Source organism: Streptomyces sp. NPDC091279 (genome assembly GCF_044757465.1).
Classification (GTDB): Bacteria; Actinomycetota; Actinomycetes; order Streptomycetales; family Streptomycetaceae; genus Streptomyces.
The window spans coordinates 172338-230008 of record NZ_JBIVVA010000002.1 but is presented as its reverse complement, the minus strand read 5'-3'; the positions used below and the strand labels follow the sequence as shown (position 1 = coordinate 230008).

Here is a 57671-nt window from a genome sequence, read left to right as displayed (position 1 = left end):
GCGCGACACCTCGACGGCGGTGGCGGCGACCCGCCCGAGGGGCCGCAGCTGGCGCCGGATGACAACGGCGCACAGGCCTCCGGCGAGGGCGAGCCCGGCCGCCGTGACGCCCACTTCCACGGCGACGAGCCCGCCGATCATGTCCTGGACGTCCCCCATCGGCAGCCCGGCGAGGACCCGCACGCCGTCGCGTTGCAGCACGGCGACCCGATAGGTCCCGAGCCCGGGCACGGTGAGCGAGTGCATCGCCCCGTCGGCGGTGACGCCGGCCAGCGCGGCGCGCTGTGTCGCGGTGAGGGAGAGCGGCGCGGCGTCCTGGCTCACGACGGCGGCGGTGAGGATCGCGCCGGAGCTGTCGAGGCGGGCGGCGAGCATCCCGGCGGGGTGCCCGCTCTCTTGCAGAAAGGTCAGGTCCCGCTGGAGATCGGGGTGGAGGGAGGCTCCGCCCAGGGCCCGCTGGGCGGCGTTGCCGACGCGCTGGTCCAAGTTGCCGATCAGGTAGGCACGTTGGACCAGGACGGTGGTGACGGACATGGCGGCGCACACGACGACCAGTGTGGCCCCGACGAAGAGCAGCAGCCGAACCCGCAACGACCGAGCCCGAAAAGACCGCACGCGCGAGCCCCGAGCCCGAGGCCACGACCACCGCCGCCCAGTTTCCTGACGCTCCGTCATATCCATTGACCCACAAGCCCCTTGACGCTCAACGACACCATCCCCCTGCCCACGACCCCACCACCCGCGCGTCTCCCGGCGTCCGCTCATCGCCCGTCCTCCGCGGCCCGGATGGCGTAGCCCGTGCCCCGCACCGTGTGGATCATCGGCGCCCGCCCCCTGTCGATCTTCCGCCGCAGGCTGGAGATGTAGACCTCGACGAGGTTGCCGCCGCCGTCGAAGGAGCTGCTCCACACGTGATGAAGGATCTGAGCCTTGCTGAGCACCTGCCGGGGGTGGTCGAGCAGGAGGCTCAGGAGGTCGAACTCCTTGGCGGTGAGCTGGACGGGCGTTCCCGCGCGGTGCACTTCGCGGGCGTCCGGCGCGAGGACGAGGTCCCCGAGGACGCGCGCGGAGTCGTCGCGCACGCCGCCGTCAAGACCCCCGGCCCATCCGGCGCCACCGCCACCGGCGCGCCGCAGCAGCCCGCGCAGCCGGACGACGACCTCTTCCAGGGAGAACGGCTTGGTGACGTAGTCGTCGGCGCCGTTGCGCAGGCCGTCGATGCGGTGTTCGGGGGCGTCGCGGGCGGTGAGCATGAGGACGGGCAGCCGAGGGTGCTCGTGGCGCAGCCGGCGCAGTACCTGGATGCCGTCGAGGTCGGGGAGCATGCCGTCGAGGACGACGACGTGCGGGGCGCAGCCGCGGGCGAGCCGCAGGGCGGTGTGTCCGTCGGCGGCGGGGTAGGGCCGCCAGCCCGCCTCGGTGACGGCGACGGAGAGCACCTCGGTGAGCGCGGGCTCGTCGTCGACGATGAGGACGCGGACCCGGCCGGTGCGGGACGCGGGGGTGGCTGCCATGTACCGATCGTGTCCCGGTCCACTGAGCAAGTCCTGTGTCCCACCTGGGTCCAGGCGATGTCTCGGGACGGGAACGACGAGGGCCGTATCCCCGATGATCTGGGGATACGGCCCTCGACTACCGTGTGCGGCCGCTCACTTGACCACGTGAGCGGCTGAAACCGCCTACTTGCGGATCAGGTTGCGCAGCACGTACTGCAAGATGCCGCCGTTGCGGTAGTAGTCGGCCTCGCCGGGGGTGTCGATGCGGACGACCGCGTCGAACTCCACACCGGTGTCGGTGGTGACCTTGACGGTGGCGGGGGTGGTGCCGTCGTTCAGCTCGGTGATGCCCGCGATGGAGAAGGTCTCCTCGCCGGTGAGGCCGAGGGTCTCGGCGGACTGGCCTGCCGGGTACTGCAACGGGACGACGCCCATGCCGATGAGGTTGGAGCGGTGGATGCGCTCGTAGGACTCGGCGATGACGGCCTTGACGCCGAGCAGCGCGGTGCCCTTGGCGGCCCAGTCGCGGGACGAGCCGGAGCCGTACTCCTTGCCCGCGAGGATGACCAGCGGGATGCCCTGGTCGATGTAGTTGCGCGAGGCGTCGTAGATGAACGACACCGGCGCGTCCGCCTGCGTGAAGTCGCGGGTGAAGCCGCCCTCGGTGCCGGGCGCGACCTGGTTGCGCAGCCGGATGTTGGCGAAGGTGCCGCGGATCATGACCTCGTGGTTGCCTCGGCGGGAGCCGTAGGAGTTGAAGTCACGCCGCTCGATGCCGTGTTCGGTGAGGTACTTGCCGGCCGGGGTGTCGGCCTTGATCGCACCGGCCGGGGAGATGTGGTCGGTGGTGACCGAGTCGCCCAGCTTGGCGAGGACGCGGGCGCCGGCGATGTCGGAGACCGGGGTGGTCTCCATCGTCATGCCCTCGAAGTACGGGGGCTTGCGCACGTAGGTGGACTGCGGGTCCCACTCGAAGGTGTTGCCGGTGGGGATGGGCAGCGACTGCCACTGGGCGTCGCCGGCGAAGACGTCCTGGTAGGACTTGTTGAACATGTCCTCGCCGATGGCGTTGGCGACGACGTCGTTGACCTCGGCCTCGGTCGGCCAGACGTCGGCGAGGTAGACGGGCTTGCCGTCCTGGTCGATGCCGAGGGCGTCCTTGGTGATGTCGACCTTCATCGACCCGGCGAGGGCGTACGCGACGACCAGCGGCGGGGAGGCGAGGTAGTTCATCTTGACGTCGGGGTTGATCCGGCCCTCGAAGTTGCGGTTGCCGGAGAGCACCGAAGTGACGGCCAGGTCATGGTCGTTGACGGCCTTGGAGACCTCCTCCGGCAGCGGGCCGGAGTTGCCGATGCAGGTGGTGCAGCCGTAGCCGACGAGGTTGAAGCCGACCTTGTCGAGGTAGGGGGTGAGCCCCGCCTTGTCGAAGTAGTCGGTGACGACCTTGGAGCCGGGCGCGAGGGTGGTCTTGACCCACGGCTTGCGGGTCAGGCCCTTCTCCACGGCCTTCTTCGCGACGAGCGCGGCGGCGACCATGACGTACGGGTTCGAGGTGTTGGTGCAGGAGGTGATGGCCGCGACCGTCACCGCACCGTGGTCGATCTCGTAGGTCGAGCCGTCGGGGGCGGTGACGGTGACCGGGTTGGTCGGAACGCCGTTGGTGGCGGCCGGGGCGTCGGAGGCGGGGAAGGACTCCTTGCCGGCCTCGTCGGCGGTCTCGACGTAGTTGCGGACGTCGAGGGCGAACTGCTGGGAGGCGTTCGCGAGGACGATGCGGTCCTGCGGGCGCTTGGGTCCCGCGATCGACGGCACGACCGTCGACAGGTCCAGCTCCAGCTTCTCGGAGAAGTCGGGCTCGGCCTTCGGGTCCAGCCAGAGGCCCTGCTCCTTGGCGTACGCCTCGACGAGCGCGACCTGCTGCTCGTCGCGGCCGGTCAGGCGCAGGTACTTGAGGGTCTCGTCGTCGATCGGGAAGATCGCGGCGGTGGAGCCGAACTCCGGCGACATGTTGCCGATGGTGGCGCGGTTGGCGAGCGAGGTGGCGGCCACGCCTTCGCCGTAGAACTCGACGAACTTGCCGACGACGCCGTGTTTACGGAGCATCTCGGTGATCGTGAGGACGAGGTCGGTGGCGGTCGTGCCGGGCTTCAGCTCACCGGTGAGCTTGAAGCCGACGACGCGCGGGATGAGCATGGAGACCGGCTGGCCGAGCATCGCGGCCTCGGCCTCGATGCCGCCGACGCCCCAGCCGAGGACGCCGAGGCCGTTGACCATGGTGGTGTGCGAGTCGGTGCCGACCAGGGTGTCCGGGTACGCCTGTCCGTTGCGGATCATGACGGTCCGCGCGAGGTGCTCGATGTTCACCTGGTGGACGATGCCGGTGCCCGGCGGGACGACCTTGAACTCGTCGAACGCGGTCTGGCCCCAGCGCAGGAACTGGTAGCGCTCGCGGTTGCGGCCGTACTCCAGCTCGACGTTCTGCGCGAACGCCTCGTGGGTGCCGAACTTGTCGGCGATGACGGAGTGGTCGATGACCAGCTCGGCGGGGGCGAGCGGGTTGATCTTCGCCGCGTCACCGCCCAGCTCCTTGACGGCCTCACGCATGGTGGCGAGGTCGACGACGCAGGGAACGCCGGTGAAGTCCTGCATGATCACGCGGGCCGGCGTGAACTGGATCTCCTGGCTGGGCTGGGCCTGCGAGTCCCAGCCGCCGAGGGCCCGGATGTGGTCGGCGGTGATGTTCGCGCCGTCCTCGGTGCGGAGCAGGTTCTCCAGCAGGACCTTCAGGCTGTACGGAAGGCGAGCCGAGCCTTCCACCTGGTCCAGCCGGAAGATCTCGTACGACTCGTCGCCCACCTGCAATGTGCTGCGGGCGTCGAAGCTGTTCGCCGACACGACAGTCTCCTTCATTGATGTGCGCTACCACCACGATCCTGCCGCCACGGCGTCTTGGCCGATCCACTGAGGTTCGGCTAAGTTAGGTAACCCTTACCGGGGTGACGGCTGCGGTGCTCCTCGGCAGATATCTCGATGTCGAGATAACTCTAGTGCATAGGGCCGGGCTGGTCATGCCCGGCCCCACTGTGGCGTGCGTCCCCTCGGCGCTCACGCACCTCTTCGGGAGGGGTCCCGGGACCGGTGGACTACAAAGGCCGGGCGGGACATCCCCCGCGCACCGGCGGCCATCCCGTACGCACCGGCGGCCATCCGGGGGCCGAGTCGGGGTATCCGGAGGGGGCGAGGAACATCAGGCCGACCCGAAGGGAGTCACCGTGCCCCTCACCTTCCGCAAGAGCTTCCGGATACTGCCGGGCGTACGACTGAACATCAACAAACGCTCCTGGTCCCTCACCACGGGCGGAAAGAGCGGCCCGCACTACACGCGCAGCAGCTCGGGACGCCGGACGACATCGATGGATCTGCCGGGTCCGTTCGGCTGGCGGCGCACCACGAGGACACGCCGGAAGTGACACATCACCCGGTCGGCGGCAGGGAGGCCTCCTCACCTCAGAAGACCTCCCCGCCACCCCGGTCCGCCACCCCTCAGCACCCCCTGACGGGGCGTCACCCGAACGGCGGGCGATGCGGGCGTGATCTCATATCTGAGATAGCCTCGACGTCATGGCAGACGACTACCTCGTACGCATCGGCAAGCTCATCCGTGACGCACGACAGCACCGGGGCTGGACACAAACGCAACTCGCGGACGCTCTCGGCACCAGTCAGAGCGCGGTCAATCGCATCGAGCGCGGCAATCAAAACATCAGCCTTGAGATGATCGCCCGAATCGGTGAAGCCCTGGACAGTGAGATCGTCTCTCTGGGCTACGCGGGTCCGATGCATCTGCGGGTGGTCGGCGGACGTCGGCTGTCCGGCTCCATCGACGTCAAGACGAGCAAGAACGCGTGCGTGGCCCTGCTCTGTGCCTCGCTGCTCAACCAGGGGCGCACGGTGCTGCGCCGGGTGGCCCGCATCGAAGAGGTCTACCGCCTCCTGGAGGTCCTCAACTCGATCGGCGTGCGCACCCGTTGGATCAACGACGGGGTCGACCTGGAGATCGTGCCGCCGGCCGAGATCGACATGGACGCGATCGACGCCGAGGCCGCCGTCCGGACCCGTTCGATCATCATGTTCCTCGGCCCGCTGCTGCACCGCATGGACCACTTCAAGCTGCCGTACGCCGGTGGCTGCGACCTCGGCACCCGCACCATCGAGCCGCACATGATCGCGCTGCGCCGGTTCGGGCTCGACGTCGCCGCCAGCGAGGGCCAGTACCACGCGACGGTGGACCACGCCATCCGCCCCGCCCGGCCGATCGTGCTGACCGAGCGCGGCGACACCGTCACCGAGAACGCGTTGCTGGCCGCCGCCCGCCACGAGGGCGTCACCGTCATCCGCAACGCGTCCTCCAACTACATGGTCCAGGACCTGTGTTTCTTCCTGGAGACGCTGGGCGTGCGGGTCGAGGGCATCGGCACCACCACGCTCACCGTGCACGGCGTCGCGAACATCGACACCGACGTGGACTACTCCCCCTCCGAGGACCCGGTAGAGGCGATGAGCCTGCTGGCCGCCGCCGTGGTCACCGAGTCGGAGTTGACGGTGCGCCGGGTGCCGATCGAGTTCCTGGAGATCGAGTTGGCGGTCCTGGAGGAGATGGGCCTCGACCACGACCGCACCGCCGAGTACGTCGCCGACAACGGCCGCACCCGGCTCGTGGACCTGACCGTGCGGCCCTCCAAGCTGGAGGCGCCGATCGACAAGATCCACCCGATGCCGTTCCCCGGCCTCAACATCGACAACGTGCCCTTCTTCGCGGCCATCGCCGCCGTCGCGTCGGGCAAGACCCTGATCCACGACTGGGTCTACGACAACCGCGCGATCTATCTGACCGACCTCAACCGCCTCGGCAGCCGGCTCCAACTCCTCGACCCGCACCGCGTGTTGGTCGAGGGCCCGACCCGCTGGCGGGCCGCGGAGATGATGTGCCCGCCGGCCCTGCGCCCCGCGGTCGTCGTCCTCCTCGCGATGATGGCGGCGGACGGCACCTCGGTGCTGCGCAACGTCTATGTCATCAACCGCGGCTACGAGGACCTGGCAGAACGCCTGAACTCGGTAGGCGCCCAGATCGAAACCTTCCGGGACATCTAAACGCCACGCCCCGCCCACGCCCCTCCCTGACCTGCACGAGCGCGGGACGGGGAGGGGCGCGGTCGTTTTTCTCGGCGTCTCCCCCAAGCCCTCCGCACCTCCTCCCCGGCTCTGCGGGGCATCTCCCGTGCGGTAGGCGGGTGTTCAAGGGAATCCCTGTCAAAGCCTCGGAATTATCGAGTACCGGGATACGAGACGGGCCGTCGAATTCCTTGACCCGGTGAAAGCGCCCCTGCTTTGATCGGCGGCATGAAGAAGCAGCCCGGATTCACGCGACGACGTCACGTCGATCTCGCGCGCGTCTCCAGCGCCTTCTGTCGGCCCTGTATCTGAGGTCGCGGCGATAGGGCGCCCTTCGCACCCGCCCGCGCTCCCGGCCTCCTCCCACGGCCCCTGCCCGCTCGGCACCGCCCGCTGAATTCCGCGGGGCCGCCTTCCGTGCCCTGAACCGGCACCCCTCCTCTCTCCCCCCCCTTTCCGGACACCCGCACGCGTCGCACCGGCCGCGCCGCTCGCTGTCGCGTGCCGCCGCCGAAGGATGCCCCATGCCCAGTGCCCCGTCCTCCCCTGCCCGTTCCCGCACCGCCCAGGTGATCGCCGACGACGCCGAAGCGGTGGCCGTCGCCGCCCGGCTGGCCGACTCCTTCCGTGCCGGAGCGGCCCGCCGGGACGCCGAACGGCTGCTGCCGCACGCGGAGTTGGCCGAGCTGTCGGCCTCCGGGCTGCTCGCGGTCACGGTGCCGCGTGCCCAGGGCGGCGCCGAGGTCAGCACCCGCACCCTCGGCGAGATCGTCCGGCTGCTTTCGGCGGCGGACCCGAGCATCGGGCAGATCCCGCAGAACCACTTCTTCTTCGTCGAGGTGCTCAAGGAGAACGGCACCGAGGCGCAACGCGCCTTCTTCTACGCCGAGTTGCTCGCCGGTGCCCGGTTCGGCAACGCCCTCGCCGAGAAGGCGACCCGGCACGCCCTGGAGTTCGCGACCCGGCTGGAGGAGCGGCCCGACGGGACGTACCGCCTGGACGGGGTGAAGAACTACGCCACCGGCGCCCTGTTCGCCGACTGGATACCGGTGTTCGCGCTCGGCCCCGGCGACCGGCTCACCGCCGCCTTCGTGCCGTCCGACGATCCCGGGGTGGACGTCGTCGACGACTGGGACGGCATCGGGCAGCGGATCACCGCCAGCGGCACGGTCCGGCTGACGGACGTCGTCGTTCCCGCGCATCTGGTCGTGCCGCACCACCTCACCTTCGAGCGGCCCGAAGTCTTCGGCGCCTACGGGCAGTTCATCCATGCCGCCGTCGACACGGGGATCGCCCGGGGCGCGTTGGAGGAGGGCGGCGAGCTGATCCGAACGCTGGCCAGGCCGTGGGGCGAGGCCGGGGTGGAGCGGGCCGCCGAGGAGCCGCTCGTCATCCAGAAGTTCGGCGAACTCACCCTGCTGGTGCGGGCCGCGGAGGCGCTGTTGGAGAAGGCGGGCGACGCGATCGACGCCGCCCACCGCGCCCCCGCCGACGCCCGGGCCGCCACCGACGCCTCCCTCGCGGTGACCGCCGCCCGCGCCCAGGCCGACACCGCGGCCGTCACCGTCGCCGGTGAGGTCTTCGCGCTCATCGGCGCCCGCGCCGCCACCCGCGCCCAGAACTTCGACCGGCACTGGCGCAACGCCCGCACCCACACCCTGCACGACCCCCGCCGCTGGAAGATCCAGCACCTCGGCAACCACTCCCTCAACGGCGTCGCCCCGCCCGCCAACGGGATCGTCTGACCCCGCCCGATGTCGATTCCGAGCCCGAGCCCCCGGCCCTGCGCCCCGAGCCCTGTGCCCCGAGCCCTGAGAGAGCGAGCCTCATGACCACCGCACCCACCGCACCCACCGCACCCGTGACCACGGACACCGACTGGATCGCCGTTGCCCGTACGGTCGCCGCGCGCCTCGCCGAGGACGCCGCCGAGCGGGACAAGGCCAACCAACCCCCGTTCGCGGAAGTGCGGTTGCTGCGGGAGGCCGGGCTGCTCACCCTGCTGGTGCCGAAGGAGCGGGGCGGTGGCGGGGCCGACTGGCGTACCGCGTACGGGGTGATCCGGGAGATCGCCGCCGGAGACGGTTCGATCGGCCAACTCATCGGCTACCACTACCTGTTGTCATGGAACGTCCGTTTCTTCGGCACCGCCGAGAAGACCGCGGAGCTGGAACGGGCCGCCGTCGAGGGGCAGTGGGTGTGGGGCGGCGCCTTCAACCCCCGTGACCCGGACGTCACCCTCACCCCGGACGGCACCGGCGACGGCTTCCTCCTGAGCGGCCGCAAGAGCTTCGCGACCGGTGCCAGGACCGCCGACCGGATCGTCGCCGGTGCCGTCAGGACCGACACCGGCGAACCCGTCGTCGTCCTCGTCGATCCGGTGCACGCCGGTGTCGAACGGCCCGACGACTGGGACCACTTCGGGCAGCGGCTGTCGGCGAGCGGCAGCATCACGTTCCGGGACGTGCCGGTAGCCGCCGCCGACATCCTCGGCGTGCTCTCCGAACAGGAGGGCGCCCTCGACCCGTTCGCGACCCTCGTCACCCCGGCCATCCAGGCGATCTTCGTCCACTTCTACCTGGGGATCGCCGAGGGCGCCCTGGCCGCCGCCCGCGACTACACCCGGACCGTCACCCGGCCCTGGCTGCTGTCCGGCGTCGAGTCGGCCACCCAGGACCCCTACGTGCTGGCCGCCTACGGTGAACTCGCCGTCTCCGCACGGGCGGTGCGCGCGCTGGCCGACCAGGCCGCCGACGCCGTTCAGCGCGGCCTTGAGCGCGGGCACGCGCTGACCGCCGGGGAACGCGGCGAGATCGCCGTCACCGTCGCCGTCGCGAAGGCCGCCTCCACCCGGGCCGCGCTCGACATCACCGCCCGCGTCCTGGAGGTCACCGGCGCCCGCGCCACCGCCTCCGACCTCGGCTTCGACCGGTTCTGGCGCAACGCCCGCACCCACACCCTGCACGACCCCGTCGCCTACAAGCTGCGCGAGGTCGGCGACCACTTCCTCAACGGCACCCACCCGCCGTTCACCCTCTACACCTGATCGCCGACCCCCGCCCCGCCACCCCGAAAGACCCCGCCATGCTCACTCGCAGAACCCTCCTGCGCGCCACCACCGGTGCCGCCGCCCTCGCCGCCGCCTCCCCGCTGCTGGCCGCCTGCGGCTCCGACGCGTCCGCCGCCCTCGACCCGCACGCCACCCCGAAACTGGACGGCGTCACCCTCACGATCCTCGCCAACCAGCCGAACGCGCTGTCCTTCCAGTACCTCGCCGAGCCCTTCGAGAAGGCGACCGGCGCCAAGCTGAAGGTCACCCCGGTCCCCTACGACAAGCTCACCGCGAAGGCGGTGCTCGACGTGCAGTCGGGGGCGGGCCAGTTCGACGTGTTCATGTACTGGTACGCGGCCGTCGGGACCCTCGCGCAGGGCGGGGTCATCGAGGATCTGACGGCCTACATCAAGGCCCACCGGGACATCGACGAGAGCGACTTCCTGCCCTCGCTGTACGACACGTACACCCGCTACGACGGCAGGCGCTGGGGGCTGCCCTACGACGGCGACACCCACATCCTCTTCTACAACACGGAGATCTTCGAACGGCACAAGGTCCAGGCGCCCAAGACCTGGGAGGAGTACAACGAGACCGCCGCGAAGATCACCAAGGACGCCAAGGGGAAGTACTACGGCGCCATCATCGAGGCCCAGCAGGTGCCCGTGATCCTCGGCTGCGCCTTCGCCAACCGCCTTGCCGGGTACGGCGGTTCGTTCCTGGACGCGGCCGGGAACCCCACCCTGGACACCCCGGAGGCGATCGCCGCCGCGCAGATCCTCTTCGACGCCGCGCCCAGCGCCCTGCCGACCCCGTTGCAGATCGGCTTCGACCAGGCGACGCCCGCGTTCCTCGACGGCAAGGGCGCCATGCTCGACTTCTGGACCGACTTCGCCAAGCGTGCCCAGGACCCCAAGCAGTCCAAGGTGGCCGGGAAATGGGGGGTGACGACGCTGCCGGTCGGCGGCGCCCACACCACCCCGCGCACCTCGCTGGACGCCGGGTTCGGCCTCGCGGTGTCCAAGGCGTCCCAGCAGAAGGAGGCGGCGGCCGCCTTCATCGCGTGGGCGACGTCCGCGCGGCAGAACCTCCTGGTGCTGTCCAAGCCGGACGCGGGCGCCGACCCGATCCGCACCAGCACCCTCAACTCCCCTGAATTCCGCACCTATTCGCCCGACTCCTACGAGGTCGTCCGCACCGGTCTCGCCGGTGACCCGCTGCCGTGGCCCACGGTCCCGGGGGCGCCGCAGCTGCTCCAGACCCTCGTCGACGAACTCGCCCTGGGCCTCCAGGGCAAGCAGAGCGCGAAGGAGTCGTTGCAGAACACCCAGAAGGCGTGGGAGAAGGAGCTGAAGAAGGGCGCGTCGGGATGAGCGCCGCCGACCTGACGGCCCCCGCACGGGCGTCAACGGCCTTGTCCGCCACGCGCGTTCCGAAGCTGCTGGCCGCTCCCGCCGTCGCCTTCCTCGCGGTGTTCGCCGCCTATCCGCTCGTCTATCTCATCGGGCTCGCCCTCACCGACTCCACGCTCGCCCAACCCCTCCAGAAGTGGACGGGGTTCGCCAACTTCCGTACGGAGCTGGAGAGTCAGTCCTTCACCGGCTCGCTGTGGCGCTCGGTCGCCTTCGCCGTGCTGGCCGCCACCGCCCAACTGCTCCTCGGCACCGGGCTCGCGCTGCTGCTGCGCGCCCGGGGCCGGCGTCCCGGTCTGCTCGGCACCGTGCTGCTGCTGCCGTTGGTCACCCCGCCCGTGATGGTCGGCGTCGCCTGGAAGCTGCTGCTCGCCCCGGTCGGCGGCGCCCTCAACGGCGTGCTGCACGGCGTGGGTCTGCCGGGTGTCAACCCGCTCGGCGGCGGCCTGTCGGCGTTCCTCACGCTGGTCGTGATCGACACCTGGCAGTGGACGCCGTTCGTCATGCTCCTGGTGTACGCCGCCCTGCTCGGTGTCCCGGACGAGCTGACCGAGGCCGCCGCGATCGACGGCGCCGGGGCCTGGCGCACGCTGCGCTCGGTCACCCTGCCCGCGATCGAACCCACCCTGCTCTCCGTGCTGTTGCTCAAGCTGGTCATCGGTTTCAAGGTCTTCGACCTCGTGTACGTGGTGACCTCCGGCGGCCCCGGTTTCTCCACGACCACCAGCACCTACGACATCCAGCGCACCGCCCTCCAGGAGTTCGACGTCGGCGCCGCGGCCGCCGGGACGGTCGTCTTCTCCCTGGTCATCGGCGCCGTGACGAGCCTGGTCGCGCTGCGCCGCAGGCACCACGAGGAGACCGCATGAGCACCACCGCCCCACTCGCCCACCAGGAACGGCAGATCGCCCCGCAGGCCGCACCCGCCCCGCCGCGACCGGGGAAGGCCCGTAGGCGCCGGCCGCGCTGGCCGAGTGTCGTCCTCGCCCTGGTCGCCCTGGTCATGGCGGTCCCGATCCTCTACGTCGTCTCCCTCTCCCTGCGCTCCCGCGACGACGTCCTCAACGGCGGTCTGCTGCCCAGCGCGCTGTTCTGGCGGAACTGGCCGGACGCCTTCCGCGCCGTCGACCTCGCCCACTACGCCCTCAACTCCTGGGCGGTGGCGGCGGGTTCGGTCGTGCTCACGCTGGTGATCGCGGTGCCGGGCGCCTACTGCACGGCGCGCGCCGGACGCGGTGGTGCCCGGCTGGCGAGCCTGGTCCTGTCCAGCTACTGCGCCCCGCCGGTCGTCGCCGTGCTGCCGTTGTTCTTCCTGCTGCGCACCCTCGACCTCGACAACACGGTGACCGGTCTCGCCCTGGTCGACGGCCTCGCCAACGTCCCTGTGGCGATCTGGCTGTTGGACGGTTTTGTGCGCCGGGTGCCCCGGGAGGTGGAGGAGGCGGCCTGGCTTGACGGGCTCGGCAGCGCGGCCACGCTGCGCCGGATCGTGCTCCCGCTGATCGGCCCCGGGGTCGCGGCGGCGGCCCTGATCTGCTTCTTCCTCAGCTACAACGAGTTCCTGTTCGCGCTGAGCTTCGCCCAGGACAGCGGTTCACAGACGCTGCCGGTGCTGCTCTCGCTCTTCCAGGGCGACAAGAACGTCGAGTTCGGACAGCAGGCGGTCGTCTCGCTCGTCGGCATCGCCCCCGTCTATCTCCTCGCCGTGGCCGCGCAACGCCGCCTGGTCGCCGGCCTGACCACCGGAGCTGTCAAATGACCTCGCCCACACCGCCGTTGACGCCCCGGCGTATTCATCTCAACGCCTTCGACATGGCCTGCGTCGGGCATCAGTCGCCGGGGCTGTGGCGCCATCCCGACGACCAGGCGCACCGGTACACCGACCTGGAGTACTGGACCGAGCTGGCCCGCCTCCTGGACCGGGGCGGCTTCGACTCCCTGTTCATCGCCGACGTCCTCGGCGTGTACGACGTCTATCAGGGCTCCCGGGACGCCGCCGTCCGCCAGGGCGCGCAGATCCCGCTGTCGGACCCGCTGCCCGCGATCTCCGCGATGGCCGCCGTCACCGAGCACCTGGGCTTCGGCGTCACCGTCTCCCTCACCTACGAACAGCCCTACAAGCTGGCCCGCACCCTGACCACCCTGGACCACCTCACCAAGGGCCGGGTCGCCTGGAACGTCGTCACCTCCTACCTGGAGAGCGCGGCCCGCAACCTCGGACTCGACCGGCAGCAGGGCCACGACGACCGGTACGAGGTGGGCGAGGAGTTCCTGGAGGTCTGCTACAAGCTGTGGGAGTACTCCTGGGACGACGACGCGGTGGTCCGGGACCCCGAGCGCGGCCTCTACACCGACCCGGCCCGCATCCGCGACATCGCCCACAAGGGGCGGCACTTCGAGGTCCCCGGTGTGTTCCTGTCCGAGCCGTCGCCGCAGCGCACCCCGGTCGTCTTCCAGGCCGGTGCCTCCTCGCGCGGCCGTGCCTTCGCCGCCCGGCACGGCGAGGGCGTCTTCATCAACGCGGTGAACCCGGCGGCGACCCGGAAGGTCGTCGACGACATCCGGGCGCGGGCCGTCGCGGAGGGCCGGGACCCCGCGAGCGTCAAGATCTTCATCCTGCTCACGGCGGTCACCGCGCCCACCGACGAGGAGGCCCGGGCCAAGCACGAGGACCTGCTCCGGTACGCCTCCTACGAGGGCGCCCTCGCGCTCTACGGCGGCTGGAGCGGCCTCGACCTGTCCGAACTCGCCCCCGATCAGCCCCTGGAGTACGTCGACACGGACGCCGTGCGCTCGGCCCTCGCGATCTTCTCCAGCGCCGATCCGACCCGCACCTGGACCCCCGACCAGGTCGCCCGCTACCTCGGCATCGGCGGCATCGGGCCGGTCGTCGTCGGCTCCCCGGCCACCGTCGCCGACGCGTTGGAACGGTGGGTCGAGGAGGCCGACATCGACGGCTTCAACCTCGCCTACGCCACCACCCCGGGCACCTTCACCGACTTCGTCGACCTCGTCGTTCCCGAACTGCGCGCCCGGGGCCGGATACCGGTGACCCCGCCCGGCACGACGTTGCGGGAGCACCTGTACGGCGCGGGCACCCCCCGGGTCCGCGCCGACCACCCGGCGGCCCGGCACCGCGAACGGGGGGTGGCCGAGAGCGGACGGGCCCGCGGCCCCGCCACCACCCCGTCGGACGGCCGGAGTTGACCTCGCCGGGCACCTGATCGCGTTCCTACGCTCGCTCGTCGAGTTCCCCGATGCGCCGGGCGACCTCCCGGGCGATCACCTCCACCTGCGCGTCGCGCAGCAACTCCGGGTGGGTGCACGGCAGGTCGAGGTTGCGAAGGTCGCCGCTCACGTGCGGGGCCCAGGCCGTGTGGGTCAGCCAGTCCTCCGGCCGAGGGGCCGCCGCCGTGAAGAACAGGACGTCGCCGTCGTAGCGCCGGTGGGTGTGCTCGCGCAGGGCGCGGGCGTGGTGGGGGACGATGTCCACGATCCGTGACAGGGTGCCGTCCTCAAGTCCCGCCAGCGGACTGCCCGCCGCGCGGAGCGTGGCGAGGACGTCGGCCCGGGTGCGTTCCGCGCCACGCTCGAATCCGGCCATCCGCAGAACGGCGGTGAGCGCGTCGCCCTCCTGGGGCGCGGGGCGGGCCCGCCACTGTTCCGAGGGGAACGCGTCCAGCAGCGCGAGGAGGTCGACCCTCTCCCCCGCCTCCTGCAACAGGACCGCCACCGTGTGCGCGAGGACGCCGCCGACCGACCAGCCGAGGAGGCGGTAGGGGCCGTGCGGGGCGATCTCGCGGATGCGGGTCACGTAGTGGGCCGCCTGCTCCCACAGCGATTCCGGCAGCGGCCCGTCGCTCGTCAGACCGGGTGCCTGGAGGCCGTGCACGGGCTGGTCCTGGCCGAGCCGGGCGGCGAGGCCCGCGTAGCACCAGGAGAGGCCGCCCGCCGGGTGGACGGCGAACAGCGGGGTCCGGGTGCCCCGGGCGTGCAGCGGCAGCAGTACGTCGAGGGCGTCCGCCGCCACCGGGGAGGCGTCGGTGATCCGGGTGGCGAGGGCGGCCGGGGTCGGGGCCTGGAAGAGCGAGCCGATGGTCAGCTCCGCGCCCAGTTCCTCGCGTATCCGGGTGAGGAGCCCGATGGCCAGCAGCGAGGTGCCGCCCAGGTCGAAGAACGCGTCGTCCGGGCCGGTGTGTTCGGCGCCGAGCACCTCGGCGAAGAGCCGGGTGAGCGTCTCCTCCAGCGGGTTCGCGGGGCGTGGTGTGCCCGCGCCGGTGTAGACCGGGTCCGGCAGTTCGCGGCGGTCGAGCTTGCCGCTGGGGCCGAGCGGGAACGCCGGGAGGGTGACGATCGCCGACGGCACCATGTGCTCGGGGAGTTCCCGGGCGAGGGCGGCACGCAGCGCGGCGGGGTCGGCCGTGCCGGTCACATAGCCGACGAGGCGGTCGTCGCGGACCACCGCGCAGGCGCCGTCGACCCCTTCCCCGGCCGCGAGCGCGGCCTCGATCTCGCCGAGTTCGACGCGCTGGCCGCGCAGTTTCACCTGGTGGTCGGTGCGGCCGAGGTACTCGACCTCGCCGTCGCGGGTCCAGCGGGCCAGGTCGCCGGTGCGGTACATGCGGGCGCCGGGCGCGCCGAACGGGTCGGTGCCGAACCGCTCCGCCGTGAGGTCCTCCCGGTTGAGGTAGCCGTCCGCCAACTGCCGTCCCGCCAGGTGGAGTTCGCCGACCACGCCGGGCGGGCAGGGCTGCCCTGCCGGGTCGAGGACGTACAGGCGGGTGTTCCAGACGGGGCGTCCGATCGGGACCGGACCCGTGCCGTCCGCCGCGCACGCGTGATACGTGACGTCGACGGCGGCCTCGGTCGGCCCGTACAGGTTGTGCAACTCGACGCCCGGCAGGGTGCGGGCGAAGGCGCTCGCCGTCTCGCGCGCCAGCGCCTCCCCGCTACAGAACACCCGGCGCAGCACCCCGGCGGCCTGCCGCGCGCCCGGCTCGGCCAGGAACACCTGGAGCATGGACGGCACGAAGTGGCAGGTGGTGACGGACTGTTCGCGGATCAGCCGGGCCAGATAGGCCGGGTCCTTGTGTCCGCCGGGGTCGGCCAGGACCAGCGTCGCGCCCTCCCGCAGTGGCCAGAAGAACTCCCACACCGAGACGTCGAACGACGACGGGGTCTTCTGGAGCACCCGGTCACCGTCCCCGATCGGGTACGCGTGCTGCATCCACCGCAGCCGGTTGTCGATCGCCGCGTGCGGTACGACGACGCCCTTGGGGCGGCCGGTCGAGCCGGAGGTGTAGATGACGTACGCGGGGTGGGCGGGGGTGAGGGCGCGGGCCGGGGGCGTCGCGGGGTGGGCGCTGACGTCGAGGCCTTCGAGGGCGACGAGCGGGGTGCCGGTGCCGTCCGGGAGCCGGCCGGCGTGGTCGGTGAGCGCGCAGACGGGCGCGGCGTCCTGGAGCATGAGCGTCAGCCGCTGCTCGGGGTAGTCCGGGTCGAGCGGCAGATAGGCCGCGCCGGACTTCAGGACGGCGAGCAGCGCCACGATCAGGTCGGCCGAGCGCGGCAGGGAGACCGCCACCCGTTCGCCCGGTCCGGCGCCGAGGCCGCGCAGATGCCGGGCGAGCCGGTTGGCGCGGGCGTCGAGTTCGGCGTAGGTGAGGGTGACGTCCCGGTGCTGGAGGGCCGGTGCCCGGGGGGTGCGGGCCGCCTGTGCCTCGATCGGGCCGATCAGGGTGGTGGCCGGTACGGCGTGCTCGGTGCGGTTGAACTCGTCGAGGACCAGGGCGAGTTCGGCGCGGGTGGCGATCGGCTGGGCGGCCAGGTCGGTGTCCGGGTCGGCCGTCGTGAGGCGCTCCAGGAGGTCGATGTAGCGGGCCTGGTGCGCGGCGAGGTCCGCGTCGTCGTAGAGCGCGGGGTTGCCGTCGTGGTCGATGCGCAGGCCGTGGCCGTCGGCGCGGTCGTAGACGTTGACCGTGAGGTCGTCGACGGGTCCTGCGGACAGGTTGTGGGCGCGGGCCGGTGCCCCCGCGAAGGTGGCTCCGTAGTCGAACGGCATGACGTTGACCAGCGGTCCGGCCAGGCCCCGGTGCTCGCCGAGCAGGCCCAGGTCGCGCCGGATGTCCTCGTAGCGGTAGCGCTGGTGGCGGCGGGCCTGTCGGAGCCCGAGGACGACCTGGCGCACCAGCTGCGTGAAGGTGGTGCCGGGTGCGATGTCCAGGCGCAGCGGCAGCACGTTCATGACCATGCCGGGCACGCGCAGCGCGACGGAGCCCAGGCGGCCCATCAGGGGGACGCCGAGGACCACGTCGGTGCGGCCGGTGGCGCGGGCGGTGTACAGGGCCTGGGCGGCGACGAGCACGTCGGGCCAGGTGGCGCGGGTGCGGGCGGCGAGGTCGCGCAGCGCCTCGGTGGTCGCGGGCGACAGCCGGGTGGTGTGCCGGCGGAAGGTGCGGGAGGGCAGCGCGGCGCGGCCCGCGAGGCGGGAGGCCTCGGGCCGGTCCCGGAACGCCTCGTTCCAGAAGGCGCGGTCGGCCGCCAGGTCGCCCGAGGAGCGGTACGCGGCGTCGACGGCCAGCAGGTCGGACAGGGCGGCGAAGGGGCGGGGCCCGGGGTCCTCGTCGCGGACGAGCGCGGAGTACACCTCGGCGGTGCGGCGGACCAGGAGCGCGTAGCCGAAGCCGTCGATGGCGAGGTGGTGGATGCGCTGGTACCAGAGCCAGCGGCCGGGGCCGACGCGGAACAGGGCGTGCCCGAACAGGGGTCCCGCGGCCAGGTCGCAGAGGCGGGCGAGGTCCGCGCGCATCCACGCCAGCGCCTCGTCCTCGCCGAGGTCGCGGTGGACGGTGAGCGGCGGTTCGACGTCGGCGCGGACGTGTTGGCGCGGTCCTTCGGGGGTGTCGGTGACGCGGACGCGCAGGGTGTCGGCCTCGGCGGTGACCTGCCGCAGCGCCCGGGCGAACAGGCCGGGGTCGAGTTCGCCGTCGATCTCCAGGTACTCGGCGGTGTTCTGGGCGGGGCTGAGCGGGTCGAGCGCCTGGGCGTACCACATGCCGGTCTGGGCGGCGGTCAGCGGCAGCACCTGGTCGCGGGTGCCGGTGGCCTCGGGGAGGGTGGCGGTCATCGGAGGGCCGCTCCCAGGAGAACGGCCCAGGCCTCGACGACGGGCTGTTCGGCGAGGTCGACGTAGGACAGCTGGGTGTCGTGCTCGCGGCGCCAGCGTTCCAGGAGGGTCATGATGCGCACGGAGTCGAGCCCGTGGTCGACGAGGTTCTCGTCGACGGGGATGTCGGCGGGGTCCTCACCGATGCAGTCGGCGACGTCCTGGCGGATCTGTTCCACGGTGAGGGTCATGCGGCCCGTACCTCCTGGACGACCGTGTCGGTGGTGGTGACGACGGCGCAGCGGCCGGCGGCCCAGCGCAGGGCGAGGTCGTGGTCGTCGCGGCTGAAGTCGGCGACGGCGTCGGCGACGACGAACGCCTGGATGTCCCGCATCCACGCGTCGGCGGCGCTGACGAGCACGCCGATGTGGGCGTAGACGCCGACGATGACGAGCTGGTCGCGGCCCGACTGCCGGATCAGGGACTCCAGTTCGGTGCGGACGAAGGCGCTGTACTTCCACTTGGTGAGGACGGTGTCGCCGTCCTCGGGGGCGACGGCCGGGGGCATCGCCAGGGCGGCGGGGTCGTCGGCGGCTCCTGGGCCCCAGAAGTCGAGCTGGAGTCCGCGTTCCTCGGGGGTCTGGCCGCCGCGCTGGGCGGAGTACAGGACCGGGATGCCGAGCCCGCGGCTCTCCCGCAGCAGGCGGGCGGTGTTGGCGAGCATGCCGGTGAGCGGCTGTTCGCCGGGCGGGTAGGGGGCGAGGAAGTGGTGCTGGAGGTCGTGGACGAGCAGGACGGCGCGGGCGGGGTCCACGGTCCAGTCGACCCGGTTGGCGGGCAGTTCGTCCGGCCCCGGCAGGGGGTAGGCGGCGATGGCGGGCAGTGCCATGGTGGGGGAGCCTTTCAGTGCTGCTCGGCGGCGGACCGCTGGTGCTTCTTGCTGACCTTGCCGATGCCGGTCTGGGGGAAGGCGGCGACGAACTCGACGAGGTCGGGGACCTTGTAGGCGGCGACGCCCCGTTCGCGCACGAAGCGCTTGACGGCGACGGCGGTGAGGGGGGCGGCGTCCGCGCGCGGGATCACATAGGCGAGGGAGCGTTCCCCGAGGTAGGGGTCGGGGACGGCGACGAGGGACACGTCGTGGACGGCGGGGTGGGCGAGGATGATGTTCTCGATCTCCTCCGGCGCGATCTTCTCGCCGCCCCGGTTGATCTGGTCCTTCGCCCGGCCCTCGACGACGAGGTGGCCGCCGGGGGTGCGGCGCACGATGTCGCCGGTGCGGTAGAACCCGTCCGCGGTGAAGGCGCGGGCGTTGTGCTCGGGGGCCCGCCAGTAGCCCCGGATGGTGTAGGGGCCGCGGGTCAGCAGGTTCCCGGGCTCGCCGTCGGGGAGGTCCCGGTCGGCGTCGTCGACGACGCGGATCTCGTCGTGCGGGGAGATGGGGCGGCCCTGGGTGGTGACGACGGTCTCGGTGTCGTCGTCCAGGCGGGTGTAGTTGACGAGGCCCTCGGCCATGCCGAAGACCTGCATCAGGCGGCAGCCGAGCGCGGGTTCGAGGCGGCGGGCGGCGACCTCGCTGTACTTGGCGCCGCCGACCAGGACCAGTTCCAGGCTGGTGAGGTCGTGGTCGGTGGTGGCCGCGGACTCGGTCCAGACGAGGGCGAGGGGCGGTACCAGGCCGGTCATCGTGACGCGTTCGCGCGCGACGATCGGGAACGCCGTGTCCGGGTCCGGCGCGGGGCACAGCACGACGGTGCCGCCCGCGTACAGCACGCCGAGCCAACCCGGGCTGCTCATCGGGTAGTTGTGGGCGGCCGGCAGGGCGACGAGGAAGCGGGTGTCGGCGTCGACGCCGCAGATCTCGTTGGAGCCCCACAGCGAGTACAGGTAGTCGTCGTGGGTGCGCGGGATCAGTTTCGGGCGGCCCGTGGTGCCGCCGGACAGCTGGAGGAAGGCCAGTTCGTGCGGGGCGGGTCCGGTCAGGGCGACGGGGTCGCGGGCCACGTCGGCGAGCGCGGTGTGCGGGCCGGGGTCGTCGCCCACGACGAAGACGTGCCGCAGGGTGGGTGTGTCGGCGCGGACCCTGGCGGCGAGTGCGCGGTGGTCGAAGCCCGCGTGCCGGTCGGGGATCACATAGGCGACGGCTTCGGAGAACGCGCAGAAGTGGGCGATCTCCGTGTCACGGTGGGCGGGCAGCGCGTAGACGGGGAGCGCGCCGATACGGAAGAGCGCGAAGACGACCTCGATGAACTCCCCGATGTTCGGGAGCTGTACGACGACGCGGTCCCCCTTGCGGATGCCGCGCTGTGCGAACCCGGCCGCCAACCGGTCGGCCCGCTCGTCGAGTTGGCGGTAGGTCCAGGTGCGGCGGGTGGGCGCCGGGTCGATCAGGGCGATCCGGTCGGGGTGCTGTGCGGCGCGCTCGCGCAGGACGCCGCCGAAGGTCTCCCCGCGCCAGTAGCCGGCGGCGCGGTACCGCTCGGCGAACTCGGCGGGCCAGGTCGGCGCGTCCACGCCGGGTGTGGTGGCGTCGGTGGTCACAGGGTGGCTCCCACGGCGTTGAGGAAGGTGCGGAACTTGGCGTCGGTCTCGGCGGTCTCGGCCTCGGGTGAGGAGGCGGCCACCACGCCCGCGCCGGCGAACAGCCGCAGCACGGTGCCCTCGGCCTCGGCGCAGCGGAGGGTGACGACCCATTCGCCGTCGCCGTCCGCGTTCTGCCAGCCGACCATGCCGGCGTAGGCGCCCCGGTCGAAGGGTTCGGACTCCGCGATGACCGCGCGGGCCACGGCGGTCGGGGTGCCGCAGACGGCCGGGGTCGGGTGCAGGGCCAGGGCGAGGTCGAGGGCGGTGGTGGTGGCGGGGCGGGCGAGGGTGCCGGTGACGGTGGTCGACAGGTGCCACATCGCGGCCGTCCGCACCAGCGTGGGGCGTTCGGGGACGTCGAGGGTGTGGCAGAACGGGGCGAGGGCGGTGCGGACGGCGTCGACGACGACGGCGTGTTCGTGCAGGTCCTTGGGCGATTCCAGGAGCGCCGCCGCGCGCCGCACGTCCTCGGCGAGGTCGGTGCTGCGCGGCGCGGACCCGGCCAGCGGGTTGGCGGTGAGGGTGGCCGCGGTGCGGGAGACGAGGAGTTCGGGGCTCGCGCCGACGAGGGTGCGGCCGGGGCCGCTGGGCACGGCGAACGTGTAGCCGGCCGGGTCGCGGCGGGCCAGTCGGCGCAGCATGGCGCTCAGGTCGGGGGCGTGCGGCGCGGTGAGTTCCAGGGTCCGGGCGAGGACGACCTTGTCGAACTCTCCGGCCCGCATCCGGGCGACGGCGGCGGCGACCAGGGCGCCGTACTCGTGTGCGGCGGGCACCTCGCGCAGCTGCCATCCGGCGGGGTCCTCGGTGTGCGGCACGGGCAGCGAGACGAGGGGGTCGGACCGCAGCGGGGGCGCCCAGCGCACGTCGCGCGGGACGGCGAGGGCGGGCGGGGCGTCCGGGGAGAAGGGCAGGGCGCCCATGACGACCGGGTCGGGCTCGCCCGCACGGCGCCGGGCGTCGAGCAGTTCGCCGACCCGCTCGGTCAACGGCCTCGCGGTGTGCGGGAGTTCGGCGGCGGTGCCGGAGCCGAGGAGGGTGCGGTGCGGGGTGGCGAGGAAGCGGTCCCCGGCCGGGTGGTAGGCGTCGAGCAGGGCGGTCGCGGCGCCGGGGCGTATCAGCTCGGGCGGGGTGGCGTCGAGGGGGGCGGTGGGCCGGTGGACGGAGGTAGCCATGAGGGTCTCCAGAGGGAGGACGAGGGGGCCGTGCGCGGCGGTTCAGGCCGGTCGTGGGGAGCGGGCCGGGTGGCACGGGAGCGCGGGTGCGGTCGCGGGCCGGGGTGAGCGGTCCGGGGCGCGGCGCGGGTCAGGGCCGCAGGGTGGCGCCGCCGTCGACGTACAGGTCGTGCAGGGTGATGTGCCGGGCGCGGTCGGAGACGAGGAAGGCGACGGCCTCCGCGACATCGGCGGGGTCGGCGATGCGACCGAGCGGGATGCCGGTGCGGTAGGTGGCGAGGTCGCCCTCGACGACGCGGCGCGCGGCCGCTTCCAGGTCCTGTTCCCCGGACGACTCCCACATGCCGCGCTGCATGTCGGTGAGGGTGGAGCCGGGGCAGACGGTGTTGCAGCGCACGCCGTGCGCGGCGACCTCCAGGCCGAGGCATTTGGTGAACATCACGGTGGCCGCCTTCGACGCGGCGTACGCGGCCATCCCCGCGCGGGGGACGCCGGCCGCGTTGGAGGCGACGGTGACGATGCTGCCGTCGCCTCGGCCGCTCATCCGGCCCGCGACCGCGCGCGAGACGTGGAAGACGCCGTCGGTGTTGACCGCGAAGGTGGCGGCCCAGTCGTCGTCGGTGGTCTCGGCGACGGAACCGCCGCGCAGCACACCGGCCACGTTGACGGCGATGTCGAGGGCGCCGAGGCTCTGTTCGGCGTCGGCGACGAGCGTCTCGACGGCCCTGGCGTCGGTGACGTCGAGCGGGCGGGCGACGACCCGGCCGTCGGCGTAGCGTGCCGCGACCCGCGCGACCGAGGCGGCGTCGAGATCGGTGGCCAGGACCCGGGCGCCGCGTCCGGCGAGCGCCCCGACCACCGCCTCCCCGATGCCCCGGCCCGCCCCGGTGACGAGGGCGAGACGGCCTGTCAGTTCCCCTGCGGGGGTGGCGTTCGGCTGCCCGGACATCACTTGACCAGCGCCTTCTCAACGTCGTCGAGGACGATCCGGGCGGCGAGCGGGCCGCCGGCGCTGTTCCACGCGGAGCCCTGGACCACTACGACGTGGCCCTCCTTCTGTGCCGTCAGCCTGTTGAAGTTGGTGACGTTCCGGGCCTGGGCGTAGGCCCTCTCGCCGTCGGCGCGGCTGCCGAGGGTGCCGAAGAAGAGCCAGTCGGCGTCGATGGTGTCGAGCTTCTCCAGGGAGACCGGTTCGCTGTGCCCGCTGCCGGTGCCCTGCTGGGCGGCGGGCCGGTGCAGGCCGAGTGCCGTGAGGGTGGAGCCGACCACGCCGTCGCCCCGGCCGACGACGGAGGGGGCGCCGCCCTGCCAGCGGACGACGGAGACGGACTGCCCGGCGGCCGCGCCGAGCCCCTTCTTCACGCCGGCCACCCGGGTGTCGAAGCCGGTCAGCCACTGCTGGGCGGCGGACTTCCGGCCGAGGGCGTCGGCGGTGTCGGTGAACGCCGTCCGCCAGTCCTCGTTGAGCTTCGCGGTGACGACGGTCGGGGCTATCTTCTGGAGCCCGGCGACGTTCTTCTTGGCGCCGGTGGTCTCGTCGAGCAGGATCAGATCGGGGTGCAGCGCGGCGACCCGCTCCAGGTCGGCCGCGGCGACGGTGGCCACGACCTGGGTCTTGGCGGCCTTGCCCGCGAGGTACGTCGACACTCCTCGCTGGCCGCGCCCCGCGGTGGCGCCGACCGGTTCGATGCCGAGTGCGAGGGCCGCGTCGAGGGTCGGTTCGCTCAGCGCGACGATCCGCTTCGGGGTGCTGGGGACGTCGACCTTGCGGCCCTCGGCGTCGGTGATGCGGTGGGTCGTGGCCGTCGCCGTCTGCCGGGTGCCGGCCGGGTCGCTGTCGCCGCCGCTGCCACAGGCGCTCAGGAGCAGGGCTCCCGTCAGCACGGCACCGGGGAGCAGCGCCGCGCGGCGGGAGGGTCGGGGGGTGGACATGTGCGTGGTGCTCCTTGGGGAGTGGGGAGAGCGGGGCGGGGTGAGCGGAGTGGGGTGAGCGGGGGTGCGGGGCGTCGGTGGGGGGCTGTGCGGACGGACCGGGGCGTCGCGAAGCGCGGCGGGACGGCACGGGAGGTCGTGCCCGCCGTCGAACGCGCCTCGGACGGAAGGGGAACGGGCCGGGTGGGGAACCGGCGGGGTGGCGGTGGTCGGTCAGAAAGTCCCGGTGGAGCCCGTGGTGGGGGACGCGGCGAGGGGCCGCCGGGCGGACCGGGTGCGGGATCTCACGGGCCGGGAAGCCGTGGGGAGCCGGACACCCCGGGCGTCGACGGGGGTGGTGGCCCGGTGTTCCGGGAGCCTCTCGACGCGGGGCCCGACGGCTCGGAGCGGCCGTGGTTCCCGCAGGACGGTGGCCCGGGCGGCGGGCACGGCGACTGGACGGTCATGTCTCCTCTTCCTCCGGCGACCAGGGTTGTCAACAGAGTTGTCAGCAGGCGTTATTAGGTTAGCCTAACCTCATTACATGTCCAGAAAAACGCCAACCCGGCTGGAAAGAACACAGCGAACTTCGGCCACCCCCACCCTCGCCCGCCCCACCCCGCCGCCCTACTCCTGGGGCCGTTCCCGCTGGTCACGGCGGTGGCACTGCCGTTGACCGTGGGCACACCCCGGGGCGTCCGAAGCGGACCGTTCTCGCCATCCGGCTCCCGGCTCGCCAACGACGCCGAGTGGTTGCGACTGCCAAGAACCCTCACCGGGGTGACCGTCGACGCGACCCTCGACTCCGTGGGCAGCGTCACGCGGCTCGCCACTCCCCCGAGGCCGGTCGCCGGGTCGGCCTCCCCATCCCCTCGCCCCCTGCCCCCCGCCCCTCTGTCCCCCGTCCCGCGATGCTCCGAAAGGGCGACGCCACCATGACCCACGTGACCACGGCCGACGACATCGAGAGTCCGCGGCTGCGGCGGCTGTTCGACGCGTGGACGGCGGAGGGGAACGCCGCCGTCGACCGTTTCTGGCGGGAACTGGCCGACACCGGAACGCCGTTGATCGAGCCGGTCGCGGGGGCCGCTCGGGAACGTCTCGTGACGGTCGTCTGGCGCCAGGACCGGCCCGTGGCGGGCGTCTATGTGATGGCCAACCGCGTCACCGACAAACACCACGCGGCGCGGGGCATGATGCGCCGCCTGGCGGGGACCGACGTGTGGTTCGTCAGCCTGCGGCTCCCGCTCGGGCTGCGCTGCGGCTACCGCGTTTATCCGTTCGGCCCGGACGATCCGCACCTGGGCGCGGACGGCCCCCGCTCCGGCTCGGCGCGCGGGCTGCCCGACGACCGGGTGGACCCGCTCAACCCGCACGCGGAAGGCCCGTTCGGCTCGCTGATCGAGCTGGACGGCGCCCCGTCACTGGCGGAGTGGCGCGGCGTTCCGGCACCGGCCCGAGCCGGGCGGACCGACACCTTCGGCCTCCCCGGCGACGGCGTGAGCGGCTGCCGTGTCCGCCGGTTCGTGCCGGTCACCGACGCGCCGGACGCCGAACTGGGCCTGCTCGTCCTGCTCGACGGCGAGAAGTGGTTCGACCGCTTCCAGGTCACCGGCGCCCTCACCGCGGCCGTGGCGGCGGGCCGCATCCCGCCGCTGGCCGTCATCGGCGTCGAGGCGAGCCCCGACCCCGGGGCCCGGATGCGTCAGCTCGGCGCCGACCCCGCCTTCATCGACCTGCTCTGCGACGCGCTGCTGCCCGCCGTGGCCGCCGACCTGCCCGGCCGCACGACGGCCCGGCACACGGTGCTGTGCGGACAGAGCCTGGGGGGCCTGACGGCGCTGGCGACGGCGTTGCGCAGGCCGGACGCGTTCGGCACGGTCCTCGCCCACTCCCCCTCGACCTGGTGGCGCCCCGGCATGACCGCCCGCCCCCGGACGATCGCCTCCGACGGCGACACCTGGCTGTACGAGCAGGCCGCCACGGCCCCCGTCGGTGACGTCACCGTCCGCATGGACGTCGGCTCCCGCGAGGGCCCGATGACCGACGATCTGCACCGGCTGCACGCGCTCATGACGGCCCGGGGTTTCGACTCCGCGCTGCACGTGTACACCGGCGGCCACGATCACTGCTGCTGGGCCGCCGCGTTGATGGACGGCCTCACCGACCCGGCCACCCGGCTGCCGACGCGGCAGTTGGCCTGAATTGACCCCTCTCCTCCCCTCGGCCACGGAACTGCGAGGAAGGGATCGGCGCTTTTTCGAAGCATCCGGATTCGCCCCGGTAATAGTCGGTAAAAGACACCGGCCTCACACATTTCTCACACTTCTCCGGTCAACTCGTCGCGTTTTTATGGTTAGTTCTGGTCGCTTTTGCCCTGCCTCCCTGATGGAGATTTCGAAAAGATCGCTGATACTTTTGTATCGTCGCGAGGCCGTGGGGGTGGCCGGTGGGGAGAAGGGGGACGTCAGTCATGTCCACGTCAGCTACGTCGACCCGCCCGAGGCACGCGCCGTGCGGAGGGGAGACGCAGTGACAGAGGCAGGGCGGGAATCGGACGGCCCCGAGGAGAGCGAGGGCCCCCCGGACCGTCGGCGGACCTCCCCCGGAGCGCCGCGCGCCACCGACCCGGACGCCGACCAGGCACCGGCACGGATGGACCCCGAGCTGACGATGCAGTTGAAGGCGCCGCCGCCCCAACTCGCCGACCAGACGATGCAGTTGAAGGTCCCGCCGCCTCAACCCACCGACCAGACCATGGCGTTGCGGATTCTGCGGCTGAAGCCGTCGGGTGGGCGGGCCGACCGGCGCAAGGCGGCCCGGCCACCGTCCGCCCGGGTCCGCGCCGGGACCTCGCTGGCCGCGCTCGGCGCCCGACTGACGCCGTACGTACGGCGGTTCAGGCCCCGGTACCCGCGTCCCGGCCGTGCGGACTGGCGCCGTTGGATACCCTCCGGGCGGCAGTGGCTCGGGGCCACCGTGGCGGGCGTCAGTCTGACCGGGCTGTTCCTGACCGTCGCCTACGCCGTCACCGACGTGCCGCGCAACCTCAACGCGTACGCCACCCAGCAGGACAACGTGTACTTCTGGTCCGACGGGACGCCGATGGCCCGCACCGGGTGGGTGCAGCGGCAGGCGATGCCGCTCAAGGACATTCCCGAGGACGTCCGTTGGGCCGTGCTGCTGGCCGAGAACGAGAGCTTCTACAGCGACCCCGGCGTCTCTCTCACGGGCCTCACCCGCGCCCTGTGGCGGACGGTCGGCCAGGGTGACACCCAGGGCGGCTCGACCATCACCCAGCAGTACGTCAAGAACGTCTACCTGAACCAGAACCAGACCCTCAGCCGCAAGTTCACCGAGGCGATGATCTCGCTCAAGCTCGACAACCAGATGAGCAAGGACACGATCCTGGAGGGGTACCTCAACACCAGCTGGTTCGGCCGCGGCACCTACGGCATCCAACGGGCCGCGCAGGCGTACTACGGCAAGGACGTCAACGAACTCGACGCCGGCCAGGCCGCGTTCCTCGCCTCGCTGCTCAAGGGCGCCGGGCTGTACGACTCGACGCTGAGCGCCGCCAACCACAAGCGGGCCGTGGAGCGCTGGAACTGGATCTTGGACCGGATGGTGAAGTACGGCAAGCTGTCGGCGTCCGAGCGGGCCACGTACCGGACCTTCCCGGAGCCGCTCAAGCGCAACCCGCTGTGGGACACCGGCGAGCAGAGCGACTACCTGGTGGAACTCGCCTCCCAGTACGCCCAGAAGGCCGGCCACATCTCGGCCCGACAGTTCGACCTGGGCGGCTACCAGATCTACACGACGTTCGACCGCAAGCGGGAGGCGGCCCTCGACGCCGTGGTGGCCAAGGAACGCGACAAGGCCCGCGAGAGCGACCCGAAGGCGAAGGCCACGGCCCACTACGGCGCCGCGTCGGTCGCCGACGACGGCCGCATTCTCGCCGTCCACGGCGGCCCCGACCACCGCAAGCAGGGCTACAACGAGTCCAACTCCACGACGGTGGCGGCCGGTTCGGCCTTCCTGCCGTTCGTGTACGCGGCCGGTCTGGAACACGGCGCCCTCAAGGAGCGGGACGCGCCCCGCGAGCCGGTCACCCCACAGTCCCTCTACGACGGCGACGACGCCGTGCCCGTCACCACGCCGGAGGGCCCCTACTGGGATCGCAACGGCAAGAAGGTCGCCGCGCACAACGACGGCCGCACCTCCTGGGGCCGACTGACCCTGCGTGAGGCGCTCGCGAAGTCGGTGAACACGCCGTTCATGCAGCTGGGGATGGACGCGGGCCTGGACAAGGTGAAGCAGACGGCGCAGGCGGCCGGGCTGCTCGCCACCAGCATGGGGCCGCAGGTGCCCGCCCTCTCGCTGGGCAGTTCCACGCCGAGCGCGATCCGCATGGCCAGCGGTTACGCCACGTTCGACGCGGCGGGCCGGCACACCGAGCCGTACTCCGTGAGCCGCGTCACCAAGAACGGTTCGGCGGTGCGGCTGGCCCGCCCGGACAGCCGTCGCGCGTTCGGCGCCCGGGTGGCCGAGAACGTCACGCAGGCCCTCACGGACGCCTTCCGCACGGCGCATCCGGACGCGGCGCCCGCCGGGGCCGCGGTGGCGGGCAAGGCCGGGACCACGGCCGACGACACCGCTTCCTGGTACGTCGGTTCGGCCCGCGCCGTGTCGACGGCGGTGGTCGTCTACCGCATGGACCTGGCCAAGAGCCTGGAGCCGCTGCCGCTGGACGGGCTCGCGGGAACCGCCGACGACAGCGTCCCGTACACGATCTGGGCGGGCGCCATGAGCCCCCTGGGCTGACCGGTGCCCCCGGTCCCCGTACCCGTGCCCGCACTGGAACCCCCCTCGCAGATTTGAGCCGCGTATGAAGCCGACCTCCGGTCGCCGCCGCCGTAAGGCGTCCTCGTTCCGCCGTGCCGTCCCCGCCCGGTTCCTGGCGCTCGCGGCGGCCTTCCTGGTCGTCTGCTCGGGGGTCGGCGCCTATCTGGCGTTCGGCGGGCGGGGCGGCACCGAGCTGGCCGCCTCCTCGGCCAAGGACACCGGCCAGAACGCGGCCCGCGCCACGAAGGAACCCGCGTGGGACGGCAGGACCAAGGTGCTCGGGGACGGGTCGACCTCCTACACCGGCCCACAGAAAGGGCAGTTGAAGGCGGTGCCGCTCAAGCCGGGTGAGAAACCACCGCAGTTCGTCGTCTTCTCCTGGGACGGCGCACTCCAGGGCGACGACCAACTCTTCTCGCACTACCGGGAGTTGGCCCGCGAGTACGACGCCCATATGACGTTCTTCCTCACCGGCATCTATCTGCTGCCCAAGAGCAGGAAGGACCTCTACCACCCGCCCCAGCACGCCCCGGGCTCCGCCGCGATCAGCTATCCCACCGACGAGCACATCCGCACCACCCTCACCCAACTCGCCGCGGCCTACGAGGACGGCGACGAGATCGGCACCCACTTCAACGGCCACTTCTGCGACGCCAAGGGCGGCGGCGACTGGAGCGTCAAGGAGTGGAAGAGCGAGATCGACCAGTTCTACGCGTTCGTGGAGAAGTGGAAGACGAACACCGGCTACAAGGATCTGCCCGCCCTGCCGTTCGACGTCCGCAAGCAGGTGGTGGGCGGCCGCGCCCCCTGCCTTGAGGGCCAGCCGAATCTGCTGAAGGCCATCAAGGACTACAACTGGCGCTACGACGCCAGTTCGCCGGGCGACTTCCAGATATGGCCGTCCAAGAAGAACGGCATCTGGGACTTTCCGCTTCAGATGCTTCCCTATCCCGGCGGGAAGTATCAGAGCCTGTCGATGGACTTCAACTTCCTCTACAACCAGTCCGAGGGCGAGACCCAGGGCGATCCGGCCAAATACCCCGACTGGGAGGAGGAGACCGTCGCCTCCTACATGGCCGGTTTCGACCGCGTCTACTACGGCAGCCGGGCCCCGCTGTTCATCGGCAACCACTTCGAGGACTGGAACGGCGGCATCTACATGAAGGCCATCGACCAGGTGGTGCGGAACATCTGCGGCAAGAAGGGCGTCCAGTGCGTGTCCTTCAAGGAGCTGGCCGACTGGCTCGACGTGCAGCGGCCCGAGACGCTCCAGCGGCTGCGCGACCTCGACCCGGCCCAGTCCCCCGACTGGTCCACGGTGGTCAAGTGAGCCTGGAATCACGGTAGTTCGGGCACCGGACCACTCTTCACACCGCGCACACAACCTGTGCGAAGATGCCACCGCCGTTGCGTAAGGACAGAGAAGGGAATCTCGTTGAGATCAAGGAAAATAGGCCGTCGGCAACGCCGTGCCGTCATGATCACGGTGGCCGCGTCCTCGGTGGTCGCCGGTGTCGCGCTGCCCAGCTGGAGCGCGGGCGCGGCCGTCGTCGACGACCCGACGGTGGACGCCGGCACGAAGGCCACGTTCCAGCGGCTGGCCGACGCGGTCTTCGCCGACCGCACACAGGCCCTGGTGAGCCCGGCGTCGGGCACGGCCGACAAGCAGGCCAGGCAGCGCACCTCCCGCTTCACCGGCCAGGTGCGGCTGTCGGGCACGCAGTCCCGCGAGGAGAGCGCGACCCTCGGTCAACTGGGCGCCCGCAAGGCCCGGTTGGCCAAGCTCGGTGAGAAGTACAGCGCGGCCGACACCGCCGTCGCCCTGAACGCCACCCGCGTGAAGGGCCGGCAGGCCACGGTCGCCGTCACCGAGACCACGACCCTCACCTACGCGAAGGCCGAGGGCACCGCGCCGAGGACCACCGGGTTCCAGGCGCACCACGAACTGACCTTCCGCGCCGACCGGCAGGGCACCTGGCAGCTCACCGGCGTCCGGGACACCGACGACGGCTACCTCGCGGTGAACCAGGTGGCCGCGCCGTCCGTCGCGGTCGCGGCCGCCGCTGCCGCCGACCCGCCCTCGGCGACCCGCTCGGCGACCACGCTGCCCGCACCGGCCAAGCCGAAGAGCCTGACCGCCTCCGGCTACGACTACAAGGCGATGGTGGCCTACGCGACCAAGTACTGGAGCACGTACAACGCGGCCTACCCCGACTTCAACGGCGCGGGGGCCGGCGGCGACTGCACCAACTTCGTCAGCCAGGCCCTGAAGGCGGGCGGCTGGGTCCATGTCCCGGGCTACACGAACGACTTCACCAAGTGGTTCGGCAACTCCGAGATCCAGTCGGACTCCTTCGTCGGCGTGAACGAGTTCTCCTGGTTCGCCCTCTCCTCGAAGCGGGCCACCAGCCTCGCCAACGTCTACCAGATGGACATCGGCGACGTGCTGCAACTGGACTTCGACAAGGACGGGTCCAAGGACCACTCCATGATCGTCACCAACCGCACGGCCCAGGGCGTCCCGTACCTCACGTACCACTCCACCAACACGTACAACAGGTCGGTGGCCAGCCTCATCGCGTCGTACCCGAACGCGGCGTACTACGCGTACCGCACCTGAGCGGAACCCGACGCGAGCGGGGACCGGCTAATCGGCCGGACTGACTGACCGTCACTGGGCCAGCCCCCGCCGACTCGTTGGGGACGACGGCTGTGGAAGCGAGTGCCTTCTGGCCGGGGACGAAGAGTTCAACCGATCCAGGCAGAGGGCACTTTCCACTTACTGGGCACGGTCGCGGTCCTGCCCTCAGATCCGTACCGATGGTTCGGGGACCGATGGTCGGGTGGACCCACGCACGACCATCGGTGGTACCTGTGTCAGCGTCGCGTTCGGGCGAAGCCCGGTTCACGCCACGGCATCAGAATGCACGCTCGTCGCGTGGCCCGCGTCGCCCTCACCTGTCGCAGAAAAGGAGCGGGCGGCGGATTCCGTCCGGGCGCCCGCATCTGCGCATACCGGCGGCTGGCCAGGATCGGATGCCGTTCCGTGGGTCTCCTTCCCCTGCACGGTGGGAAGCACGTACTCGCCTGCGAGGCGCGCCAGGTGCAGCGGGAGCGGGCGGGCGAGTGGAGGATAGTCATCGTGATAGCGCAGTTGATGCGTCAGCGTCGCCCACTCGGCCGGCTGGTCCGGCGGGTCACCTTCGCGCCCCGAGTCCGCCAGTGCCTTTTCCGAGAGACAGCCGAGCACGGTCACCTCAAGTTGTCCCGGGTTCCAGGCGGTCTTTCCGGGAGCGGTCCGGCCCGTCGCCGTCGGCACCAGCTTCATGAGTCCCTTGGGGAGTTTCGCCGCCGTATGCGGGGTGGGAGTCGTACTGGCGAACACTCGGCTCTCCTCCTCAGACGTCCCCCACACGCCTTCGGCAAAGCCGATCTTCTCCTTTCCGTCATGGGCGTACCATTCCGCCACCTCCTCCCGCGCGTTCGCATCCCGTACGAGCACCATCCGCAGATCGTTCCCATAGCCCGTGAGGCGCTGGTCGGGCTCCATGCCGAAGCCGAGCATGTCACGGGCCAACGAACCGTTGCGCAGCCGCGGCCAGCACTGACGCAGATTCGCCGCGTCCACCAGCAACAGCGTCGGGCGGTCGCGGAGTTGAAAGAGCAAGGCCCGAATCTGCCTCTCAATCTCTAGCTGTTGACGCTGCCGCACACCCACGTAGCCGGTAGACCGACGCTCTTTCCCGGGGGTCGCGTCGTCATGCCGCCCCGCCGGGCCCACAGTTTCCGCTGCCAGCGCGGGGGTCTTGGAGAGCAACAACAACAGCTGCGGGTACGGCAGCCACTCGGAACGCTCTGCGTCCCACCCCTCGATGGCGTCGGGTCCGTCTCCGGGGCGGACCCGTACCGCGACGAGATGGCGGACAGGACAACGGGTGGGGCCCTTCCTGGTATGCCGGACCAGCCAGAGCGCCGCGTACTGAAGATCACCCGGGATTCCGGCTCCCACCCTGTGAGCGGGAGGGCTGATCGCACCGAGTTGCCTGAACGCGTCCAGCCACGTCCACCGAGCACGGTGCTCCAAGGCATTTGCGGCGTCATCGGACGGGTTCACGAACTGGCTGAGCCACCCCAGTCGCGCCCAGGCGATGCGCAACGCGTGTTTGGGATCGGAATCCGGGACGGCGGCGAAACGCTCCTTACCGGCGATTTCCGCGATGACGACACCGACGTCGCCGAGCGGCGAGCCCATCCGGTCCGCCACGATGTCGCAGCGCCCCTCGACCGCCTCCGCGAGTCGGACAGCCCTGGAACGCCTGCGGTCCCGAGAGACGGGCAGAGCCTCGGCCAAGGGTCCGGCGGGTCGGGCGTGCACGCGGATCTCGATACCGTCGTCTCGCCACTGCCAGATATCGTCGGTACTCGGGCCCACCCTCTCACCCGCAGGGAACCCGATGAGCTTGGGCAATTCCGACAAGAGTGCGGCGCGGGTCTCCGGAGACTGCCAGAAGACCTCGACTTCCAAAGGGCGGCCGTTCAGAGTGCGCGCCAGTGCCTCGCGGCGTAGCAGAGCCATCTGTGCGTCTCGAACACCGGGCTCACCCTGGGTACCCGAACGAGGCAGCAGCGACGGGGTGTTGCGTCGAGTCACCCGCTTGAGATCGGTGACCCGGCGCAGCACCGGACGCAGCCCTTCCTCCACCCATGCGTTCAGGTCTGCCCGCTCTCGTGGCATCAACCCGGGTCCTACCGCGTGCGGACCGACCGACGGGTGGTAGACAATGCCGGCGGCCACGTCGCGGCATCCGTTGATCCAGCGTTCCGGGTGAGTGAAGAGTTCCGCAGGTTCCGGGTAACCACGCACGATGTCCAGTTCGGGCAGCAATAGTGCGGGGCTGTGGCGGCGCCAGCCAAGTTCCTTTCGACCCCGGTCATAACTGAGGGTGTTCGATGTCAGCCGGTAGCCTCGATCCGGTCCCTCCGGCCACGGCAGCGGGGCATCGAGCAGAACTGTCGCCCCGCCGAGCTGATAGGGACGTACGTCCAGCCGTGTGGCCCACCGGCGCACCTGGGTGGACACATGAACGCGGAACTGAGGGGCGAACGGCACTGTGTGGACAGTGATGTTCAAGCACGCCGAGTAGTACCAGGTCTGCTTGCGGTGTTCGTACCGCTGGGGCGGCCAGGAGACAAGACGCGCTCCGTTCCCCGAGCTCTCCACGCGGAATTGGAGCGTTGTACCGCGTGTACGGAACGGCCGGGCGGCCAGCCGAAAGGCGACCCATTCCGGCAACAGGCTGTAGAGACGTCCGGCGGGTTCGGCGGTACCACCTGGCGATGTCACGGTCTCAGTCAGGTCGACCGCCTCGGTCTCCCATTCGGGGAGCCGCAGAGCGGCAGCCGGGTCCTCGGACGCCAGGGACTCCTCCAAATCGGCACCCTCGCAATCGTCGCCCTCCCGGAACAGGCCTGCCGACCAGGTACCGATCAGCGGAGCAAGGACGTCCGGCGGCACGGCTTCCCGTGCGTAGAGCCATGGCAGGCGACCGTCGGTTCCCGCGTTGCGGCCGGTAGCGACGACACCCGGTGCCATCGCCTGAAGCAGGGAGTTGAGCTGGCGTACGGGCAACCGGTCGACGCGGCCTGTGTCACCGTTGGCCTCGGCATGAATCCGGGTGAGCTCCGCATGCACATCCTCGCCGAGCCGCAGGACGCGTAATTCCTCCCGCCAGGGTCCGTGGAGCGGATCGGGTTCATAGGCCGTGACGCGAATGGTGTGGTACATGAGGGGCTCTCCTAGATGGTGGGATAGAGCTCTTGCGGATGGGCCGGAGCAGGAGTCTCGGCGAGCAACCTGGCGAGCATGCGCCGCAGCGGCTCGTACAACGCGCGGGCGATGAACTGCTCCTCGGCCTTCTTCGTGCCGTCGTCGAAGTACGGGTCCAGCACTTCGAGCACGCTGTGCAGCAGACTGGACTGTGGTGTGTCGGCGCGCGGTGGTGTCGCCGCGCGGTTCGGAGCGAAAGCGGCGTCGATGAAGACCACCCGGGCCGGCACGCCGCCGCGCACCAGCCGCCCGATCACCTGCCACATCAGAACCAGCAGGTCCCAGGTGACCCGCTCCCGTTCATCGCCGAGGCGGCTCCATGCCATCGAGCGTTCGAGCACCTGGTACCAGCGCGAGCGGGCAAGACGCCGGACTTCTTCCGCGCCCTCCTCTATGCTGGCGCACCCTCGTACCCAGGTGTCGAAATCGCCGTTTTCGATCGCGCGGACGATCCAGTCGTTGACCGCGTGGACGGCCAGGGACAGGTCATCGGGATGCGGATTGGGCCGGGCCAGGAAGTAGACGGTGCCGATCGCGGCCTCGGCGTTGTCATTGAGAATGTTGTGGCCACGTTCCACAGCGAGCAGGGGTGCCACCAGGATGTTCGCGTCAAGGTCTTTGAGGTGCTCGACGTCGCCTCGCCGTAGCGACCGGGCACGGTAGGCAGACGGTGCCTCGTCCTCCGGACCGATCTCCTCGTCGTCCGAGACAAGACACAGCACGCTGTCGCGCCAGCGGGAGTTGAGGTTGTGCAGGGTGTCGGCCACGACGCGTGCCTCGGCGTAACTGCCGACCAGGAGCAGGATCTGGTCGCGCCCCGGTGGCAGGGACAGGAGTTCCCGCTCCAGCGGACCACCGTCGAGAGCGTCGTACTCTCCCGCACCGAGGTACGTGGCGATACGACGCAACTTTGCGGGACGCTCCTCCGGATCGGTCCCGGACAGGCGCAGTTTCTCGTCACCGTCGTCGATGAACTCGAAGCGCATCTCGCTCTCGGCCGCAATGCGCTCGGTCACTTCGAACGGCGGCTCGATGATCACGCCCACCGGGACACAGACGTGGTAGCGGCTGGAGGCACCTGCCCAGCTGCTACCGGACATGAGCAGCAGCTGGGCACCGGGCCGGCCGTCCACGGAAGCCAGGTGGGGCATGGCGCGCAGCAGTTCACGGCCGACTCCACTACAGCGGAAGAAGGTCAACTCGCCGCTGCGGACGCCACCTTCGTCCTCGCCAGGGACTCGGAACTGGAATCCGAGCACATTGCCCATGGGTGCTTCGGGCACCATGGGTCCGTAGTCGAGCGGCCGACGGTACATCTCGTTGTAGCCCAGGCTGAGGGCAGCCTCCACCCTGGGCCACATAGCGTTGATCATGGCGAGGCGGGGTTCGAGGGCGCTCAGCAACAGTGTGAACTCGAAGCGTTTGGCAAGTTCTTCTCGCCACTGCTCGGGGGTCTGCGGCGGCTTACCCGGCCTGCCTTCGCGACCGCGCTTCTTCTGCCGTTCTTCTTCCTTGAGCTGCCACACGGCGAGTTCTTCTTCGTATTCCCGTCGTCGGGAGGCCATGTACGCCGCGTCGATACCGAAGGTGTCGTCCATGACATCCGACAGGTGACGCCGGGTGTTCTCCGGATTGCCCGTGTGGAGCAGTTCGTTGAGAAGTCCGGTCAGTTCGCCGAAGTCCTGATCCGTCCGTCGGAGGCGATCGCCGAAGGGATTGTCGCGGAACGCGTCGAGGAGATTGCCCAGTGCTTCCCTGGGTGCGCGGTTCGGGTGGTCCTGTCCGCTGTCCTCCGGCAGTGGGTAGCGTTCGTCGAGCAGCCCGAGTTGGAGCGTCCACGCGCTGAAGTACCCCGTCCGTACCCAGCGGCGAAGGTCGTACTCGGCGACGAGCATCGCGTACAAGCGATCCGTCGCGGTTGCCGCGGTGTTGAGGGCAGCGGAGAAGATCTCCACGTCCCGTTCGGAAAGCTGGGTGCGTCCGCTCGCCGCGAGTTCCCGAATCTTGTGCCGAGTCAGTTCATCGATCAGACCCTTGTCCTCGTCACTGGCGAGAACTACCGCAGGCGCGAAGGTCTGGTCCCACTGCATCTGGACGCGGTCGGCCTCATCGACGATCACAAGGTCGCTGCGACGGCATGCGAGTTCGAGGTAGCGGATACGCTCACCGTTCTGTGCACGGGGCGGTGACGAATCGATCAAACTGGCCGGCGTGGCCACCCAAATATGGGCACCGGCCAAGGTACGGGCTCCATGGTGTCGAGGGCAGACCGACCAGTAAGGGCAACTTCTCAGATTCTTCTGCCATGCGGGCCCCCGCCCGTCTCTCGTGCCTCGTCGTGGGTCGGACGGTGGTCGCAGCCGGGTACAAGGAGCCTCTCCGAAGGCGAGCGGCTCGGCGGACGGCGTGGCTTCCTGCCTCCTCACGTTGAGCAAGCAAGAGGTGCCGAGGTACGCAAAGGCGGGGTCGTCATGGGCGAGCAATCGGTGCTCTCCGCGCCCGGCCAGCCGACGGTGCAGCCGCTGGGCGTGCCGTTCCCGGCCGGAGGAACCGAGCACGGGGGAAGCCGCTCCTTCGGTATAGAGGTTGTAGAACTCGACCAGCTTCAGCACCTCCGCGACGTCGGAGACCACCACGGTGGTGCGCTTGCCGAGTTTCGCGAGGTGAACGGCGATGATGTCGCGCAGGGTGCTCTTGCCCGTGCCCACGATGCCGAGCAGATGCTGGATCTTGTCGACGGTAAACGTGAAGTCGTGAACCTTGCGGAAGGTGCCGTCCTCATTGGTGGACAGCTCGAAGGCCCGGAGCCGCTCCAGCCAACGCGGTGGATTTCCCTTACCGACACGAGCGTGCGCGGCGTCCATCTCCGCCGCCGTACGTTCCAGGTCCTTCCTGGTGAAGAGCAAAGGCGCACCGGCCCCGGCCGGTTCCATGTCCATATCGTGGGCTACGACGGGGACGTCCGGAACGACTGGCAGGTCGACCACCGCCATGGAGCGACTGACGGGAAAGGCGTGTGGGCCCGGGCCCGCGATCGGCAGTCGCTTGCCCGCCAGTGGCGGAGCGGTTCGCAGCAGTTGCTCGTAGGCCTGGAAGCGATCGCTCGCGACGGACAGCTCGCGGCGGACAGCCGGGGACTCGGTGTCCGACACGTCGTAGCCACGTACCCTCATGTCGAACCGCTGATAGCTTTCGAGGGCTTCGCGCCAAGCCCGACTCCTGCGCAGGGTCCACAGCGAGTACCGGGCGACACGCAGTGTCTTCGCGGCGTTCGGTGGCAGCGGCACTCCGTACGCCTCCGCGAACCCGTATCCGCTGAACAGAACCCAAGCACTGCCCGCCGGGCTACCCGGCATCAGTCTCTGCTGGAGGTACAGGCCGAGTTCTACCTGGCACATCCCTTCCAGCACGGGCTTGCGCACGGAAGGCCCCAGGAATGCCTGGAGCGCGCGGAGCACGTCGTTCAAGGGCGGTGTGAGGCTACGCATCGTCTTTCTCCTCTCCCCGGGTCGGACCCAGGTCTCGGTGGTGTGCTGTCCCGGCGTCGTCACGATCGGCGGGCGACGCTCCGAAGCGGTGCACGAGGTCCTCGGGCGAAGTCAGCGCCACTCGCTCCCGGAACAGGGCGGGCAGGGCGGCAGTGAAAGTCGCGTGGTAGTTGTCGCGCCTGGCCAGCCGCTGTGGCACCACAATGAAAGTGAAATCCGCCGACAGCATGGTGTCGGTCACATGGGCGGCGAGAAGTCCCGGCTGCAATCGGTCGTACACCTGGATGTCCAGAGTTTCGGGACCGGTATTCCGCAAGCGGTAGCCGCACAGGTGTCCCGATACAGCCTCGTAATCGATTCCGGCGTGATCAAGTTCGTCCAGGGCCGCCTCTTCGACTCTGTGCGGCAGCGCGAGGAACACACGCAACGAACGCCGTAGTACCCAGGCGTGGTCCGGGTCGCGGATCATTTCCATACGTTCACCGCGCGGGCATTCCTCTCCCTCACACCAGACGCCGGTTCCGGAGACGGGCGGGACCGGCACGGTACGACCGCGCGGCAGGGCGGGAAGCCCGCATGAAGAACAACGCAGGAAGACATCGCCGACAATCAGGGATTCGGGCAGTGGCCGGTAATGTTCCTTGACTCTGGTCCACACGGCCTTGCTCCACCCGGACCCGAATCGGTCCCGCTGATGGACCACAGGGTGGCGTGCCAGAAAATTCCGGCATCGCCGGTACCGTTCAGCCGTTCCGCACCGTGCCTCCAGGTCACCCAGGATCGTGTGGGCCTCCATCGCCACGCCCCGGGCCGACCGGTGGGAGGCGACTTCGAGACAAGTCCGAGTAGGCATCAGGCCGACGGGGTGCACCAACGTCGCATCCGGGCTGACCAGGGAGGTGGGGACCCCGAAGAGCGAGTCGCCGGCTGGTCTGTTCCGACACCACTCCCACAGCTCCGGAAGACTTCTCGGCGGAGTCTGCCCGACATCGAGGCAGTGCGTCACCACGCGGTCCAGTGCACTCTGGGCATAACCGGGGTAGGGCAATGTGAACGAGCGGAGGCCCTGGATCTCGGCCAACGCCGCCACCATGCCGGCGAGTTCGCGGAACAGTTCAGCTCCCGTACTCCCCCATCCCTCGCCGGCGTCCGGCTGAGTGTCCCGGCGCCCAGCCGTCCACGCGCTCACGCGGGTACCCCGGCGGCGAGCGAGGCCGAGCACCAGCGCGCGACTTCGCACCGGTTGCAGGAAGGGCCGGGGGTCGGCACGTAATCGTCGTCCCCATGCCACTCGGTCACCATTTCCCGCAGGACCTGCTCCGCCGCGGTCCTGTTGGCTGCGGCGAAAGGATCAATGATCTCCAGGTCCGCCCCGCTGGGGCGCAGCACCTCCAGTTCGACCCGGGCACGGGTCGACGTACCACCCAGATCACCTCGTGCGACGAGCAGGACAGCCAAGGCCAGTTGGGGGTAGCGCTCCAGCAACGGGCGGTTCGACCGCCCGTCGACGGCCGAGGTCTTGGTCTCGCGCCACACCCATGAGTCCGCGTCCCGGTAGAGCAGGTCGGGAACGGCTATCACCACCACGTCGGCGGCGGTGTCGTGGCGGACCACCCGCGGCTCGGTCCGTACATCCGTAACGTCCTTGACGCACCGCAGGGGACAGACCGCAGAGTGTCCGCGCAACAGCCGTGCGCCGAGGGCGCGTTCGTGGTCGGGCAGCTCAAATCCGTCCGGCACCCACTCTTCGGGCACCTCGACGGTGCAGGGTCGTGGAGAGCCATGGCCATGGCGGTCAGCGAGGTAAGCGTGCAACGCCCGGCCACGCTCAGCTGTCACCTCGCGTTCGACGGAGTCCGCCGTGGGCAGGTGTAGCCGACGCATGTGGTCACGCGCCGGGCAGGCTCGGTAGTTGCGCCCGTTGGTCACCGACCAGGTTCGTCGCGGTCGATCCGTCGCCTCGATTCCCAACAGTCCGGGCGCCGACCGCAGCGCCGGGCAGACACGCGCGTAAGGACACTCGGCGCACGGGGCTCCGGGACGGTACTCCTGGCCGTCCAGCAGGCTGGCCAACGCACCGGGGCCATGTTCGCGGTATCGGGCGAGTGCCCGCGCCCTGGTTCCGTCGAAGAGTTCACGTGTACGGCCGTCATGCAGCGCGAACTCAACGATCCGTACCCGCTCCGGCGGCGGCCCGGGTGCCCCCTCGGCCAACACCAGGGCAGCAGCAGCGATGAACCCTTCCGGCGGAAGATTTCGATTCAGGCGGTGAACAGGCAGACGGAGTTCACGGAATGTCCCGTCGGCAGACGCCAGACAGCGACCCCACACGGTGAGCCTGTATTCCACCGCGTTCCGCAGGTCCGGACCGGACGGCCGGTAACGGTACGTCCACGGTTCGGGGACCTCGCTCAGGGGACGTTCCGGATCTACGGGGAAAGCCGCGTCGTACATGGCCAGCCCATGGTCCGACCAGACTTGGAGTGCGTCGTGGGGAAGCGCGGTGCGAGTCCGGGCATGGTGGGGCGCGGCATCGGAGGTCCGAACGCGAGCGTCACAGGCGGCCATGAACGGGCCGAGGGCGAAGTGCTCCAACCGCTCACGGCGACGCGGCGCGAACTCTGCGGACTGGTAGCCACGTGCCTTGAGGGCATCGGCCACCGGGCACCGGAACTCTCCTACCTTGAACATGCCGGCGGATACCTTGATGACCTCGGATGTGCGGTACACCCCGTCGGGGGGCAGCCATGTCTGAGGCATTCCTTTCCTCTTTTCTTCGAGCGTAGCTATCAGTTGTCAGGGTCGACTCGGCGCCCCACCTATGGGGGCTAGACGGAAGCTGAAAAAGGCATGAAGAAGATCGAGAAATTTGGCAAAATCGAAGAACACTATGAGGTACTGGACATGTTCGGGTATGGCGGCCAGGGCGACCTTTTCACCGGCCGCGACCGAAAAAACGGGAGAAAGGTGGCACTGAAGGTCCAAAAACCCTGGGGGCTCGAACCTAAAACAGATTTCCGTTGGGCAGGAGAAACCCTCCTGAAGGAAGGTTCTCGCATGGCCGCAATGACTGAAATCGAGGCGATTCCAGAGATCATTGCGACTGGCACCTACAAGGGCCGTGGATGCTTGGTGATGGAATACATCGAAGGACGACAACTTCGGGACGTCCTGATGGCCTCACGACCAGTCAGGTACCCGGATGCAGTGGCCTCGATCATCGGTCAGTTGTGCCAGATCCTGCGGGAAGTGCACGACAAAGGAATGGTGCACTGCGATCTGAAGCCTGAGAACGTCATCGTGGAGCCGGACGGCCGCCTTCGCCTCATCGACATGGGGCACGCGGTCGAGATGGGGGTGGAGACGCAGTGTCCGCACGGCACTCTCGGCTACGCCTCACCTGAGCAGTGGGACACCAACCCCGCCGGGCTGACGGAGCAGGCGGACATCTTCGGGTTGGGCTGCATGGTGCTGGAGATGACCATCATGTGGTTGCCCTACGGCGGGCTGGAGGCACGTGTACCGAAGGACTACCCTGTGTTGCCGCCCGATCGGCTCGACGCCCTACCCGCAGAGTTCGCGCCCCTCGCGTTGCAGATGGTCCAGTGGGAGGCCAAGCATCGCCCGACGGATGTCCGGGAGGTGTTCGATCGGCTCCGCCCGCATCTGCCCCCACTCGGATCGAGCCAACCATCGAGGCGCCTGCGCCCCGACCCCAGGGAGTATTACCGCACCCACCTCCCACGGTTGTGACGCCGCGGTCATCGACAGGAACCATTACCTCAGCCCCTCCAACAGATCCCGGACTTCCTGCACGTTCGCGCCTCCTGCCTGCTCACGCAGCACAATGACCCTCTCCAGTTCGGCCACCGCCTCGCACGTGCGACCGGCGGATACCAGAACGTCCGCGAAGAGCCGTCGCGTCTTGTCTTCGTTGGGCCAGTCCTCCTGTTCCCGATAAATGTCGCAAGCCTGCTCGTACAAGCGGATGGCCTTGTCCCGCTCCGAGCGGGCCAGACACACTTTGGCCAAGGTGAACAGCACGTCAGCCCGGCCGCTACGTTCCTCCGTCCGCTCAATCACTCGGAGAGCGTCCGTGCACCAGCGGAGTGCCTCTCCGAACTCTCCACGATCGTGGTGGAGCGCCCCGATGGTGTTCAGGGCAGCTGCCTCCCCCACCAGATCCGACACCTCCCGGAACAACTCCAGCGCCTGGCGGAGGTGTTCCTCCGCAGCCTCCCCCTCGTCCTGCTTACGCAGGGTGAGTCCGAGCGTGTGCAGCGAGCGGGCGAGGCTCAGCCGACCGGTCTCGCTGTCGTCCTGTCGGCTGAGCCGGACAGCCCGTTGCAGGTGGGCGGCGGCCGAGTCGAACTTCCCCTGTCGCCACTGTGTTCCCGCCAGCATCCGGTAGACCATGGCGCAGTCAGCGGGGGAAGCAACGGCTTCCGCGACCTCCGCTGCGTACCCGAGACCTGTCAGCGCATCGGTAAGACGGCGGCGACGCCATTGATAGGTGACCAGCGCCATCGGCAGTAGCCACGTATATCGCTCGATCCTCTGGCTGACGGCCAATTGGATACCTCGCTGAACGGTCTCGTATTCCTCGTCCAGCAGCGCTATGGCCTCCTCCGGCTCCGCGGGTTCGGTGAGCGTGACCCCGTCGGGCTCACCGATGGGCAGGGTGCGCTGGTGATCAAGAATCCGGTCGCAGGCGCGCACATTGTGCAACTGGTGTTCCAGTACCTGCCGCACGGTCGCTCGTTCCAAAATCGGCTTTTCCTCGCAAGACACAGGGTCCAGGTGGTGGCGGGCGAAGGCCCGCACCAAGTCATGCAAGCGGTAGCGGCCGGACTGAAATTCCACCAGGTTCGCCGTCACGAGCTCCCCCAGTGCCGGACCCACGCGCACGCCACCGCCCGTCGCCGACCCGAGATCCATCACGGCATCCCAAGTAGCACTGGGGCCAGGGTGAAGGGCCAGTTGCCACAGCAGTAGCCGAGCCTCCTCGCTGAGCGCGCGTACGGAGCAGTTCAGTGCCACACGTACCGACATCTCGTGCTCCGGAAGGTGGAGAGCGTCCAGTCTCGCCCGGTCCTCCTTCATCTCACGCACCAAGGCGTGGATGGTGTTCAGCGGGCGCAGGTCTTCCAGACGCCTCGCCACCACGGTGAGCGCCAGCGGCAACCGCCCGCAGAGACGGACCAGTTCGGCAAATGCATGGGCATATTTCGTCCGGTCCGCTGCGGCCACCTTCTCCTGGAGTACTTCCAGGGCATCTTCATCCCGTAATAGTTCCATCTTGCGAAACTGCACCTCGTTCTGGGAACGCAGGCCGCCTAGATCATTGCGACTGGTGATGATCACGGCGCTGGTGCCCACGCCCGGAAGCAACGGCAGCACCTGCTGAGCGTTCAACGCGTCATCGAGGACGATAAGAACCGAACGATGGGCCAGGGCTGAACGCAACGCCGCGCTCTTGCTCTGCCGCCCCGTCACCGTGGAGTAGGGCGGCAGAGCAGCCAAGAATCCGTCAAGAATTTGTTCCGGTTCGGCAGGCTTCACATCGCCGTCGGCAAATCCGTTCAGTTCACCGTAGAGCACACCGTCCGGGAATCGATCCCTCAATCGGTGTGCGAGGTGGCGACCCACCGTGGACTTCCCCACGCCCGCCATACCGCTGATGACGACCAGCGCCAAGTTACCGGCGTCCTGTTGTTCGCACACGGCGTCGACGAGATCACGGATCAGCCCCTCCTGCCCGATGGGCCGGCGCGGGTTGGGGGGTAACTGATCCGGAACAGGTGGACGGATCGTCCCGCCGGAAGAGGATTCGCCCTCACGTAACCGGTCGATGGCGCTCTGTAGGTCAACGCCCGGGTTACCGTGACGCTTTCGCCACTGGCTGATGATGCGTTCACGCTTACGGTCCGACAGTTCCTGGCCGTGAGAAAGCAGATAGAACCGGAGGATCTGAGGATCTTCCGGAGCGCGCTCGAACCATTTCTCCGTCTCCTCGCGGAGCCATTTCTCCTCCCGGCATCTCCACCCCGCATCCAGTTGGTCATGGACGGCAGCCATCCGTTCGGCTCGCATCTGCTCCCTACGTACCTGGAAACCCTTCTGGGGCAGCCCGCTCAGCGGTTCGTCGTCGGTCCATTCCGCCAAGGCCACGCTGAGCCATTCGAACTGCTCAGGAAGGGGCAACTCGGCGGCCCTCCGCACGCCCTCACGAAAACGGAGGTAGTCGACGCTCCCCTCTGGCAAGCGAAGCGTGCAGAAGCCTGATGTGCCCTGGGGCACGATCTCCTTGCCCAGCTGCTGCCGGAGGTCGGAGACAGCTCTATCCACCAAGCCCTCAGTCCTTGCCTTATCCGGCCAGAGAACTTCCGCGACCTCCTTCCTGGTACGCCGACATCCCGGTGATGTCGCCAACAGCGCGAACAGAGCAGCCGCCTTCGTCTTCCCGAAGACTCGGCCACGACCTGCCACTTCGGCTCTGACCGGGCCCAGCACATGCCCCTCCATCGCCTCTCCTTCCACGTAGCGACACCAGTGGGCCGATGCCGCTCAACGGCGCCCTTTCATCTGTGCGCAGCCGCACCCCGCTTCACACACACGTGCTCCCTCACGCCCCCAGGGCTCAGTTTTCCCTCAGTTTCCGCTTCACGGCGGTCTCGGCCCCCCGTGCACGATGGCATCAGCCGCTCGCAGAAGGGCGAGAGGCCAGTGCAATTCCCAGTCAGGAAGGATCTTCAGCTCCATGAACAACCGCCAGCGAAACCGTCGGGTGACCCGACTCCGGCAGTCCCCCGGCTTCCCACCGAGCCGTCGTCGTCGGCCGGCCGACCAGGCTGAGGAAGTAAGTCCCGCAAACCACCGGGCCGAGGTCCCGGACGCCCCGTCCCCCGAGACCGCCTGAATCCCACAGGCTTGAGGGTGCCCACCCCCGGGTGGGCACCCTCTCACCTACAGCCTCGCGCCGTATCAGCTCGCTGCGGCTTCCGTGCGGCGGCGAACTCTCGCCCCTGCCGCACCCATCACGTGTCGGTAACCGGCGATACCGGTTACTGGCCAGCGAGTTCGACACCGCGTGCGTGAGTAGAAAAGTGGGACGCACGGGGCTTCTTTCCATTTTGCCCGGATTGCGACGTGTGCGCCCCCGCTGTCTCTCCGTTCGCCCAACACCTGAGCGCTCTCAACTCCAAGACAGGATGTCCATGACGTATCCCCCTCCCACCAGTGTGTTCGCCTCAGTAAGGCAGCACTTCGACAATCCCCGAGTCAAAGACGCGGTCACGGTGACCGTCACGGCGGATACAAATGGTGCGGCGCCGGTCCGGCTGACAGCCGCCGAGGCACACGAGGCCCTGTACGGGCCGGATGCCGACCCTCACTTTTCGGCCGCAGTATGGACAGCAGTGCTCAGCGCCTCGCTCTCCCCCCGTGCCTCGCACGGAGCCGAGAAGCTCCTGGTGATCTGGCTGGCTCTACCGAGGATGGCCGGGACGGTCCACCGCATCTGCAGTCGCCTGCGCGCCGACCGATCGGACGTAGAGGCCGAAATGGCTCTGGCTCTTCTCCAAGAGCTGGCGGCTCCAGGTACCGCGAGCCGCCTCTCCATCACACCCCTGATCAAGGCGGCGCGGAAAAGGGCATGGTGTTTTGCTCGTGCCCGTCTGCGCGAGATCCCTTCCACTCGGGTGGAGACCATCACGCAGGACAATGCCGTCAACGTGACGGACGAGACAGTCGACACCTCTACGAGGCGACAGCAAGGTCTGGACGTACAAGTCGACCGCCCTGATGGTCCGGACGGTCTCCATGCCCCTCTGCGCTTTCAGGTGCGCCCGGAGCATTTGCGCGACGAGGCCTTCGTCGGCATCGACGACGAGGTAGGAGCGCGAAAGGTGGGACGCAGTATCCGGAACCATCGAATCAGGCGTCGTGTCGGCACCTTGCCGATTCGACGTGCTGCGAGGCGGCCGTGAATCACCCGCCGTACACTCAACTCAGCTTCACCGAAATGTTCGATCTGCCGGTCACGGTCGACCTCCGGACGGCGGTCCGCGCGCTCGGCGTCTGCACGGCGACCGGGTACCGGCTGATCCACAGGAACGAATTCCCCTGCCCGGTCCTCCGCGTCGGAGGCCGATACCGGATTCCGACAACTGAGTTGATGCGCATTCTCGGGATCGACGAACGACCCGTATATGCCGTGGACTTGGAAGCGGATACCGACGACCAGGGGTCCGCACTGTAACTGAAGTCCACCAGTCCGACCTCCGACCATCGTGCAGCCCTGGGGTTTCGCCTCAGGGCTGTACCCGTCGGCGGGGAACAGAACCCGGAGCAACCCTCCCTCAACACACAGGCTGAAGACGTCCGGTCACATGTCATGCGTCGGCACATCAAGATCGAAGCCGGCACGAGCAAGTCGTCCAAGACGACTGCGGCCGTGAAGATGTCATTCTCGGCGCGCAGGGACAGGTGAAGATAAAGGTGAACGCTGCGATGGCATCCATCTCGGGACCGCGGATGCTCACGGCGGAATCTAAGCAGCGGCGAAACTCATCGCGTCCGGAGGTCGATCGACGACCGACCGTCACACCGAAGTCCACGACCTTGGAGTAGCTGTCGAGGAGCGCATCAGGCAGCACGATCGCCTTCCGTCCTGCTGCATCGCCGCCCCTCGATGAGCGCCAGGGCCCTCCGCCCCGAGAGGTCGAAAAGCCAGGAACTCGCTTGCAGACCAGTCATGTTCAGGAAGCCCTACCGGAACGGTACGGAGTCACCGCCGGGGACGCGTGACCGTCGATGTCTCGCGCCCCCGCGCTGCTCAGCCCTTGCCGAGTGTCACGGCCTGGGTGTGGGCCGCGTGGAAGACGGGGAGGGGTAGCAGGCCCTTGAAACGGAGTTCCATGAGCGTCGCCTCGACCTGGGCGGTGCCCGCCTTGAGGGTGTCCTTGGACGGCTTGCCGGTGTTCTGCCACCGGTGCTCGGCGCCGTCGCAGACGGCCGTGGTGCCGCCGATGCCGTACTTGACCTCGTGGGTGCCCTGGCTGACGGACGAGCTGACGAAGACCGGGCTGGTGCCGCGCACGCAGCGGTAGGTGCCGGAGAGGGTGACGGTGCCGTCGGCGGCGAGGGTGCCGGTCGCGGCGACGGTGACGTTCTCGGTCGGGGCCGCGGTGGCGGGGCCGGTGGGCAGGGCGGCCAGCAGGAGCAGGGCGGCGGCGCCGAGTGCGGGGCGCAGGGACAGAGTGGGCATGGAACACCTCCGGAGGATGGGGTTCCACTTCGTACCGGCCGCGCGCTCCCCTGCCCGTGATCGTCACCCTGTTGGCAGCGAGTCCGCACCGGGCAGGGTGAACATATTCCGTTTGTCGTGAAATTTCCGGGGAGCGTCGGCGCGTCGCCGCCCGGTCCGCTCCGGTCTCCCTCCCGTCATGGCAGCACCGCGAACCCGTCCAGTTCGATCAGCGCCCGCTCGTCCCAGAGTCGGACCACCTCCACGACCGCCATCGCCGGATAGGTGCGGCCCGCCAACTCCCGCCAGACGCGGCCCAGTTCGGGTGCGTGGGTGCGGTACGCGGCGAGGTCCGTGGCGTAGACGGTGACCCGGGCGAGGTCGACCGGGGTGCCCCCGGTGGCGGTGAGGGCGGCCAGCAGGTTGGCCAGGGCCCGCCGGAACTGTTCGGGGAGGGTCTCGCCGACCACCCTGCCGTGCCGGTCGAGGGCGGTCTGCCCGGCGAGGAGGACGACGCGGGTGCCGGTGGCGACGACGGCGTGCGAGAAGCCGGTCGGCGGGGACAGCTCGGACGGGTTGACGCGCTCGACGCTCATCGGGCCGCCGCTCCTTGCGCACCGGGCGCGTTTCTGTACAACTCCCGGGCGATGATGTCCCGTTGGACCTCGGTCGCGCCCTCGTAGATGCGGGGGGCGCGGACCTCGCGGTAGAGGTGTTCGAGGAGGTGGCCACGGCGCAGGGCGCGGGCGCCGTGCAGTTGGACCGCGCCATCGACGACGTACTGGGCCGTCTCGGTGGCGAGGAGTTTCGCCATCGCGGCGCGGGCGGGCACGTCCGGGGCCCCCGCGTCGTACGCGCTGGCCGCCGCGTAGACCAGCAGCCGGGCCGCCTCGGTGCGCAGGGACATCTCCGCGACCTGGTGGGCGACCGTCTGGAGGTCCCTCAACTTGCCGCCGAACGCGTCCCGTCGAGCGGTGTGGGCGAGGGTGGCGTCGAGGGCGGCGCGGGCCATGCCGACGGCGAAGGCGCCGACGCTGGGGCGGAACAGGTCGAGGGTTCCCATGGCGACGCGGAACCCGCCGTCGACGCTGCCGAGGACGTCGTCGCAGGTGACGGGCACGGCGTCGAAGGTGAGGGTGCCGATCGGGTGCGGGGAGAGCATGTCGAGGGCGGCGCCGGTGAGGCCCGGGCGGTCGGCGGGGACGAGGAAGGCGGTGACGCCCCGGGCGCCGGTGCCGGGGCGGGTGCGGGCGAAGACGGTGTAGAAGTCGGCGTCGGGGGCGTTGGAGATCCAGCACTTGGTGCCGGTGAGCCGCCAGCCGGTCCCCAAGTCGCCTTGCTCCGCCCGGAGTTCGAGAGCGCCCGCGTCCGACCCGGCACCCGGCTCGCTCAGCGCGAAGGCGGCCACCGCCGTGCCGTCGGACACCCGGGGCAGCCAGTGGGCGCGCTGGGCCGGGGTGCCGTGGGCGTGCACGGGGTGGGCGCCGAGGCCCTGGAGGGCGAGGGCGGTCTCCGCCTCGGTGCAGGCGTGGGCGAGGGACTCCCGCATCAGACAGAGGTCGAGCGCGCCGGACGTGAACAGCCTTGATAACAGGCCGAGTTGGCCGAGTGCGGCGATCAGGGGACGGTTCACCCGGCCCGGCTCGCCCTGCTCGGCGAGCGGGCGCAGCCGTTCGGCGGCCAGGGTGCGCAGCGTGGCACACCAGTCGTTCTGTGCCGGTTCGAGTGAGAATGCGGGCATGTGGTCCCCTCTCCTCGCGGCCGGTACGGCCACTGCTCCGACGGTATCGCGCACCATTGACTGCCGTCACCAACGCGATACGCTCGGTGGGCGAACCCGCGCAGGACGCCCGGCCCGTACCACCGCACACTCGACCCGTACGGCAGCGCGTCCGGGCCGCTCCGGGTGCTCCGGCCACTCCGGCTGCCGTCCGCGCACCGGACGCAGGACGCGATCAGGGGGCGAACCGTCATGATCGTCTCGGCCCATGTCGACACCTTCGCGCGGGACCATCTCCCGCCGCCCGAGCAGTGGCCCGACCTCCGTTTCGACCTGCCCGAACTGCGCTACCCCGACCGGCTGAACTGCGCCGCCGAACTCCTCGCGGGCCCCGACCCCGGCCGCCCCGCGCTGCACATCCCCGGCCAACCCTCGTGGAGCTACGGCGAGTTGAGGACCCGGGTGGACCGGCTCGCGCATCTGCTCACCGGTGATCTCGGGGTGGTCCCCGGCAACCGGGTGCTGCTGCGCGGCCCCACCACCCCGTGGCTGGTGGCCTGTTGGCTGGCGGTGCTGAAGGCGGGCGGGATCGCGGTGACCGTCCTGGCGCAGCTGCGGCCGCACGAGTTGAGCACCGTCTGCGGGATCGCCCAGGTGCGGCACGCGCTGTGCGACGCCCGGTTCGTCGACGACCTCGCCAAGGCCGAGGCACCGGGCCTGCGGATCACGCCGTACGGCGGCGAAGGCCCCGACGACCTGCTCCGACTCCCGGCGCCCGCAACGCCGTTCACCGCCGTCGACACGGCGGCCGACGATGTCGCGCTGATCGCGTTCACCTCCGGCACCACCGGCCGTCCCAAGGGCTGTCTGCACTTCCACCGCGATGTGCTCGCCGTCGCGGACACCTTCTCGAAGCATGTGCTGCGGCCGGGGGCGGACGATGTGTTCGCGGGGAGTTCGCCGTTGGGGTTCACGTTCGGGCTCGGCGGTCTGGTGGTCTTTCCGCTGCGGGTCGGCGCGAGCGCGCTGCTGCTCGAACAGGCGGGCCCCCGGCAGCTGTTGCCCGCGATCGCCGCGCACCGGGTGTCGGTGCTGTTCACCGCGCCGACCGCCTACCGCACGATGCTCGCCGAGGCCGACGGGTACGACCTGTCGTCGCTGCGGCGCTGTGTCTCGGCGGGCGAGAACCTGCCGGCCGCGACCTGGCACGCCTGGCGGGAGCGGACCGGGCTGCGGATCGTCAACGGCATCGGCGCGACCGAGCTGCTGCACATCTTCGTCTCCGCCGCCGACGACCTGATCCGGCCGGGGACGACCGGAATCCCCGTCCCGGGATGGCAGGCGCGGGTGCAGGACGAGCACGGCAGCCCGGTGCCGGACGGCGTGCCCGGGCTGCTCGCGGTGCGCGGCCCGGTCGGCTGCCGTTACCTCGCCGACGAGCGGCAGCGGGAGTATGTGCGCGGCGGCTGGAACGTCACCGGCGACACCTATGTCCGCGAGGCCGACGGGTACTTCCGGTATGTGGCACGCGCCGACGACATGATCATCACCGCCGGGCACAACGTCGCGGGGCCCGAGGTCGAGGACGCGTTGCTGCGCCATCCCGACGTGCTCGACGCGGCCGTCGTGGGGCGGCCCGACGAGGCGCGCGGGCAGGTCGTGGTGGCGTACGTGGTCCTGGCCGAGGGCGCCGCGCGGGACCCGGAGGCGCTGCGCGCGTTCGTGCGGTCCGAACTGGTGCCGTACAAGTGTCCGCGTGAGATCCATCCGGTGGCGGCGCTGCCGCGCACGGCGACCGGGAAACTCCAGCGGTTCCGCCTGCGCACCCATGGTGACCAGGGCTGATGTCGACGACCTAAGATGATCAACGTGTCCGACCAGCATGCCCCACGGTCCCTCATCGTCACCCTCTACGGCGCGTACGGCCGCTTCGTGCCCGGCCCGGTACCCGTCGCCGAGCTGATCCGGCTGCTTGCCGCGGTCGGGGTGGACGCGCCCTCGGTGCGCTCCTCGGTGTCCCGCCTCAAACGCCGCGGCCTGCTCGTCCCGGCCCGCACCACGCAGGGCGCCGCCGGGTACGAACTGTCGCCCGACGCACGCCAGTTGCTCGACGACGGCGACCGGCGCATCTACGCGGACGGCGCCGCCGACGACACCGGCTGGGTGCTCGCGGTGTTCTCCGTGCCGGAGTCGGAACGGCAGAAACGGCACGTGCTGCGCTCCCGGCTGGCCGGGCTCGGTTTCGGCACGGCCGCGCCCGGGGTGTGGATCGCCCCGGCCCGGCTGTACGAGGAGAGCCACCACACCCTGCGACGGCTCCGCCTCGACCCGTACGTCGACTTCTTCCGCGGCGACCACCTCGGCTACGCGGCGACCGCCGACGCCGTCACCCGCTGGTGGGACCTGGCGGCGATCGCGAAGGAGCACGAGGGGTTCCTCGACCGGCACGGTCCGGTGCTGCGCGCCTGGGAGCGGCGCGCGGACCCCCCGCCCGCCGAGGAGGCGTACCGCGACTACCTGCTCGCCCTCGACTCCTGGCGCCGCCTGCCCTACACCGACCCCGGTCTTCCGGCCCGGCTGCTCCCCGAGGGCTGGCCGGGCGAGCGGTCGGCGGCGGTGTTCCGGGGGCTGCACGAGCGGTTGCGGGACGCGGGGGCCGGGTTCGTGGGGGTGTGAGCCGGTCAGTCGGTCGTGAGGGTGCTTCAACTCTCCCGGTGCAGGCGGCGTTTGGGGGTGTCCGTGCGGCCGGTGCGTGGGGGTCTGCGGCCGGGGAGGTACGGGTCGGGCCAGTGGACGCCGGGGCCCTCGTAGCCCTGTTCGGCGGCCGCGTGCAGGGTCCACTGCGGGTCGTACAGGTGCGGGCGGGCGAGCGCGCACAGGTCCGTACGCCCGGCCAGGACAAGGGAGTTGACGTCGTCCCAGGAGGAGATCGCGCCGACCGCGATGACCGGGACGCGCGCCGCGTGCCGTATCCGGTCGGCGAACGGCGTCTGGTACGAGCGCCCGAACTCCGGCCGCTCGTCGGCCACCACCTGCCCGGTCGACACGTCGACGGCGTCGGCGCCGTGGGCCGCGAAGGCGCGGGCGATCTCGACGGCGTCCTCGGCGCTGGTGCCGCCGTCGGCCCAGTCGGTGGCGGAGATGCGGACCGTCATGGGCCGTTCCTCGGGCCAGGCGCCCCGCATCGCGTCGAACACCTCCAGCGGGAAGCGGAGCCGGCGGCAGAGCGGGCCGCCGTAGGCGTCGGTGCGGCGGTTGGTGAGCGGGGAGAGGAACCCGGAGAGCAAGTAGCCGTGCGCGCAGTGCAGTTCGAGGAGGTCGAACCCGGCGCGGGCGGCCCGGAGGGTGGCCGCCGTGAACTGTTCGCGCAGGTCGGTGAGTTGGGCGCGGCCCAGTGCGCGCGGGGTCTGGCTGCCGGGGCGGTAGGGCAGCGGAGAGGCCGCCACCAGCGGCCAGTTGCCCTCGGCGAGGGGTTCGTCCATGCCCTGCCACATCGGCTTGGTCGAGCCCTTGCGGCCGGCGTGCCCGAGCTGGACGCCGATCGCGGTGCCGGGTGCCTGGCGGTGCACGAAGTCCGTGATCCTTCGCCAGGCGGCAACCTGGACGCCGTTGTAGAGGCCGGTGCAGCCCGGGGTGATGCGGGCCTCGGGGCTGACGCAGACCATCTCGGTCATCACCAGTCCGGCGCCGCCGAGGGCCCGGGCGCCGAGGTGGACGAGGTGGAAGTCGCCGGGGACGCCGTCGGTCGCGGAGTACAGGTCCATGGGCGAGACGACGACCCGGTTGCGCAGGGTCAGGCCGCGCAGCCGCAGCGGCGTGAACATCGGGGGCGTGTCCGGCGGGCAGCCGAACTCCCGCTCCACGGCGCCGGTGAAGCGGGCGTCGCGCAGCCGGAGGTTGTCGTGGGTGACGCGGCGGCTGCGGGTGAGGAGGTTGAACGCGAACTGGCGGGGCGGCTGGTCGAGATGCAGGGGCAGGTTCTCGAACCACTCCAGGCTGGCGCGGGCGGCGCGTTGGGTGGAGGCGACGACGGGGCGCCGTTCCTCCTCGTAGGCCGTCAACGCCCCTTCCAGGGTGGGGTGTTCGGCCAGGCAGGCGGTGAGGGCGAGGGCGTCCTCGACGGCGAGTTTGGTGCCGGAGCCGATGGAGAAGTGGGCGGTGTGGGCGGCGTCGCCGAGCAGCACGGTGTTGCCGTGCGACCAGCGTTCGTTGACGACCGTGCGGAACACCGTCCACGCCGAGTTGTTGGAGCGCAGGGGTCTGCCGCCGAGCGCGTCCGCGAAGATCCGGGCGCAGCGGGTGATCGACGCGTGGGTGTCCGGGGCGTCGAAACCGGCCGCCCGCCACACCTCCTCGCGCATCTCGACGATGACCGTGGAGGCGTGGGGCGCGTACGGGTAGCCGTGCAATTGCATCACGCCGTGCTCGGTCTCGGCGATCTCGAAGCGGAACGCGTCGAACGCGACGTCGGTGGCGAGCCAGATGTAGCGGCAACGGTGCGGGGTCACCCGGGGGCGGAAGGTGTGCGCGTAGGCGGCGCGCGTCGTGCTGTTGACTCCGTCGGCGGCCACCACGAGGTCGTGGGTGGCCGACAGGTCGGCGGGGGGTGGGGCCGTGGTGTGCGGGCGGAGATCCACGCCGAGTTCCTCGCAGCGGTCGTGGAGGAGGCGCAGGAGGTCTTTTCTCGCCAACGCCGCGAAGGTGTGGCCCGTTGAGGTGTGGCGGGTGTCGCGGTGGACGATCTCTATGTCGTCCCAGCGGGTGAAGTGGCCTTTCAGGGACGCGTAGAGGGTGGGGTCGGCGTGTTCCATGCCGCCCAGGGTCTCGTCGGAGAGGACCACTCCGAAACCGAAGGTCTCTTCGGGGGCGGTGCGGTCCCACAGCGTGACGCGGTGGGCGGGGTGCCGGCGTTTCAGCAACGCGGCGGCGTAGAGGCCGCCGGGACCTCCGCCGACGACCGCTATGCGGGTGGGGTGCGGGTTCGCCGTGGGCGGGTGCGGGTTCGCCGTGGGCGGGTGCGGGTGCGTTGTGGCTGGTCGCGCAGTTCCCCGCGCCCCTTGGGTGGGGATGGTCAGCGGCGTTGGCGAGTTGGGGTTTGGTAGACCCGCGTGCGCGGTTCCTCGCGCCCCTGGCAGTGGCGGGATCGGTTGGGGGCGCATCTTCTTAGCGGTCCTGCCAGTTCGGGGGGCGTTTGGTGGTGAAGGCTGCTTGGAATTCCGCGTAGTTGGGGCCTGTCATCAGTAACGCCTGGGTGGAGGCGTCCAGTTCTATGGCCGCCGACAACGGCATGTCCAGCTCTGCTGTGAGGAGGGCTTTTGTCTGGGCGTGGGCCAGGGTGGGGCCCTTGGACAGGCGGGCGGCCAGGGAGTGGGCCGCTGCGTCGGCCGCGCCCTCCGGCGTCAACTCACTGATGAGGCCGATGCGTTCGGCCTCGGGGGCGTGGACGGGATCGCCCAGCATCAGCAGGCGGGTGGCGTGGCCGAGGCCGACGATCCTCGGCAGGAGGTACGCGGCGCCCATGTCGCCGCCCGAGAGGCCGACCCTGGTGAAGAGGAAGGCGAAGCGGGTGGTGGGGTCGGCCACCCGGAAGTCCGCCGCCAGGGCGAGCACCGCCCCCGCGCCCGCCGCCACCCCGTGCAGCGCCGCGATCACCGGGAACGGGCATTCCCGTACCGCCCTGACCACCTGGCCGGTCATCCGGTTGAAGTCGAGGAGGTGGGCGGTGTCCATGTCGAGGGTGGCGCCGATGATCTCCTCGACGTCGCCGCCCGAGCAGAAGCCGCGCCCCTCCCCCGCGAGGACCAGGGCGCGCACGGAGCGTTCCCGGGACAGTTCGGCAAGCAGGTCGCGCAGGTCGGCGTAGGCGCCGAAGGTGAGGGCGTTGAGTTTCTCGGGGCGGGCCAGGGTGACCGTGGCGACGCCGTCGGTGTGTTCGACGCGGAGGTGACGCCAGTCGGAGGTGCGGGCTGCGGAGCCGGTGAAGGGACTCAAGACGTGCGGCCTCCTCGGAAGGGGCGGACGCTGCCTCACGAAGTTATCACCGCTTCGTGACTGTCGTCACGGGTGCGCGATACGCTTCCTGGCAGGGTCCGGTCAGTCCGTCACGGGTCGCCCACAGGGGCGTAACAGCGGGAGCGGCCGCGCGCGGCGGGGCGTTGCTCGGGGTAGGCCGCAACACACCGGGCCGAAAGTCCCCTACGGCGCCTGCCGGACGTCTCTGCCGGACGGGGTCGTACCCTACATAAGGTTGAAAGCAGGACAGCCTGCCCATGATCGGACCAGTCGTGCACGAACGCCCCTCCGCCTCCTGGCGCATCGCACTGCCGCACTCCGCCGCGGCCGTGCCCGTGGCCCGCGCCCTGGTGCGCACGGCGCTGGCCGAGGTGGAGCACGGCGCGGACAGCGACACCGCCGAACTCCTCACCGCCGAACTGGTCGCCAACGCCATCGAGCACACCGGCGGCGACGTCCCGATAGAGCTGGTCGTGGAGTTGTTGCCGTCGGGGTGCCGGGTGGAGGTGCACGACCCGGACCCGGCGCCGCCGGGTGATCTGGGCGCGCCGTGCGGGGAGCCCGATCCGTGGCAGGAGCACGGGCGGGGGCTGTTGCTGGTGCGGGCGCTGAGTTCGTCGTGCGGGCACCGGCCGACCGAGTCCGGCAAGGCGGTGTGGTTCAGACTGCCGACGGCTCCGGGACAGTGGCCCCGTCCGGCGTGATCGCGTCGGCGAGGCGGGAGTTGCGGCGGCCGTAGCCGAGGTAGACCAGCAGGCCGACGGCGAGGAACACGGCGAACTGGAACCAGGCCGCCCGCCCGGTCTCGTACATCAGGTAGAGACAGCAGCCGACGCCGAGCAGCGGGAGAGACGGGAACAGCGGCACCCGGAAGGTGCGGGCGAGGTCCGGTTCGCGGCGCCGCAGGGCGAGGACGGCGACGTTGACGATGGCCATGACGGCGAGGGTGCCGATGGTGCACAGGTCGACCACCGCGTCGAGGGGCGCGAAGGCCGCCGGGAGCGCGAAGACGACGGCGACAACGACCGTACCGGCGACGGGGGTCGAGGTGCGGGGCGAGACCTTCTGGAAGAGGCGCGGGATCAGGCCGTCCCGGGACATCGACATCAGGATGCGGGTCTGGCCGTACATCACGGCGAGGACGACCGAGGCGATGGCGACGACCGCGCCGAACGCGACGACCCCGCCGCCGACGTGCGAACCGGTGACCTCGTCGACGACATGGGAGAGGGCGGCGGGGCGGCCCGCGACCTGGCCGGGGCCGATGGCGCCGATCGCGGCGAGGGCGACCGCGCAGTACAGCAGGGTGACCAGGCCGATGCAGACGAGGATGGCGACGGGGATGTCCCGGCGCGGGTTCTTCGCCTCCTCGCCCGCCGTGGTGATCGCGTCGAAGCCGATGTAGGAGAAGAACGCGGCCGTGGTGCCCGCGCCGACGCCGCCGAGCCCGGCCGGTGAGAACGGGGTGAGGTGGCCGTCCCGGAAGGCGCTGAACCCGATGACGCAGAACGCGGCCAGGACCGCCAGCTTCAGCACCGCCATCGCCGCCGTCGCCCGCGCGCTCTCGCGCACCCCGCGCACCAGGAGGGCGGCGGCCAGTGCGACGACGACGACGGCGGGCAGGTTGACGACGCCGCCGTCGCCGGGGCCCGCCGACAGGACGTGCGGGAGCTGGTGGCCGGTGAGGGAGACGAGGAGTTCGTTGACGTACTGGCTCCAGCCGACGGCGACGGCGGAGACCGAGACGCCGTACTCCAGGAGCAGGCACCAGCCGACGAGGAACGCGGTCGACTCGCCGAGGCCCGCGTAGGCGAACGCGTACGAGGAGCCGGAGACCGGGATGGCGCCGCCCAGTTCGGCGAAGGCGAACGCGGTGATCACGCAGGTCAGCGCGGCCAGCGCGAAGGAGACGACGACGGCGGGTCCGGCCTGGGCGACCGCGTCGGACAGGCCGACGAAGATGCCGGTGCCGACGATCGCGCCGACGCCGAAGCAGATCAGCTGGAAGAGGCCGAGGGTGCGGCGCAGGCCGTGGCCCTCCCGGTCGGTGCCGGACTCGGCGACGAGAAGGGCCGGGGACTTGATGCGGGGCATGCGGGTGGTGCTCGTTTCCGGTGCGGCGGGGGCGACGGGATGCCGTCGCGACGGCGGCCGGGGAAGGGGTGGTTCCGGCCGCCGGGCGGGACAGAGAAGCGGTGCGGGGTGGAGGTACGGCGTGCGGGGGTCGCGGGTCAGGCGAGGGTCGCGACGAGGACGGCCTTGATGGTGTGCAGGCGGTTCTCCGCCTCGTCGAAGACGACCGAGTGGGGCGATTCGAAGACCTCGTCCGTCACTTCGAGTGACGTCAGGCCGTGGCTCTCATATATCTCGCGGCCGACCTTGGTCTCCAGGTCATGAAAGGCGGGCAGGCAGTGGAGAAATTTGACGGCCGGGTTGCCGGTGGCCTTCAGGACGTCCATGGTCACGGCGTACGGCGTGAGCGCGGTGATGCGGGCGTCCCACACCTCCTTGGGCTCGCCCATGGAGACCCAGACGTCGGTGGCGACGAAGTCGGCGCCGGCCACGCCCTCCTCGACGGACTCGGTGAGGGTGATGCGGGCGCCGCTCGCCTCGGCCAGTCCACGGG

41 protein-coding genes and 1 pseudogene (2 of these 42 cut by a window edge) are annotated in these 57671 nt (G+C 70.4%); 19 read left to right on the top strand and 23 right to left on the bottom strand.

The window, feature by feature from the left end:
- The 3 genes from ACIQOU_RS04755 to acnA form a co-directional block, all read right to left on the bottom strand.
- Nucleotides 1-534, bottom strand: the beginning of a protein-coding gene (locus tag ACIQOU_RS04755; protein WP_401534645.1) for an ATP-binding protein. Its footprint begins 1056 nt before the window's first position; the window shows 534 of its 1590 coding nt (coding positions 1-534); the start codon lies at nt 532-534; the stop codon falls past the left edge of the window.
- A 227-nt stretch (nt 535-761) separates the two neighbouring features.
- A complete protein-coding gene (locus ACIQOU_RS04750; RefSeq protein ID WP_401533875.1) occupies nt 762-1514 on the bottom strand; it encodes a response regulator transcription factor in 753 nt (250 codons plus the stop codon).
- Between the two features lie 165 nt (nt 1515-1679).
- Nucleotides 1680-4394, bottom strand: a complete 2715-nt coding sequence (gene acnA, locus ACIQOU_RS04745; protein WP_401533873.1) for an aconitate hydratase AcnA — start codon at nt 4392-4394, stop codon at nt 1680-1682.
- Nucleotides 4395-4771: 377 nt separating this feature from the next.
- On the opposite strand from acnA, the gene ACIQOU_RS04740 reads away from it, so the two are divergent.
- From ACIQOU_RS04740 to ACIQOU_RS04700, 9 genes are all read left to right on the top strand, one after another.
- A complete protein-coding gene (locus ACIQOU_RS04740) occupies nt 4772-4969 on the top strand; it encodes a DUF4236 domain-containing protein (RefSeq protein ID WP_401533871.1) in 198 nt (65 codons plus the stop codon).
- A gap of 151 nt (nt 4970-5120) precedes the next feature.
- Nucleotides 5121-6650: a helix-turn-helix domain-containing protein gene (locus tag ACIQOU_RS04735; RefSeq protein WP_401533870.1), complete on the top strand. Its 1530-nt coding sequence runs from the start codon at nt 5121-5123 to the stop codon at nt 6648-6650.
- Nucleotides 6651-6899: 249 nt separating this feature from the next.
- Nucleotides 6900-6983, top strand: a complete 84-nt coding sequence (locus ACIQOU_RS04730; RefSeq protein WP_401534643.1) for a putative leader peptide — start codon at nt 6900-6902, stop codon at nt 6981-6983.
- A 212-nt stretch (nt 6984-7195) separates the two neighbouring features.
- Nucleotides 7196-8416: an SfnB family sulfur acquisition oxidoreductase gene (locus tag ACIQOU_RS04725; protein WP_401533868.1), complete on the top strand. Its 1221-nt coding sequence runs from the start codon at nt 7196-7198 to the stop codon at nt 8414-8416.
- An 83-nt stretch (nt 8417-8499) separates the two neighbouring features.
- Nucleotides 8500-9717, top strand: coding sequence for an acyl-CoA dehydrogenase family protein (locus tag ACIQOU_RS04720; RefSeq protein ID WP_401533867.1), 1218 nt, complete (start codon nt 8500-8502; stop codon nt 9715-9717).
- Between the two features lie 38 nt (nt 9718-9755).
- Nucleotides 9756-11096 carry an ABC transporter substrate-binding protein gene (locus tag ACIQOU_RS04715; protein ID WP_401533866.1) on the top strand — a complete coding sequence of 447 codons (1341 nt, stop codon included), beginning with the start codon at nt 9756-9758 and terminating at the stop codon, nt 11094-11096.
- Entirely contained in the window at nt 11093-12004 is a 912-nt protein-coding gene (locus ACIQOU_RS04710; protein WP_401533865.1) for a carbohydrate ABC transporter permease, read from the top strand. Before ACIQOU_RS04715 ends, ACIQOU_RS04710 begins: the two co-directional genes overlap by 4 nt.
- A complete protein-coding gene (locus ACIQOU_RS04705; protein WP_401533864.1) occupies nt 12001-12894 on the top strand; it encodes a carbohydrate ABC transporter permease in 894 nt (297 codons plus the stop codon). Before ACIQOU_RS04710 ends, ACIQOU_RS04705 begins: the two co-directional genes overlap by 4 nt.
- The gene (locus tag ACIQOU_RS04700; protein WP_401533862.1) at nt 12891-14342 is read left to right on the top strand and encodes an LLM class flavin-dependent oxidoreductase; all 1452 of its coding nucleotides are present in this window, start codon (nt 12891-12893) and stop codon (nt 14340-14342) included. Before ACIQOU_RS04705 ends, ACIQOU_RS04700 begins: the two co-directional genes overlap by 4 nt.
- Nucleotides 14343-14367: 25 nt before the next feature.
- Here the strand turns inward: ACIQOU_RS04700 and ACIQOU_RS04695 are convergent, their stop codons facing one another.
- The 7 genes from ACIQOU_RS04695 to ACIQOU_RS04665 form a co-directional block, all read right to left on the bottom strand.
- Nucleotides 14368-18261 carry an amino acid adenylation domain-containing protein gene (locus tag ACIQOU_RS04695; protein WP_401533860.1) on the bottom strand — a complete coding sequence of 1298 codons (3894 nt, stop codon included), beginning with the start codon at nt 18259-18261 and terminating at the stop codon, nt 14368-14370.
- Nucleotides 18258-18491 (bottom strand): phosphopantetheine-binding protein, encoded by a 234-nt coding sequence (locus ACIQOU_RS04690; protein ID WP_401533857.1) that lies wholly within the window; start codon nt 18489-18491, stop codon nt 18258-18260. Before ACIQOU_RS04690 ends, ACIQOU_RS04695 begins: the two co-directional genes overlap by 4 nt.
- Nucleotides 18488-19129 (bottom strand): isochorismatase family protein, encoded by a 642-nt coding sequence (locus ACIQOU_RS04685; RefSeq protein WP_401533856.1) that lies wholly within the window; start codon nt 19127-19129, stop codon nt 18488-18490. The genes ACIQOU_RS04690 and ACIQOU_RS04685 overlap by 4 nt, the downstream gene beginning before the upstream one ends.
- A 14-nt stretch (nt 19130-19143) precedes the next feature.
- Nucleotides 19144-20781 carry a (2,3-dihydroxybenzoyl)adenylate synthase gene (locus ACIQOU_RS04680; RefSeq protein WP_401533854.1) on the bottom strand — a complete coding sequence of 546 codons (1638 nt, stop codon included), beginning with the start codon at nt 20779-20781 and terminating at the stop codon, nt 19144-19146.
- A complete protein-coding gene (locus tag ACIQOU_RS04675; protein ID WP_401533853.1) occupies nt 20778-21995 on the bottom strand; it encodes an isochorismate synthase in 1218 nt (405 codons plus the stop codon). Before ACIQOU_RS04675 ends, ACIQOU_RS04680 begins: the two co-directional genes overlap by 4 nt.
- Before the next feature lie 130 nt (nt 21996-22125).
- Nucleotides 22126-22944 carry a 2,3-dihydro-2,3-dihydroxybenzoate dehydrogenase gene (locus ACIQOU_RS04670; protein WP_401533851.1) on the bottom strand — a complete coding sequence of 273 codons (819 nt, stop codon included), beginning with the start codon at nt 22942-22944 and terminating at the stop codon, nt 22126-22128.
- A complete protein-coding gene (locus ACIQOU_RS04665; protein WP_401533850.1) occupies nt 22944-23927 on the bottom strand; it encodes an ABC transporter substrate-binding protein in 984 nt (327 codons plus the stop codon). The genes ACIQOU_RS04670 and ACIQOU_RS04665 overlap by 1 nt, the downstream gene beginning before the upstream one ends.
- A 914-nt stretch (nt 23928-24841) precedes the next feature.
- Between ACIQOU_RS04665 and ACIQOU_RS04660 the strand changes: the two genes are divergently transcribed.
- The 4 genes from ACIQOU_RS04660 (at nt 24842) to ACIQOU_RS04645 (ending at nt 31371) form a co-directional block, all read left to right on the top strand.
- Nucleotides 24842-26110, top strand: a complete 1269-nt coding sequence (locus tag ACIQOU_RS04660) for an alpha/beta hydrolase-fold protein (RefSeq protein ID WP_401533848.1) — start codon at nt 24842-24844, stop codon at nt 26108-26110.
- A 511-nt stretch (nt 26111-26621) separates the two neighbouring features.
- Nucleotides 26622-28730, top strand: coding sequence for a transglycosylase domain-containing protein (locus tag ACIQOU_RS04655; protein ID WP_401534641.1), 2109 nt, complete (start codon nt 26622-26624; stop codon nt 28728-28730).
- A gap of 64 nt (nt 28731-28794) precedes the next feature.
- The gene (locus ACIQOU_RS04650) at nt 28795-30081 is read left to right on the top strand and encodes a hypothetical protein (protein ID WP_401533846.1); all 1287 of its coding nucleotides are present in this window, start codon (nt 28795-28797) and stop codon (nt 30079-30081) included.
- A 147-nt stretch (nt 30082-30228) separates the two neighbouring features.
- Complete coding sequence (locus ACIQOU_RS04645) at nt 30229-31371, top strand: amidase domain-containing protein (RefSeq protein WP_401533845.1); 1143 nt, start codon at nt 30229-30231, stop codon at nt 31369-31371.
- Nucleotides 31372-31656: 285 nt separating this feature from the next.
- Here ACIQOU_RS04645 and ACIQOU_RS04640 read toward each other — a convergent pair whose 3' ends face one another.
- The 5 genes and pseudogenes from ACIQOU_RS04640 to ACIQOU_RS04620 form a co-directional block, all read right to left on the bottom strand.
- A complete protein-coding gene (locus ACIQOU_RS04640; protein ID WP_401533844.1) occupies nt 31657-34536 on the bottom strand; it encodes a pPIWI_RE module domain-containing protein in 2880 nt (959 codons plus the stop codon).
- Nucleotides 34537-34547: 11 nt separating this feature from the next.
- Nucleotides 34548-38036, bottom strand: coding sequence for a hypothetical protein (locus tag ACIQOU_RS04635; protein WP_401534639.1), 3489 nt, complete (start codon nt 38034-38036; stop codon nt 34548-34550).
- A gap of 22 nt (nt 38037-38058) precedes the next feature.
- On the bottom strand, nt 38059-38724 hold the full coding sequence (locus tag ACIQOU_RS04630; RefSeq protein ID WP_401534720.1) for a hypothetical protein: 666 nt from the start codon (nt 38722-38724) through the stop codon (nt 38059-38061).
- A gap of 48 nt (nt 38725-38772) precedes the next feature.
- Nucleotides 38773-39255, bottom strand: a pseudogene (locus ACIQOU_RS04625) (hypothetical protein); the annotation flags it as partial.
- Nucleotides 39252-40826 (bottom strand): PD-(D/E)XK nuclease family protein, encoded by a 1575-nt coding sequence (locus ACIQOU_RS04620; RefSeq protein WP_401533843.1) that lies wholly within the window; start codon nt 40824-40826, stop codon nt 39252-39254. The pseudogene ACIQOU_RS04625 and the gene ACIQOU_RS04620, both read right to left, overlap by 4 nt.
- Nucleotides 40827-40916: 90 nt before the next feature.
- Between ACIQOU_RS04620 and ACIQOU_RS04615 the strand changes: the two genes are divergently transcribed.
- Nucleotides 40917-41819 (top strand): serine/threonine protein kinase, encoded by a 903-nt coding sequence (locus ACIQOU_RS04615; protein WP_401533842.1) that lies wholly within the window; start codon nt 40917-40919, stop codon nt 41817-41819.
- Nucleotides 41820-41843: 24 nt separating this feature from the next.
- Here the strand turns inward: ACIQOU_RS04615 and ACIQOU_RS04610 are convergent, their stop codons facing one another.
- Complete coding sequence (locus ACIQOU_RS04610; RefSeq protein ID WP_401533841.1) at nt 41844-44591, bottom strand: AfsR/SARP family transcriptional regulator; 2748 nt, start codon at nt 44589-44591, stop codon at nt 41844-41846.
- Between the two features lie 686 nt (nt 44592-45277).
- Here ACIQOU_RS04610 and ACIQOU_RS04605 point away from each other — a divergent pair.
- Together ACIQOU_RS04605 and ACIQOU_RS04600 are read left to right on the top strand one after the other, a co-directional pair.
- Nucleotides 45278-46054, top strand: a complete 777-nt coding sequence (locus ACIQOU_RS04605; RefSeq protein ID WP_401533839.1) for a hypothetical protein — start codon at nt 45278-45280, stop codon at nt 46052-46054.
- 35 nt (nt 46055-46089) lie between these two features.
- Nucleotides 46090-46326 carry a helix-turn-helix domain-containing protein gene (locus tag ACIQOU_RS04600; RefSeq protein ID WP_401533837.1) on the top strand — a complete coding sequence of 79 codons (237 nt, stop codon included), beginning with the start codon at nt 46090-46092 and terminating at the stop codon, nt 46324-46326.
- 576 nt (nt 46327-46902) lie between these two features.
- Here the strand turns inward: ACIQOU_RS04600 and ACIQOU_RS04595 are convergent.
- The 3 genes from ACIQOU_RS04595 to ACIQOU_RS04585 form a co-directional block, all read right to left on the bottom strand.
- Nucleotides 46903-47325 carry a DUF6299 family protein gene (locus ACIQOU_RS04595; protein WP_401534637.1) on the bottom strand — a complete coding sequence of 141 codons (423 nt, stop codon included), beginning with the start codon at nt 47323-47325 and terminating at the stop codon, nt 46903-46905.
- Nucleotides 47326-47510: 185 nt separating this feature from the next.
- On the bottom strand, nt 47511-47909 hold the full coding sequence (locus ACIQOU_RS04590) for a RidA family protein (protein ID WP_401533835.1): 399 nt from the start codon (nt 47907-47909) through the stop codon (nt 47511-47513).
- Nucleotides 47906-49054, bottom strand: a complete 1149-nt coding sequence (locus tag ACIQOU_RS04585; protein ID WP_401533833.1) for an acyl-CoA dehydrogenase family protein — start codon at nt 49052-49054, stop codon at nt 47906-47908. The genes ACIQOU_RS04590 and ACIQOU_RS04585 overlap by 4 nt, the downstream gene beginning before the upstream one ends.
- Before the next feature lie 231 nt (nt 49055-49285).
- Here ACIQOU_RS04585 and ACIQOU_RS04580 point away from each other — a divergent pair, with 231 nt between their 5' ends.
- Complete coding sequence (locus tag ACIQOU_RS04580) at nt 49286-50878, top strand: AMP-binding protein (protein ID WP_401533831.1); 1593 nt, start codon at nt 49286-49288, stop codon at nt 50876-50878.
- Between the two features lie 15 nt (nt 50879-50893).
- A complete protein-coding gene (locus ACIQOU_RS04575) occupies nt 50894-51709 on the top strand; it encodes a PaaX family transcriptional regulator C-terminal domain-containing protein (protein ID WP_401533830.1) in 816 nt (271 codons plus the stop codon).
- Between the two features lie 26 nt (nt 51710-51735).
- Here ACIQOU_RS04575 and ACIQOU_RS04570 read toward each other — a convergent pair whose 3' ends face one another.
- Both ACIQOU_RS04570 and ACIQOU_RS04565 read right to left on the bottom strand, forming a co-directional pair.
- Nucleotides 51736-53952, bottom strand: coding sequence for a bifunctional salicylyl-CoA 5-hydroxylase/oxidoreductase (locus ACIQOU_RS04570; protein ID WP_401533829.1), 2217 nt, complete (start codon nt 53950-53952; stop codon nt 51736-51738).
- Between the two features lie 244 nt (nt 53953-54196).
- Nucleotides 54197-55024 carry an enoyl-CoA hydratase family protein gene (locus ACIQOU_RS04565; protein WP_401533827.1) on the bottom strand — a complete coding sequence of 276 codons (828 nt, stop codon included), beginning with the start codon at nt 55022-55024 and terminating at the stop codon, nt 54197-54199.
- A 278-nt stretch (nt 55025-55302) separates the two neighbouring features.
- Between ACIQOU_RS04565 and ACIQOU_RS04560 the strand changes: the two genes are divergently transcribed.
- Nucleotides 55303-55749, top strand: coding sequence for an ATP-binding protein (locus ACIQOU_RS04560; RefSeq protein ID WP_401533826.1), 447 nt, complete (start codon nt 55303-55305; stop codon nt 55747-55749).
- On the opposite strand, the gene ACIQOU_RS04555 is transcribed toward ACIQOU_RS04560, so the two are convergent.
- Both ACIQOU_RS04555 and argF read right to left on the bottom strand, forming a co-directional pair.
- Nucleotides 55706-57139 carry an amino acid permease gene (locus ACIQOU_RS04555; RefSeq protein ID WP_401533824.1) on the bottom strand — a complete coding sequence of 478 codons (1434 nt, stop codon included), beginning with the start codon at nt 57137-57139 and terminating at the stop codon, nt 55706-55708. The two genes, ACIQOU_RS04560 and ACIQOU_RS04555, sit on opposite strands and share 44 nt — an antisense overlap.
- 137 nt (nt 57140-57276) lie before the next feature.
- Nucleotides 57277-57671: the 3' portion of an ornithine carbamoyltransferase gene (argF, locus tag ACIQOU_RS04550; protein ID WP_401533822.1), read on the bottom strand. 613 nt of this gene lie beyond the right edge of the window; 395 of the gene's 1008 nt are visible here — the last part of the coding sequence; its start codon lies beyond the right edge, outside the window — the gene reads right to left on this strand; its stop codon occupies nt 57277-57279.

Bases quoted from the DNA above. Each gene is read 5' to 3' on its own strand.
- ACIQOU_RS04710 (WP_401533865.1), top strand. From the start codon at position 11,093: ATGAGCGCCGCCGACCTGACGGCCCCCGCACGGGCGTCAACGGCCTTG.
- ACIQOU_RS04580 (WP_401533831.1), top strand. From the start codon at position 49,286: ATGATCGTCTCGGCCCATGTCGACACCTTCGCGCGGGACCATCTCCCG.
- ACIQOU_RS04750 (WP_401533875.1), bottom strand. From the start codon at position 1,514: ATGGCAGCCACCCCCGCGTCCCGCACCGGCCGGGTCCGCGTCCTCATC.
- ACIQOU_RS04690 (WP_401533857.1), bottom strand. From the start codon at position 18,491: ATGACCCTCACCGTGGAACAGATCCGCCAGGACGTCGCCGACTGCATC.
- ACIQOU_RS04715 (WP_401533866.1), top strand. From the start codon at position 9,756: ATGCTCACTCGCAGAACCCTCCTGCGCGCCACCACCGGTGCCGCCGCC.
- ACIQOU_RS04720 (WP_401533867.1), top strand. From the start codon at position 8,500: ATGACCACCGCACCCACCGCACCCACCGCACCCGTGACCACGGACACC.
- ACIQOU_RS04560 (WP_401533826.1), top strand. From the start codon at position 55,303: ATGATCGGACCAGTCGTGCACGAACGCCCCTCCGCCTCCTGGCGCATC.
- ACIQOU_RS04700 (WP_401533862.1), top strand. From the start codon at position 12,891: ATGACCTCGCCCACACCGCCGTTGACGCCCCGGCGTATTCATCTCAAC.
- ACIQOU_RS04590 (WP_401533835.1), bottom strand. From the start codon at position 47,909: ATGAGCGTCGAGCGCGTCAACCCGTCCGAGCTGTCCCCGCCGACCGGC.
- ACIQOU_RS04640 (WP_401533844.1), bottom strand. From the start codon at position 34,536: ATGTACCACACCATTCGCGTCACGGCCTATGAACCCGATCCGCTCCAC.
- ACIQOU_RS04575 (WP_401533830.1), top strand. From the start codon at position 50,894: ATGATCAACGTGTCCGACCAGCATGCCCCACGGTCCCTCATCGTCACC.
- ACIQOU_RS04685 (WP_401533856.1), bottom strand. From the start codon at position 19,129: ATGGCACTGCCCGCCATCGCCGCCTACCCCCTGCCGGGGCCGGACGAA.
- ACIQOU_RS04620 (WP_401533843.1), bottom strand. From the start codon at position 40,826: ATGCCTCAGACATGGCTGCCCCCCGACGGGGTGTACCGCACATCCGAG.
- ACIQOU_RS04600 (WP_401533837.1), top strand. From the start codon at position 46,090: ATGTTCGATCTGCCGGTCACGGTCGACCTCCGGACGGCGGTCCGCGCG.
- ACIQOU_RS04585 (WP_401533833.1), bottom strand. From the start codon at position 49,054: ATGCCCGCATTCTCACTCGAACCGGCACAGAACGACTGGTGTGCCACG.
- ACIQOU_RS04605 (WP_401533839.1), top strand. From the start codon at position 45,278: ATGTCCATGACGTATCCCCCTCCCACCAGTGTGTTCGCCTCAGTAAGG.
- ACIQOU_RS04555 (WP_401533824.1), bottom strand. From the start codon at position 57,139: ATGCCCCGCATCAAGTCCCCGGCCCTTCTCGTCGCCGAGTCCGGCACC.
- ACIQOU_RS04615 (WP_401533842.1), top strand. From the start codon at position 40,917: ATGAAGAAGATCGAGAAATTTGGCAAAATCGAAGAACACTATGAGGTA.
- ACIQOU_RS04650 (WP_401533846.1), top strand. From the start codon at position 28,795: ATGAAGCCGACCTCCGGTCGCCGCCGCCGTAAGGCGTCCTCGTTCCGC.
- ACIQOU_RS04705 (WP_401533864.1), top strand. From the start codon at position 12,001: ATGAGCACCACCGCCCCACTCGCCCACCAGGAACGGCAGATCGCCCCG.
- ACIQOU_RS04730 (WP_401534643.1), top strand. From the start codon at position 6,900: ATGAAGAAGCAGCCCGGATTCACGCGACGACGTCACGTCGATCTCGCG.
- ACIQOU_RS04655 (WP_401534641.1), top strand. From the start codon at position 26,622: ATGCAGTTGAAGGTCCCGCCGCCTCAACCCACCGACCAGACCATGGCG.
- ACIQOU_RS04670 (WP_401533851.1), bottom strand. From the start codon at position 22,944: ATGTCCGGGCAGCCGAACGCCACCCCCGCAGGGGAACTGACAGGCCGT.
- ACIQOU_RS04660 (WP_401533848.1), top strand. From the start codon at position 24,842: ATGACCCACGTGACCACGGCCGACGACATCGAGAGTCCGCGGCTGCGG.
- ACIQOU_RS04610 (WP_401533841.1), bottom strand. From the start codon at position 44,591: ATGGAGGGGCATGTGCTGGGCCCGGTCAGAGCCGAAGTGGCAGGTCGT.
- ACIQOU_RS04665 (WP_401533850.1), bottom strand. From the start codon at position 23,927: ATGTCCACCCCCCGACCCTCCCGCCGCGCGGCGCTGCTCCCCGGTGCC.
- ACIQOU_RS04695 (WP_401533860.1), bottom strand. From the start codon at position 18,261: ATGACCGCCACCCTCCCCGAGGCCACCGGCACCCGCGACCAGGTGCTG.
- ACIQOU_RS04645 (WP_401533845.1), top strand. From the start codon at position 30,229: ATGATCACGGTGGCCGCGTCCTCGGTGGTCGCCGGTGTCGCGCTGCCC.
- ACIQOU_RS04725 (WP_401533868.1), top strand. From the start codon at position 7,196: ATGCCCAGTGCCCCGTCCTCCCCTGCCCGTTCCCGCACCGCCCAGGTG.
- ACIQOU_RS04675 (WP_401533853.1), bottom strand. From the start codon at position 21,995: ATGGCTACCTCCGTCCACCGGCCCACCGCCCCCCTCGACGCCACCCCG.
- ACIQOU_RS04735 (WP_401533870.1), top strand. From the start codon at position 5,121: ATGGCAGACGACTACCTCGTACGCATCGGCAAGCTCATCCGTGACGCA.